The organism is Micromonospora sp. NPDC005197, assembly GCF_040608295.1.
GTDB lineage: Bacteria > Actinomycetota > Actinomycetes > Mycobacteriales > Micromonosporaceae > Micromonospora.
The window spans coordinates 1-57,137 of record NZ_JBEXHY010000020.1 but is presented as its reverse complement, the minus strand read 5'-3'; the positions used below and the strand labels follow the sequence as shown (position 1 = coordinate 57,137).

Annotated in this window: 55 protein-coding genes (1 of these 55 running past the window's edge); 12 read left to right on the top strand and 43 right to left on the bottom strand. The window is 73.0% G+C overall.

Features of this window, described 5'->3' with window-relative positions; genetic code table 11:
- On the top strand, positions 1–942 hold the 3' portion of the coding sequence (locus tag ABZU46_RS10450; protein ID WP_354856165.1) for a long-chain fatty acid--CoA ligase. The gene continues 885 nt to the left of window position 1, outside the view; the window shows 942 of its 1,827 coding nt (coding positions 886–1,827); the start codon falls outside the window, past its left edge; it ends in the stop codon at positions 940–942.
- Positions 943–1,016: 74 nt separating this feature from the next.
- Here the strand turns inward: ABZU46_RS10450 and ABZU46_RS10445 are convergent, their stop codons facing one another.
- Positions 1,017–2,474, bottom strand: coding sequence for a PLP-dependent aminotransferase family protein (locus ABZU46_RS10445; RefSeq protein WP_354856164.1), 1,458 nt, complete (start codon positions 2,472–2,474; stop codon positions 1,017–1,019).
- 59 nt (positions 2,475–2,533) lie between these two features.
- On the opposite strand from ABZU46_RS10445, the gene ABZU46_RS10440 reads away from it, so the two are divergent.
- Entirely contained in the window at positions 2,534–3,217 is a 684-nt protein-coding gene (locus ABZU46_RS10440; RefSeq protein ID WP_354856163.1) for a hypothetical protein, read from the top strand.
- Between the two features lie 101 nt (positions 3,218–3,318).
- On the top strand, positions 3,319–3,780 hold the full coding sequence (locus ABZU46_RS10435; RefSeq protein WP_354856162.1) for a hypothetical protein: 462 nt from the start codon (positions 3,319–3,321) through the stop codon (positions 3,778–3,780).
- Positions 3,781–3,881: 101 nt separating this feature from the next.
- Here the strand turns inward: ABZU46_RS10435 and ABZU46_RS10430 are convergent, their stop codons facing one another.
- Together ABZU46_RS10430 and ABZU46_RS10425 are read right to left on the bottom strand one after the other, a co-directional pair.
- Entirely contained in the window at positions 3,882–4,424 is a 543-nt protein-coding gene (locus ABZU46_RS10430; protein WP_354856161.1) for a GNAT family N-acetyltransferase, read from the bottom strand.
- A gap of 11 nt (positions 4,425–4,435) precedes the next feature.
- Positions 4,436–5,653: a helix-turn-helix transcriptional regulator gene (locus ABZU46_RS10425; protein WP_354856160.1), complete on the bottom strand. Its 1,218-nt coding sequence runs from the start codon at positions 5,651–5,653 to the stop codon at positions 4,436–4,438.
- A 174-nt stretch (positions 5,654–5,827) separates the two neighbouring features.
- Between ABZU46_RS10425 and ABZU46_RS10420 the strand changes: the two genes are divergently transcribed.
- A complete protein-coding gene (locus ABZU46_RS10420) occupies positions 5,828–6,265 on the top strand; it encodes a hypothetical protein (RefSeq protein ID WP_354856159.1) in 438 nt (145 codons plus the stop codon).
- Here the strand turns inward: ABZU46_RS10420 and hisF are convergent.
- From hisF to hisD, 12 genes are all read right to left on the bottom strand, one after another.
- Positions 6,262–7,029 carry an imidazole glycerol phosphate synthase subunit HisF gene (hisF, locus tag ABZU46_RS10415; protein WP_354856158.1) on the bottom strand — a complete coding sequence of 256 codons (768 nt, stop codon included), beginning with the start codon at positions 7,027–7,029 and terminating at the stop codon, positions 6,262–6,264. The genes ABZU46_RS10420 and hisF overlap by 4 nt on opposite strands.
- A gap of 76 nt (positions 7,030–7,105) precedes the next feature.
- Complete coding sequence (locus ABZU46_RS10410; protein WP_354856157.1) at positions 7,106–8,104, bottom strand: NADP-dependent oxidoreductase; 999 nt, start codon at positions 8,102–8,104, stop codon at positions 7,106–7,108.
- A gap of 46 nt (positions 8,105–8,150) precedes the next feature.
- Complete coding sequence (locus ABZU46_RS10405; protein ID WP_354856156.1) at positions 8,151–8,582, bottom strand: organic hydroperoxide resistance protein; 432 nt, start codon at positions 8,580–8,582, stop codon at positions 8,151–8,153.
- A gap of 5 nt (positions 8,583–8,587) precedes the next feature.
- Positions 8,588–9,034 carry a MarR family transcriptional regulator gene (locus tag ABZU46_RS10400; RefSeq protein WP_354856155.1) on the bottom strand — a complete coding sequence of 149 codons (447 nt, stop codon included), beginning with the start codon at positions 9,032–9,034 and terminating at the stop codon, positions 8,588–8,590.
- A gap of 78 nt (positions 9,035–9,112) precedes the next feature.
- Positions 9,113–9,502, bottom strand: coding sequence for a RidA family protein (locus ABZU46_RS10395; RefSeq protein WP_354856154.1), 390 nt, complete (start codon positions 9,500–9,502; stop codon positions 9,113–9,115).
- Positions 9,499–10,224, bottom strand: coding sequence for a bifunctional 1-(5-phosphoribosyl)-5-((5-phosphoribosylamino)methylideneamino)imidazole-4-carboxamide isomerase/phosphoribosylanthranilate isomerase PriA (gene priA, locus ABZU46_RS10390; RefSeq protein ID WP_354856153.1), 726 nt, complete (start codon positions 10,222–10,224; stop codon positions 9,499–9,501). Before priA ends, ABZU46_RS10395 begins: the two co-directional genes overlap by 4 nt.
- Positions 10,225–10,238: 14 nt before the next feature.
- Entirely contained in the window at positions 10,239–10,562 is a 324-nt protein-coding gene (locus ABZU46_RS10385) for a hypothetical protein (RefSeq protein ID WP_354856152.1), read from the bottom strand.
- A gap of 39 nt (positions 10,563–10,601) precedes the next feature.
- Positions 10,602–11,237, bottom strand: coding sequence for an imidazole glycerol phosphate synthase subunit HisH (hisH, locus tag ABZU46_RS10380; protein WP_354856151.1), 636 nt, complete (start codon positions 11,235–11,237; stop codon positions 10,602–10,604).
- On the bottom strand, positions 11,234–11,407 hold the full coding sequence (locus ABZU46_RS10375; RefSeq protein WP_354856150.1) for a hypothetical protein: 174 nt from the start codon (positions 11,405–11,407) through the stop codon (positions 11,234–11,236). The genes hisH and ABZU46_RS10375 overlap by 4 nt, the downstream gene beginning before the upstream one ends.
- Positions 11,407–12,018 (bottom strand): imidazoleglycerol-phosphate dehydratase HisB, encoded by a 612-nt coding sequence (gene hisB, locus ABZU46_RS10370; protein ID WP_203175963.1) that lies wholly within the window; start codon positions 12,016–12,018, stop codon positions 11,407–11,409. Before hisB ends, ABZU46_RS10375 begins: the two co-directional genes overlap by 1 nt.
- A gap of 37 nt (positions 12,019–12,055) precedes the next feature.
- A complete protein-coding gene (locus ABZU46_RS10365) occupies positions 12,056–13,144 on the bottom strand; it encodes a histidinol-phosphate transaminase (protein ID WP_354856149.1) in 1,089 nt (362 codons plus the stop codon).
- A complete protein-coding gene (hisD, locus tag ABZU46_RS10360) occupies positions 13,141–14,463 on the bottom strand; it encodes a histidinol dehydrogenase (protein ID WP_354856148.1) in 1,323 nt (440 codons plus the stop codon). Before hisD ends, ABZU46_RS10365 begins: the two co-directional genes overlap by 4 nt.
- 106 nt (positions 14,464–14,569) lie before the next feature.
- On the opposite strand from hisD, the gene ABZU46_RS10355 reads away from it, so the two are divergent.
- Positions 14,570–15,274 (top strand): LON peptidase substrate-binding domain-containing protein, encoded by a 705-nt coding sequence (locus tag ABZU46_RS10355; RefSeq protein WP_354856147.1) that lies wholly within the window; start codon positions 14,570–14,572, stop codon positions 15,272–15,274.
- Here ABZU46_RS10355 and ABZU46_RS10350 read toward each other — a convergent pair.
- The 25 genes from ABZU46_RS10350 to mraZ form a co-directional block, all read right to left on the bottom strand.
- The gene (locus ABZU46_RS10350; RefSeq protein ID WP_354856146.1) at positions 15,189–16,028 is read right to left on the bottom strand and encodes a DUF2567 domain-containing protein; all 840 of its coding nucleotides are present in this window, start codon (positions 16,026–16,028) and stop codon (positions 15,189–15,191) included. The genes ABZU46_RS10355 and ABZU46_RS10350 overlap by 86 nt on opposite strands.
- A gap of 56 nt (positions 16,029–16,084) precedes the next feature.
- Positions 16,085–17,812 carry an AAA family ATPase gene (locus ABZU46_RS10345; protein WP_354856145.1) on the bottom strand — a complete coding sequence of 576 codons (1,728 nt, stop codon included), beginning with the start codon at positions 17,810–17,812 and terminating at the stop codon, positions 16,085–16,087.
- 74 nt (positions 17,813–17,886) lie between these two features.
- A complete protein-coding gene (locus ABZU46_RS10340; RefSeq protein WP_354856144.1) occupies positions 17,887–18,915 on the bottom strand; it encodes a hypothetical protein in 1,029 nt (342 codons plus the stop codon).
- 42 nt (positions 18,916–18,957) lie between these two features.
- Positions 18,958–19,902: an RluA family pseudouridine synthase gene (locus tag ABZU46_RS10335; RefSeq protein WP_354856143.1), complete on the bottom strand. Its 945-nt coding sequence runs from the start codon at positions 19,900–19,902 to the stop codon at positions 18,958–18,960.
- The gene (gene lspA / locus ABZU46_RS10330) at positions 19,899–20,513 is read right to left on the bottom strand and encodes a signal peptidase II (RefSeq protein ID WP_354856142.1); all 615 of its coding nucleotides are present in this window, start codon (positions 20,511–20,513) and stop codon (positions 19,899–19,901) included. Before lspA ends, ABZU46_RS10335 begins: the two co-directional genes overlap by 4 nt.
- Positions 20,514–20,578: 65 nt before the next feature.
- On the bottom strand, positions 20,579–20,998 hold the full coding sequence (locus ABZU46_RS10325) for a TraR/DksA C4-type zinc finger protein (protein WP_007463005.1): 420 nt from the start codon (positions 20,996–20,998) through the stop codon (positions 20,579–20,581).
- A gap of 222 nt (positions 20,999–21,220) precedes the next feature.
- Entirely contained in the window at positions 21,221–22,720 is a 1,500-nt protein-coding gene (locus ABZU46_RS10320) for a potassium/proton antiporter (RefSeq protein WP_354856141.1), read from the bottom strand.
- Positions 22,721–22,742: 22 nt separating this feature from the next.
- Entirely contained in the window at positions 22,743–23,054 is a 312-nt protein-coding gene (locus tag ABZU46_RS10315; protein ID WP_354856140.1) for a DUF167 domain-containing protein, read from the bottom strand.
- Between the two features lie 5 nt (positions 23,055–23,059).
- On the bottom strand, positions 23,060–23,842 hold the full coding sequence (locus tag ABZU46_RS10310; protein ID WP_354856139.1) for a hypothetical protein: 783 nt from the start codon (positions 23,840–23,842) through the stop codon (positions 23,060–23,062).
- Positions 23,843–23,922: 80 nt separating this feature from the next.
- Positions 23,923–24,729, bottom strand: coding sequence for a DivIVA domain-containing protein (locus ABZU46_RS10305; protein ID WP_007463015.1), 807 nt, complete (start codon positions 24,727–24,729; stop codon positions 23,923–23,925).
- Positions 24,730–24,773: 44 nt separating this feature from the next.
- A complete protein-coding gene (locus ABZU46_RS10300; protein ID WP_088949372.1) occupies positions 24,774–25,079 on the bottom strand; it encodes a YggT family protein in 306 nt (101 codons plus the stop codon).
- 30 nt (positions 25,080–25,109) lie between these two features.
- A complete protein-coding gene (gene sepF, locus ABZU46_RS10295; RefSeq protein WP_354856138.1) occupies positions 25,110–25,805 on the bottom strand; it encodes a cell division protein SepF in 696 nt (231 codons plus the stop codon).
- A 189-nt stretch (positions 25,806–25,994) separates the two neighbouring features.
- Positions 25,995–26,738, bottom strand: coding sequence for a YggS family pyridoxal phosphate-dependent enzyme (locus tag ABZU46_RS10290; RefSeq protein ID WP_354856137.1), 744 nt, complete (start codon positions 26,736–26,738; stop codon positions 25,995–25,997).
- 9 nt (positions 26,739–26,747) lie between these two features.
- A complete protein-coding gene (gene ftsZ, locus ABZU46_RS10285; RefSeq protein ID WP_234588050.1) occupies positions 26,748–27,863 on the bottom strand; it encodes a cell division protein FtsZ in 1,116 nt (371 codons plus the stop codon).
- A gap of 245 nt (positions 27,864–28,108) precedes the next feature.
- Positions 28,109–28,927: an FtsQ-type POTRA domain-containing protein gene (locus tag ABZU46_RS10280; RefSeq protein WP_354856136.1), complete on the bottom strand. Its 819-nt coding sequence runs from the start codon at positions 28,925–28,927 to the stop codon at positions 28,109–28,111.
- Positions 28,924–30,489, bottom strand: coding sequence for a UDP-N-acetylmuramate--L-alanine ligase (gene murC, locus ABZU46_RS10275; RefSeq protein WP_354856135.1), 1,566 nt, complete (start codon positions 30,487–30,489; stop codon positions 28,924–28,926). Before murC ends, ABZU46_RS10280 begins: the two co-directional genes overlap by 4 nt.
- A complete protein-coding gene (murG, locus tag ABZU46_RS10270; protein ID WP_354856134.1) occupies positions 30,486–31,592 on the bottom strand; it encodes an undecaprenyldiphospho-muramoylpentapeptide beta-N-acetylglucosaminyltransferase in 1,107 nt (368 codons plus the stop codon). Before murG ends, murC begins: the two co-directional genes overlap by 4 nt.
- On the bottom strand, positions 31,592–33,031 hold the full coding sequence (locus ABZU46_RS10265) for a putative peptidoglycan glycosyltransferase FtsW (protein WP_354856180.1): 1,440 nt from the start codon (positions 33,029–33,031) through the stop codon (positions 31,592–31,594). Before ABZU46_RS10265 ends, murG begins: the two co-directional genes overlap by 1 nt.
- A 518-nt stretch (positions 33,032–33,549) precedes the next feature.
- Entirely contained in the window at positions 33,550–34,674 is a 1,125-nt protein-coding gene (gene mraY, locus ABZU46_RS10260; protein WP_354856133.1) for a phospho-N-acetylmuramoyl-pentapeptide-transferase, read from the bottom strand.
- Complete coding sequence (gene murF / locus ABZU46_RS10255) at positions 34,671–36,068, bottom strand: UDP-N-acetylmuramoyl-tripeptide--D-alanyl-D-alanine ligase (RefSeq protein ID WP_354856132.1); 1,398 nt, start codon at positions 36,066–36,068, stop codon at positions 34,671–34,673. Before murF ends, mraY begins: the two co-directional genes overlap by 4 nt.
- Entirely contained in the window at positions 36,065–37,627 is a 1,563-nt protein-coding gene (locus tag ABZU46_RS10250; protein ID WP_354856131.1) for a UDP-N-acetylmuramoyl-L-alanyl-D-glutamate--2,6-diaminopimelate ligase, read from the bottom strand. The genes murF and ABZU46_RS10250 overlap by 4 nt, the downstream gene beginning before the upstream one ends.
- Before the next feature lie 52 nt (positions 37,628–37,679).
- The gene (locus tag ABZU46_RS10245; protein WP_354856130.1) at positions 37,680–39,881 is read right to left on the bottom strand and encodes a penicillin-binding transpeptidase domain-containing protein; all 2,202 of its coding nucleotides are present in this window, start codon (positions 39,879–39,881) and stop codon (positions 37,680–37,682) included.
- 3 nt (positions 39,882–39,884) lie between these two features.
- Positions 39,885–40,490, bottom strand: coding sequence for a hypothetical protein (locus ABZU46_RS10240; protein WP_354856129.1), 606 nt, complete (start codon positions 40,488–40,490; stop codon positions 39,885–39,887).
- 59 nt (positions 40,491–40,549) lie between these two features.
- Positions 40,550–41,590 carry a 16S rRNA (cytosine(1402)-N(4))-methyltransferase RsmH gene (gene rsmH, locus ABZU46_RS10235; protein WP_354856179.1) on the bottom strand — a complete coding sequence of 347 codons (1,041 nt, stop codon included), beginning with the start codon at positions 41,588–41,590 and terminating at the stop codon, positions 40,550–40,552.
- Positions 41,591–41,796: 206 nt separating this feature from the next.
- Entirely contained in the window at positions 41,797–42,228 is a 432-nt protein-coding gene (gene mraZ / locus ABZU46_RS10230; RefSeq protein ID WP_354856128.1) for a division/cell wall cluster transcriptional repressor MraZ, read from the bottom strand.
- Between the two features lie 356 nt (positions 42,229–42,584).
- On the opposite strand from mraZ, the gene ABZU46_RS10225 reads away from it, so the two are divergent.
- The 3 genes from ABZU46_RS10225 to ABZU46_RS10215 are packed head-to-tail and all read left to right on the top strand — an operon-like array spanning position 42,585 to position 45,221.
- On the top strand, positions 42,585–43,832 hold the full coding sequence (locus tag ABZU46_RS10225; RefSeq protein ID WP_354856178.1) for a MurT ligase domain-containing protein: 1,248 nt from the start codon (positions 42,585–42,587) through the stop codon (positions 43,830–43,832).
- A complete protein-coding gene (locus tag ABZU46_RS10220) occupies positions 43,822–44,541 on the top strand; it encodes a glutamine amidotransferase (protein WP_354856127.1) in 720 nt (239 codons plus the stop codon). Before ABZU46_RS10225 ends, ABZU46_RS10220 begins: the two co-directional genes overlap by 11 nt.
- Positions 44,538–45,221 carry a VTT domain-containing protein gene (locus ABZU46_RS10215; RefSeq protein WP_354856126.1) on the top strand — a complete coding sequence of 228 codons (684 nt, stop codon included), beginning with the start codon at positions 44,538–44,540 and terminating at the stop codon, positions 45,219–45,221. The genes ABZU46_RS10220 and ABZU46_RS10215 overlap by 4 nt, the downstream gene beginning before the upstream one ends.
- Before the next feature lie 265 nt (positions 45,222–45,486).
- On the opposite strand, the gene ABZU46_RS10210 is transcribed toward ABZU46_RS10215, so the two are convergent.
- Both ABZU46_RS10210 and ABZU46_RS10205 read right to left on the bottom strand, forming a co-directional pair.
- Positions 45,487–46,158 (bottom strand): CHAP domain-containing protein, encoded by a 672-nt coding sequence (locus ABZU46_RS10210; RefSeq protein ID WP_354856125.1) that lies wholly within the window; start codon positions 46,156–46,158, stop codon positions 45,487–45,489.
- 20 nt (positions 46,159–46,178) lie between these two features.
- On the bottom strand, positions 46,179–46,577 hold the full coding sequence (locus tag ABZU46_RS10205; RefSeq protein WP_354856124.1) for a hypothetical protein: 399 nt from the start codon (positions 46,575–46,577) through the stop codon (positions 46,179–46,181).
- 183 nt (positions 46,578–46,760) lie between these two features.
- Between ABZU46_RS10205 and ABZU46_RS10200 the strand changes: the two genes are divergently transcribed.
- A complete protein-coding gene (locus ABZU46_RS10200) occupies positions 46,761–49,622 on the top strand; it encodes a BTAD domain-containing putative transcriptional regulator (RefSeq protein WP_354856123.1) in 2,862 nt (953 codons plus the stop codon).
- Positions 49,623–49,690: 68 nt separating this feature from the next.
- On the opposite strand, the gene leuS is transcribed toward ABZU46_RS10200, so the two are convergent.
- On the bottom strand, positions 49,691–52,531 hold the full coding sequence (gene leuS, locus ABZU46_RS10195) for a leucine--tRNA ligase (RefSeq protein WP_354856122.1): 2,841 nt from the start codon (positions 52,529–52,531) through the stop codon (positions 49,691–49,693).
- Between the two features lie 402 nt (positions 52,532–52,933).
- Here leuS and ABZU46_RS10190 point away from each other — a divergent pair, with 402 nt between their 5' ends.
- The 3 genes from ABZU46_RS10190 to ABZU46_RS10180 form a co-directional block, all read left to right on the top strand.
- The gene (locus ABZU46_RS10190) at positions 52,934–53,986 is read left to right on the top strand and encodes a MoxR family ATPase (protein WP_234590654.1); all 1,053 of its coding nucleotides are present in this window, start codon (positions 52,934–52,936) and stop codon (positions 53,984–53,986) included.
- Between the two features lies 1 nt (position 53,987).
- Entirely contained in the window at positions 53,988–55,286 is a 1,299-nt protein-coding gene (locus tag ABZU46_RS10185) for a DUF58 domain-containing protein (RefSeq protein ID WP_354856121.1), read from the top strand.
- 16 nt (positions 55,287–55,302) lie between these two features.
- On the top strand, positions 55,303–57,137 hold a 1,835-nt coding region (locus tag ABZU46_RS10180), incomplete at its 3' end, for a DUF3488 and transglutaminase-like domain-containing protein (protein WP_354856120.1).

Here is a 57,137-nt window from a genome sequence, read left to right as displayed (position 1 = left end):
GGCGCGAAGGCGAAGATCTTCGCCTGGGGTGTCCAGGTCGGCAAGGAGAAGGTCGCTCTGGAGCAGGCCGGCAAGCCGGTGCCGGCCGGGTTGAAGCTGCGCTACGGGCTGGCCGAGAAGCTGGTGTTCAGCAAGCTCCAGGCCCGCCTGGGCGGCCGGATGCGGGTGCTGGTCTCCGGCGCCGCTCCGCTGAGCCCCGAGATCGCCACCTTCTTCGCCGCCGCCAACCTGCCGATCTCCGAGGGCTACGGCCTCACCGAGACCAGCGCCGGCAACTTCGTGAACCCGCCCTCCGGGCTGCGGATCGGCACTGTCGGGCAGGCGATGGGCGACCTGGAGTGCCGGATCGACACCGATGGCGAGATCCTGGTCCGTGGCCGGCCCGTGATGCGCGGCTACCACAACCTGCCGGAGGAGACCGCTGCCGCGTTCACCGAGGACGGCTTCTTCCGCACCGGTGACATCGGCAGCCTGGACGAGCAGGGCTACCTGCGGATCACCGACCGCAAGAAGGACCTGGTCAAGACCTCGGGCGGCAAGTACATCGCGCCGTCGCACATCGAGGGGATGTTCAAGGCGATCTGCCCGTACACCTCGCAGGCGGTCGTGGTCGGTCAGGCCCGCAACTTCTGCACGATGCTCGTCACGCTGGACCCGGACGCGATCCGGGGCTGGGTGGCCGGCGGCCCGCTGGAGGGCCGCGACTATGCCGAGATCGTCGCCTCGCCGGAGGCGCAGGCGATGGTCGAGGAGTACGTCGCCCAGCTCAACGCCAAGCTCAACCGCTGGGAGACGATCAAGAAGGTGGCGATCCTGCCGCGCGACCTGACGATCGAGGACGGCGAGATCACCCCGTCGTTGAAGATCAAGCGACGTGGCGTGGAGAGCAACTTCGCCGCCGAGATCGACAAGATGTACGCGGGCACGCTCGCCGAGCTGTAGAAACGGTCCGCCGGTGGCCTCGCACCCGCCCGGGTGTGGCGCCACCGGCGCGTCGACCGGGGGGCCGGCCGGGCTCAGGCGATGACGGACGGCTCCCGCCATCGCTGCCGGCCGGTCCGGTCCAGGTCGTAGCGGACCGTGGCGATCCGCTCCACGGCCTCCACCAGGTCGGCGGCCGGCAGGGTGAACGGCAGCCGCAGGAAGCGTTCCAGGGTGCCGTCCAGACCGAACCGGGGGCCGGGCGCGAGCCGGACACCGACCTCCTCGGCGGCGCGGGCGAGCGCGCTGGAGACTGGGCCGTCCAGTTCGGCCCAGAGGGTCACGCCGCCGCGCGGCACGGTCACCCGCCAGTCCGGAAGTCGGTGTGCCAGCGCGGCCAGCAACGCGTCGCGCTGGGCGGTGAGCTGGGCCCGGCGGGCGGCGACGATGGCCGCCGCGTCGTTGAGCAGGTGCACCGCGACCAACTGGTCGAGCACCGGGCTGGACATGTCCACACCGACCCGGACGGCGGCCAGCCGCTGCACCTGCGGCGCGGAGGCGCGTACCCAGCCGATGCGCAGGCCACCCCAGTACGGCTTGCTCATTCCTCCGATGCTCACCACCCGGGAGTGCCGGTCGAATGTGGCCGTGGGCGGGGGCAGCTCGGTGTCGTCCAGCGGCAGGTCCACGAAGGACTCGTCGACGATCAGGTCGGTGCCGACGGCGTGGGCGGCGGCGACCACCTGCTCGCGCAACGCGGACGGCATCAGGTGCCCGGTCGGGTTCTGGAACTCCGGAATCAGGTACGCCAGCTTGGGCCGGGTCTGCCGCAGGCTGCCCAGCAGCAGGTCGGGTTCCCAGCCACCGGCGTCGGAGGACAGCCCGTGTGTCGTGATCCGGGCCCGCCGGCTGGCCAGCGCGGCGAGCGCGTTGGGGTAGGTCGGGGATTCGACGAGCACGCTCCCGCCGGGCGCCAGGGCGAGGCGCAGCACCAGGTCCAGGGCGTGCTGGGTGCCACTGGTGACCATGATCTGGTCGGCCGAGGTGGGCAACCCCCGCGCGGTGTAGCCGGCGGCCACCGCGGCGCGCAGCTCGCCGATCCCGGTCGGGTGGTAGCCGGCCCCGCCCAGGTAGCGGGGCAGATCCTCGGCGGCGGCCCGCGCGGCGGCGAGCAGCTGCGGCGGGGCCGCCAACGCGGCGACGCCGAGGTCGATCATCTCCCGGTCGTCCAGCGGGGTCCACAGCCCGGTGCTGGCGACCCGGTGGTTGCCGGGGAGCATCGTCCAGCTGCCGGCGCCCCGGCGGCTGGCCAGATGCCCGGTCTCGCGCAGCTCCCGGTACGCGGCGGTGACCGTGGTGCGGCTGATCCGCAGCGCCTCGGCCAGCTCGCGTTCCGCCGGGAGGCGCACGCCCAGCGGGAGCCGGGCGTCGGCGAGCAGGCCGCGCACCGCGCCGGCCAGGGCGGCGTAGTCGGGACTGCGACGACGGCCCGGCAGGGCGTGCCACTGCCCCAGCAAGCGGGCCAATTGGACGCCTCGCACCTGCGCTGTCATGGCCACTCCTCGGATATTGGCCTCTTCCTCCGGGAGGATTGGCACCTAGGGTGGCATGCATGGCACTGATTGGCAATCTGCGGCAGCGGCCGGTGCGACGGCTCACCCAGCTCTACGCAGGGCTCGTCCTCTACGGGGTCAGCATGGCCCTGATGATCCGCTCCGACCTGGGCCTCGACCCGTGGGACGTCTTCCACCAGGGGTTGTCCGAGCGGACCGGGCTCTCCTTCGGCACGGTCACCATCGGCGTCGGCGCCCTGGTGCTGCTGCTGTGGATCCCGCTGCGCCAGCGGCCCGGCCTCGGCACGGTCAGCAACGTGGTGGTGATTGGCCTGGTGGTGGACGCCACCCTGGCCCTGCTGCCCACCGGCGGCCCCCTCGGCGCCCGCATCGCTCTGCTGATCACCGGGATCGTCGCCAACGGCGCGGCCACCGCGCTCTACCTCGGCGCCCAGTTGGGTCCGGGTCCACGCGACGGGCTGATGACCGGCTTCGTCGCCCGCCGACCCGGGCGCTCGATCCGCCTGGTGCGCACGGTCATCGAGGTCACCGTGCTCGCGCTGGGCTGGCTGCTCGGCGGCACGGTCGGCGTGGGCACCATCGCGTACGCGCTGGCCATCGGCCCACTGGCGCAGTTCTTCATCCCGCTCGTCGCGGTGCCCGCGCTGGACGCGACCGCCGGCGACCCGCCGGGCGCCACCGCGGGCGACCCGCCGGGCGCCGCTCCCGCCCCGGCCGCCTGAGCGCTCACCGACCGTCCACGAGCCGGCACGCACGATGGTCGAAACGGGCTCGTTGGAGGGTGGGTGTTCCCTTCCGCGGCGCTCGCCGTCATCATCTCTGCATGGGGGAGAACGGTTGGCGCTGGAGCGACGCCTGGATCTTCGTGTCGTTGGTGATCGCGAGCGGGGCCGGGCGGCACCGACGGTCCGCGACGAGTCGTCGGCCGGAGGGCGTACGCCTGACCGACGTGCTGTCCACCGCCGATCACCTCAACCAGGCGATTCCGCAGCGGCACGAGGTGGAGGCCGCGGTGCAGCGGCTGGTCGGCGCGGGTCTGGTCACCGTCGCCGACGGCTGGTTCCGCATCACCACGGAGGGTGAGCAGCTCTGGCGCACCCGGCCGCGCGCCGGGGTAGCGACGATGGTGGACACCGTGCAGGGCGTGCTGAGCCGCCGGCACGCGCCGGGCCGCGCCGACTGGATCCTGGACGAGGCCGAGCACGCGGCGGCCGTGCAGGAGTACGCGGTCCGGTCGATCCCCACCCCCCGCCGGTCACCCGAGGGCCACTCCGGCGGCCACTGACACCCATTGCAGATCTTGGACAGTTTCCGTTACCTGCTAACGGAAACTGTCCAAGATTGCCAAGCGGGCGAAACGTCGCGCCGATGGACCCGGGCCGGGGGTCAGCGACGCCGGACCGGCGCAGCGGGCAACGGCAGGACGAGCAGGTGCATGGGTGTGCCGTCGGGCATCGCCGATCCGCCGACCTGCTGCCAACCCGCGCGCTGGTAGATGGCACGGGCGGGTGCGGCCGGGTTGGACGCCAGGGTCGCCCACCGTTCGGGCCGCCCGTCGAGGAGCCGGCGGATGAGCTCCGCACCGATGCCCGCACCGCGCCGGTCGGGATGCACGACCCACTCCATCACCGCGAACTTGTCGGCGGTCCGGAGGTCGGCGAAAGGCTTGGTGTCGGCGCGCATCCACCAACGGCCGGCGGGCATCGTCCACCCGTACGCCGCACCCACCAGCACACCCACCTCCTCGGCGACCACGAGGGTGAATCCTGGGCGTCGCGACTCGTCGGGCAACCCGTCGGCGAACGCGGCAACCTGCTCCGGCCCCTCGGCGTAGGGCGGCTCGGCGTAGACGACCGCGTACAGGCGGGCCAGCGCCGGAAACACGGCCGCGGCCGACTCGGCGGTGTGCACGGTGTACGTCACCGGCATAGCGGATGAGCCTAGGCCCGAACCCGGTCGGCGAGATCGGCGAACGCGGGCCGCGACCGCTCCACTGTGGGTACGGCAGCCGTGACCTGGGCGGCCACCGACCGCAGCAGGTGGTTGTGCAGCTCGACCGGCAGCGCGTCGAGGGTGTCGGCGGCGTACCGCAACCCGTCGGGAACATGCCCGCCCCGGATCAGCCGGGCAGCCTGATGCAGTTGCACCTGCGCACGTAACCGCGCCTGCGACGCCGGGTACAGGTCGAGGGCCCGCTCCTGCGCGGCCTCCGCGTCGACCAGACGGCCACCGTGCGTGTACACCCACGATTCGGTGTGGTGAAGCCGATGCTCCGGCCACCCCCACAACGACTCCACGTCGTCCACGATCGCGGCTGGTAGCTGCTGGGCAAGGTCGGCGAGTTGCCGCACCGTCGCCACCGCCTCCGCATGCCGCCCGGCCAACGACAGGGCTTGGGACCGGCCGGCGAGCAACCCGCACGCCGCCGACGTAGCCCGCCGCCCCAGTAGAGGCAGTGCCTCGTCCGACAGGGCGACGACCGCCGACGGTTGGCGTCCGTCGTAGCAGCCGTTCACCACATTCCACGCCCGCACCAACACCCGGGTGTCGGTGTCCCCGGATTCGTCGGCAACCCGATGGGCGGTCCGCCACCAGCGGCGACCTAGCACGGTCTGCCCCGACGCGACAAGGCTCAACGCGACGATGACGGACAGGCGGGAGGCAGCTCGCAGAAGACCAGGCCGGCGCGTACCAGTGTCGGCGGCGAGTTGGTGTTGCAGCACGGTCAGGTCGGCACCCAGTTGGGCCATCAGCGCGGGACGGGCCTGCCGGTAGTAGCTGTGGCCGTAGTCGGCCACGATCTGCTCCCACTCGTCGTGGTCGGGCGTCACCGCGTCGCCGAGGCCGTGGCGGAGGGCTTCCAACCCGGCCAGGGGCGCGACGGCGGGGGCGGCAGCCAAGGCGATCATGGCGCGCAGCATGGTGCGTCTGTGCATGTCGGTGGCGCCGGCACGGTCGGTCCGGTACGCCTCGACGAGCGCGCCGTCAGCGCCCAAGGCCCGATCGCAGGCCGTGGCCAGCGCATCGGTGGCACGGCGTCCACCACGCTCCACCTGGGCGATGTGGCTGTACTGGAAGTGGATGAGCGAACCGAGCTGCCGCAGGGACAGCCCGGCGCTCTCGCGATGCCGTCTGAGTAGCTGCCCGAAGGTGTCCATTCCCGACCCCCAGCGTGTGCAGGAGCGTGTGCACACCGCTCACGCCTGCCGTAGGCCCAGCTTATCGGCCACGCTCGACGTGTCAGCCATCTGGCACAGCAGCTTCCGGCGGGATCGACGGGAACTGTGGCTGCCGTTCCCGGTGATGTCCACCCTTTGCCCTCGGAGCAGAGCATGACCGACAGCCTTCAGGTGCCTGCGGGCACCCTGCTGCACCTGCTGGCGTGGGAGATCAGCCCGAACCCGACCAACCGCGACGAACTGGTGTGGGCGGTGGTCGTGGACCAGCAGCCGGTCGGCGGACTTGGTGCGGATGCGGGGGCACACGTGTGCTGGCCCCGTACCGGACTGCGCCGGCGGGTGGTGCTTCGAGGCGCAGGTGTCGGTCGCTGCGATCCGCGCGAACCTGGATGGAGCCCGGTGAGTGCGCCAAGCCCGGAGCAACTGGCCAGATGGTGGCGGGTTCTGGCCGAGCATGAGCAGCGACACGGGCGATGCCCGATCTGCGGCACCCGCGCCCGGTGCTGGGTATGGGCGGGAGCGTTCGCGAATCTGATCGCGCACGACGCGTACCACCTGGGCGCGGCGCGGACGACGGCCCGGCGTGGCTAGCGCACGGGGTGACCGCTGCGGCGCAGGGCGTCCTTGACCTCGCCCACCGTCAGCTCGCCGAAGTGGAAGACGCTGGCGGCGAGCACCGCGTCGGCGCCTGCCCCGATCGCCGGCGGGAAGTGCGCCACCTCGCCGGCCCCACCGCTGGCCACGACCGGCACGTCCACCACGGCCCGCACCGCGCCGATCAGCTCCAGGTCGAAGCCCGCCTTGGTGCCGTCGGCGTCCATCGAATTGAGCAGGATCTCCCCCGCGCCCAGCTCGGCCACCTGCCGCGCCCAGCGCACCGCGTCGAGGCCGGTGCCGCGCCGGCCACCGTGGGTGGTGACCTCGAACCCGCTGGGCGTCACCCCGGCCGGGGCACGGCGTACGTCGAGGGAGAGCACGAGCACCTGCCGGCCGAACCGGTCGGCGATCTCGGCGATCAGCTCCGGCCGGGCGATGGCGGCGGTGTTCACGCCGACCTTGTCCGCGCCCGCGCGCAGCAGCGTGTCGACGTCGCCGACCTGCCGGACCCCACCCCCGACCGTCAGCGGGATGAAGACCGACTCGGCGGTGCGGCGCACCACGTCGAGCATGGTGCCCCGGTCGTTGGAGGACGCGGTGACGTCGAGGAAGGTCAGCTCGTCGGCGCCGGCCCGGTCGTACGCGGCGGCCAGCTCCACCGGGTCGCCGGCGTCCCGCAGGTCGAGGAAGTTGACCCCCTTGACCACGCGCCCGGCGTCCACGTCGAGACAGGGGATCACGCGCACCGCCACCGTCATGCCGCCAGCCTATCCTCCGCGCATGGCACGACGGCCGACCCGACCGGGCCGACCGCCGTGCGCCACGTGCGGGTGCTCACACCCGGACGAGCATCTTGCCCAGGTTCTCGCCGCGCAGCAGGCCGAGGAACGCCGCCGGGGCGTTCTCGATGCCGTCGACGACCGTCTCGTCGTAGGAGAGTTTGCCCTCGCGCAGCCAGCCCGCGACGTCGCGGACGAACGCGTCCCGCAGGTGGTTGTGGTCGCGGACCAGGAAGCCGCGCAGCGTCAGCCGCTTGCCGATGACCAGCGACAGGTTCCGGGGCGCGGCGGGTGGCTCGGTGTCGTTGTACTGGGCGATCATGCCGCAGATGGCGGCCCGGCCGTGCAGGTTCATGGCCGAGATCGCCGCCTCCAGGTGATCTCCGCCGACGTTGTCGAAGTAGACGTCGACGCCGTCCGGGGCGGCCGCCCGCAGCGACTCGCGGACCGGCCCGTCGTGGTAGTCGAACGCGGCGTCGAAGCCCAGCGCCCGCAGCCGCTCGACCTTGGCGGCTGAGCCGGCGCTGCCGATGACCCGGCCGGCGCCCTTGAGCTTGGCGATCTGGCCCACCAGGCTGCCGACCGAGCCGGCCGCGGCCGAGACGAAGACCGTCTCGCCGGGCTTCATCGCGGCGACCTCCAGCAGACCGGCGTACGCGGTCAGGCCGGTCATGCCGAGCACGCTCAGGTACGCGCTGGCCGGGGCGACGCTCGGGTCGACCCTGCGCGCGGCGGTGGCGTCGAGCAGCGCGTACTCCCGCCAGCCCAACCCGTGCAGCACGGTGTCGCCGACCGCGATGTCGGCCGACTCGCTGGCCACCACCTCGCCGATCGCGGCCCCGTCGAGCGGGGCGTCGAGGGCGAACGGCGGCACGTACGACTTGACGTCGTTCATCCGTCCCCGCATGTACGGGTCGACGGACATGAACTGGTTGCGGACCACGATCTGGCCCGGTCCGGGCCTCGGGACGTCGGTCTCGACGAGCCGGAAGGTGTCCTCGGTGGGCCAGCCCTCAGGGCGGCTGGCCAGGTGGATCTCACGGTTGCTGGTCATCGGGTGGTCGTCCTCTCGTCCGCGGGTGGGGTCCGGGTCCGCGAAATCAGGCGGCCAGGGTCTCGCGGACAGTCAACGCGACCTCGATGTTGCCACGGGTCGCGTTGGAGTACGGGCAGACCTGGTGGGCCTGCTCGACGAGCTGCTCGGCGGCGTCGCGGGCGACGGCGGGCAGGTCGACGACGAGCCGCACGGTGAGCCCGAAGCCACCGCTGCCGTTCGGGCCGATGCCGACCTCGGCGGCGACCACGGAGCCGGTCACGTCGGCCTTGGCGCGGCGGGCCACCACGCGCAGGGCGCTGTGGAAGCAGGCCGCGTAGCCGGCGGCGAAGAGCTGCTCGGGGTTCGCGGCGCCACCCGCGCCACCCATCTCCTTCGGCACCGCCAGGTCGAACGCGAGGGTGCCGTCGGAGGTCTCGACGTGGCCGTCCCGGCCATCGCCGGAGGCGGTCGCGGACGCGGTGTAGAGAACCTGCATGAGAGTCACTGCTCCTTCTGTCGGTGGATGGTGTCGGTGACCCGGGTGAGGGTGTCGCGCAGCGCGACAAGCTCGGCGATGCCCAGCCCGGTGGCCTGCGCGATTCGCAGCGGGACGTCGCAGAGCTGCTCCCGCAGCGCCCGGCCCTGCTCGGTGAGGCCCACCTCGACCCGCCGCTCGTCGCGCGCCGACCGCCGCCGCACCACCAGGCCCGCCCCCTCCAGCCGCTTGAGCAGCGGGGAGAGCGTGCCGGAGTCCAACCGCAGCTCGGTGCCCAGCTCGGACACCGTCGGCGCGTCGTCGGGGCGTTCCCAGAGCACCAGCAGCACCAGGTACTGCGGATAGGTCAGCCCGAACTCGTCGAGGATCGGCCGGTACACGTCGGTGAGGGCGCGCGACGCGGCGTAGAGCGCGAAGCACACCTGCCGGCGCAGCACCAGGTCATCGGTCACCCGTGAACCGTAGCCCGCAATTAAGTTGTGCACAACCGATCGGGCCGGAACGCGGCCGTGACGAGGGCCACCGGCAGCTCAGCGGTCGCCGACGTACGCCTCCAACTCCACCTCGACCAGATGCTCCGGGTCGAGCAGACCCGCCACCACCACAAGCGTCGCCACCGGGCGGACCGCCCCGAAGACCGCGTTGTGCGCCCGGCCCACCTCGTCGGCGTGCAGCCGGTCGGTCACGTACATCCGGGTCCGGACGACGTCACCCGGCTGCACGCCCACCTCGGCGAGCGCCGCCAGCCCGATCCGCAACGCCTGCGCGGTCTGCGCGGCGGCGTCCCCGACGTGCGCCACCCGACCGTCGACGGTGGCCGTACAGCCAGCCGTCCAGGCCAGGTCACCGGCCCGGACCACCCGGGAGTAGCCGTAGCTCTGCTCCCACGGCCCTCCCGAGCCCAGCCGGGTGACAGTCACGCCTCGGCCAACGTGCGCAGCGCCTCGGCCACCGTGAACGCGCCCGCGTACAGCGCCTTGCCGGCGATCACGCCCTCCACGCCCAGCGGCTCCAGCGTGGCCAGCGCCCGCAGGTCGTCCAGGGCGGACACGCCACCCGAGGCGATCACCGGCCGGTCGGTACGCGCGCACACCTCGCGCAGCAGATCCAGGTTCGGCCCGCGCATGGTGCCGTCCTTGGTGATGTCGGTGACCACGTACCGCGTGGCGCCCGCCTTGTCCAGGCGCTCCAGCACCTCGTACAGGTCACCGCCGTCACGGGTCCAACCCCGCGCGGACAGGGTCTGACCGCGTACGTCCAGCCCGATGGCGACCCGGTCGCCGTACTCCCCGACGACCCGGTCGCACCACACCGGGTCCTCCAGCGCGGCGGTGCCGATGTTCACCCGGCTCGCCCCGGTGCCCAGCGCCGCGCGCAGCGACTCGTCGTCACGGATGCCGCCGGACAACTCCACCTGCACGTCCAACTGCCGCACCACCTCGGCGAGCAGGTGCGCGTTGGTGCCCCGGCCGAACGCCGCGTCCAGGTCGACCAGGTGGATCCACTCCGCGCCGTCGCGCTGCCACGCCAGCGCCGCGTCCAACGGGTCGCCGTAGACGCTCTCGCTGCCGGCGGCGCCCTGCACGAGCCGGACAGCCCGGCCGTCGGCGACATCCACGGCGGGTAACAGGGTGAGACTCAACGTCTTCTCCTCGATCAGGTACGACGGTCCAGAGCGATCACCACGATCGCCGGGAGTACGAGCAGCAACAGCACGATCAGCGCGACACGCAACGCCAGATCGTCGACGAACGTCCAGATCAGAATCATCGCCGCCCCGGTGAGCAGCACGATCGCCGCCCGCTCACCCCGCGTGTGCCGAGCCAGCCGGCCCGTGCGGCCCCGGCGCAACTGCGGCGTCAACCGTCGGACGACCGCGCGGCGGCGCTGCCGACGCGCCACCCGGCGCTGCCGGGCCGCCCGCTCCCGCGCCAGGTCAGCCTCACGTTCGGCCCGCCGACGAGCCCGCTCCCGGCTCACCGCGACGCCCGCCCGCCGGACGCCGGGCGGTGCCGGCGCTCAGTCACCGGCGGGCAGGGTGGCGAGCCAGTTGCGCAGCAACGCGGCACCGGTGTCGGCGGACTTCTCCGGGTGGAACTGCGCCGCCGACAGCGGCCCACGCTCCACCGCGGCCACGAAGTCGGTGTCGTGGTGGGCCGTGGTCACCACGGCCCCCGCGGCCGCCAACGCCGCCGGGTCACCCATCGCGTACGAGTGCACGAAGTAGAACCGGCTCTGCGTCGGCAACCCGGCGAACAGCACCGACCCGCGGGGCGCGCGAACCGTGTTCCAGCCCATGTGCGGCAGGCGGTGCGCGGCCAACCGGGTCACCCCGCCGGGCAGCAGCCCGAGGCCCTTGGTCACCACCCCGTGCTCCTCGCCGTGCTCGAAGAGCACCTGCATGCCCACGCAGATGCCGAGCACCGGGCGGCCCGCGGCCACCCGCTCCGCGATCACCGGCCCGGCGCCGAGCGCCTCGATACCCGCCATGCACGCCGCGTAGGCGCCCACACCCGGCACCACCAGACCGTCCGCGGCGGCCGCCGCGGCGAGGTCGTCGGTCACCCGGACGGACGCGCCCGCCGCGGCCAGCGCCCGCTCCGCCGAGCGCAGGTTGCCCGAGCCGTAGTCGAGCACCACCACGTCGGCGGTCACGACCCCGACTCCGGGATCAGCCGGAGCACCCCGGCGGCCGTGGCGAGCAGCGCGAGCAGCGCGGTGATCACCACGGCGCCCCTCGGCGCGCCCTGCCGGTGCAGCGACCACGCGCCGCCCACCAGCACCCCGGCCAGGATCAGCAGCAACGTCGGCAACGCGGCCCCCATTAGAGCGCCCCCTTCGTGCTCGGGATCGCGCCGGCCGCCCGCGGGTCGATCGCGGTGGCCTCGCGCAGCGCCCGGGAGACCGCCTTGAACTGGGCCTCCACCACGTGGTGCGCGTCCGGGTGCCCACCCGGACGGGCCGCCCGCAGCACGTCGACGTGCAGGGTGATCCGGGCCGCCTGGCCGAACGACTCCCAGATGTGCCGGGTCATGCTGGTCGGATACACCGGCCCGATGTACGGGGCCAGCACCGGCTCGTCGTGCACCACGTACGGCCGGCCGGACAGGTCCACCGCGGCCCGGACCAGCACCTCGTCCATCGGGACGGTCGCCGAGCCGTACCGCCGGATGCCGGCCTTGTCGCCCAGCGCCTGGTCGAACGCGGCGCCCAGCGCGAGCGCGGTGTCCTCCATCGTGTGGTGGGCGTCGATCTCCAGGTCGCCCACGGTGCGCACGGTCAGGTCGTAGCCGCCGTGGCGGGCGATCTGGTTCAGCATGTGGTCGTAGAAGCCCACGCCGGTGCTGATCTCGGCGGCGCCGGTGCCGTCGAGGTCGATCTCGACGAGGACCTTGGTCTCCTTGGTGATCCGCTCCACCCGGGCGGTCCGGCTCATTGCATACCTTTCGGTCGCGACTGCGGGGCTCGCAAGCTCACTCCTCGCGCTCCCATCGCACAGTCTCCATTGCAGCTAGGAAGGCGTCGGTCTCGGCGGGGGTGCCGGCGGTCACCCGCAGCCAGCCGGGCAGGCCGACGTCGCGGACCAGCACACCCTGCGCCAGCAGGGCCTGCCAGGCGGCGGCCTGGTCGCCGCCGGACTCGAACAGCACGAAGTTGGCGTCGCTGTCGGCCACCCGCAGGCCGCGTTCGCGCAGCGTCGCGACGATCCGGTCCCGCTGGGCCATGATCGCGCTCACCGTACCCAGCAGGGCGTCGCGGTGGGCCAACGCCGCGCGGGCGGCGGCCTGGGTCAGCGCGGACAGGTGGTACGGCAGACGGACCAGCTGCACCGCCCGCACCACCGCCGGGTCGGCGGCCAGGTAGCCCAGCCGGCCACCGGCGAAGCCGAACGCCTTGCTCATCGTGCGGGTGACCACGAGCCGCGGGTGGCCGGGCAGCACCGCGAGGGCGCTGACCGTGCCCGGCCGGGCGAACTCGGCGTACGCCTCGTCGACGACCACCATGCCGGGCGCGACGTCGAGCACCGCGGCGACCACCGCCGGGTCCAGCGCGGTGCCGGTGGGGTTGTTCGGCGAGCAGAGGAAGACCACGTCGGGCCGGTGCTCGCGGACCTGGGCCACCGCCTCGTCGGCCGTCAGCCCGAAGTCGACGCCGCGCTCAGCGGGCACCCACCGGGTGCCGGTGCCGAGGGCCAGCAGCGGGTGCATCGAGTACGCCGGCACGAAACCCATCGCGGTGCGCCCCGGCCCACCGAACGCCTGCAACAACTGCTGCTGGATCTCGTTCGAGCCGTTGGCCGCCCAGACGTGCTCGACGGTCAGGCCGTGCCCGAGATATTCGGCCAGGTCGGCGCGCAGCGCCACCGCGTCCCGGTCCGGATAGCGGTTCAGGTCGCGCAACTCGGCCGCGAGCGCCTTGCCGATCGCGTCGACGACCGGCTCCGGCACCGGGTAGGAGTTCTCGTTGGTGTTGAGCCGCACCGCCACGTCGAGCTGCGGCGCCCCGTACGGCGACAGCCCGCGCAGGTCGTCGCGGATCGGCAGATCATCGAGCGAGGTCACCCCACCCCTCCCGGGAAGCGGGCCTGCACGGCCTGGCCGTGCGCCGGCAGGTCCTCCACGTTCGCCAGGGTGACCACGTGTGGGGCCACCTCGCGCAGCGCGGCCTCGGTGTACTCGATCAGGTGCACGCCGCGCAGGAACGACTGCACCGACAGCCCCGACGAGTGCCGGGCGCAGCCGCCGGTGGGCAGCACGTGGTTGGAGCCGGCGCAGTAGTCGCCGAGTGACACCGGCGACCAGGCGCCCACGAAGATCGCTCCGGCGTTGCGCACCCGCAGCGCCCACTCCCGGGCGTCGACCGTCTGGATCTCCAGGTGCTCGGCCGCGTACGCGTCGACCACCCGCAGCCCCGCCTCGAGGTCGTCGACCAGGACCACGCCGCTCTGCTCGCCGGTCAGCGCCGTGGTCACCCGCTCGGCGTGCTTGGTGGCGGGCACCTGCCGGGCCAGCTCCCGCTCGACCGCCTCGACGAGCGCCACCGACGGGGTGACCAGCACGCTCGCCGCGAGCGGGTCGTGCTCGGCCTGACTGATCAGGTCGGCGGCGACGTGCGCCGGGTCGGCGCTGTCGTCGGCCAGGATCGCGATCTCGGTCGGGCCGGCCTCGGCGTCGATGCCGACGACACCCCGCAGCAGCCGCTTGGCGGCGGTCACCCAGATGTTGCCCGGGCCGGTGACCAGGTCGACGGGCTCGCACCGCAGCGCGCCCGCCGGGTCGACGGCGGACCCGTACGCCAGCATCGCCACCGCCTGGGCGCCGCCCACGGCGTAGACCTCGTCGACGCCGAGCAGCGCGCACGCGGCAAGCACCCGGGGGTCGGGCAGGCCGCCGTTGTCCTTCTGCGGCGGGCTGACCACCACCAGGGAGCGCACTCCGGCCGCCTGGGCCGGCACCACGTTCATCACCACTGTCGACGGGTACATCGCCAGGCCGCCGGGGACGTAGAGGCCCACCCGGTCGACCGGCAGCCACCGCTCGGTGACCGTGCCGCCGGGCACCACCCGGGTCGTGTGGTCGGTGCGCCGCTGGTCGTCGTGCACCCTGCGGGCCCGGGCGATCGACTCCAGCAGCGCGGCACGCACGGCCGGGTCGAGCACACCCTCGGCCTCGGCGATCGCCTCCACCGGCACCCGCAGCACCTCCGGTGAGATGCCGTCGAACCGCTCACTGGCCTCCCGGATCGCCGGGTACCCATGCTCCCGGACCGCCTCGACGAGCGGCTTGATCCGCTCGACGGCCACCGACACGTCGAGCTGGGCACGGGGCAGCAGGCGGCGCGGGTCCACGAGACCGTCGCGCAGGTCGATCCGATTCAGCACCCTTGCGAGTCTAGGCGGCCCGCCCGGAGCTCACCCCAGTCGCCCGCTCGGCGGGACGGTGAGCCGGGCCACGCCGCCGCGGACGCGATTGGTTAGGCTCGACCACGTGACCGCACGGCTGCCGGTGTTCCCGCTCGCAACGGTGCTCTTTCCCGGGTTGGTGCTGCCGCTGCACATCTTCGAGGAGCGCTACCGGGCCCTGGTCCGGCACCTTGTCGACCTGCCCGAGGGCGCGTCCCGCGAGTTCGGGGTGGTGGCCATCCAGGCCGGCTGGGAGGTCGCGCCCGCCGGGCCCGGCACCCGCGCGAGCACCGGTGTCGGCGACGTCACCCTGCACGAGGTGGGCTGCACCGCCGAGCTGCGCCAGGTCACCGAGCTGGCCGACGGCGGCTTCGACATCGTCACGGTCGGCCGCCGTCGCTTCCGGATCGCCGACGTCGACGACACGTCCGCGCCCTACCTGACGGCTGCCGTGGAATGGCTGCCCGAGGCCACCGGGCCGGACGAGGTGGCCGACCTGCTGGCCGCCCGGGTGATCGCCGTGTTCCGGCAGTACCTGGGGCTGATCCGCCCCGACCCGGAGGAGATCTCCGAGCAGCTGCCGGAGGATCCGACGGTGCTCTCCCACCTGGTGGCGGCCACCGCCGCGCTGACCGTCGACGACCGGCAACGGCTGCTCGCGATCGACGACACCGCCGCCCGGCTCCGCGCCGAGCTGCGACTGCTCAACCGCGAGGCGGCTCTGCTGCGCCAGGTGCGGGCGGTTCCGGTGCCGCTGTCGGAGCTGGCGTCCCCGCCGACACCCAACTGAGGGCCGTCGGGTCCGGCTCCGGCCGCAGGCCCGGCCAGCGCGACCAACCGGCCAGCAGGGTGTACGTGACGGCGGCGCCGAACGCGGGCAGCAGCAGGTTGCCGTGCGGCACCGGCAACACGCCGAAGAGCCAGTCGATTCCGCCGGCGCGCAGGTCGGCGGGTTTGGTGAACGCCTGCCCGGCCGGGGCGGTGTCCAGCAGCCGGTCGAAGGTCGCCAGCCCGACCCGACGCCCCACCTGCCAGGCCACCGGGGCGGCGGCCAGCGTGCCCAGCACCACGCCGAGCAGCCCGACCGGGCCGCGCTGCCGGCGCAGCAGGAACCACAGGGCCAGCGCCGCGAGCACCCCGAAGGCCAGCCCGAGCAGGCTGAACCAGCCGTCCGCGGCGATCGGCTGCTCCGGCTGGGGCTCGGCGTAGATCGCGCCCTCGGCGGTCTTGAGCACCGGGGTGTCCGGCGCGAGCACGGCCCAGAGCAGCCCGAGCCCCCCGCCCAGCACGGCCAGGGCGAGCACGACGCCGAGCACCGTCGCCACCGTCCGCAGCGGCCGGCGCGGCTCGTCGAGGGTCAGCTCCAGCTCGCTCCGGTACGCCGTCGAGGCGGGACCCTCACCGGGGCCGAACCCGGGCGGCGGCGCGGCTGGTGGCGGCACGGCCGACTCGCTTCCCGTGGGCGCCGCACCCGACGGTGGGGGTGCGGCGGGCCGGTCGGCGTCGTCGACGTGCCGCTCAGGGTCGGGGTTGTCCGGGCTCACCCGATGATCCTCTCAGGCCCCGAGACGGGCCGGGGCGCCGGTGGCGGCGAACCCGCTCACCGGGCGAACGGCTCCGCCATGGCCGCGGCGGCGCGCAGCCACGCCTGCCGGGTCTCCGGCTGGAGCTGGTGGTACTCGATCGACGAGCCGGTCTCCAACGCCGGGTCGTACGGCACGACGGCCACCGCGCGGGTACGCGTGGCGAAGTGCCGCTCCAGGTCGTCCTGCAGGGGCGAGCGGCCAGGGGTGGGGCAGGAGATGAGCGTGACCGCGTTGTCGGCCAGCTCGCCCATGCCCTCCTCGTGCAGCAGGTCGAGCATCCAGTCGGCGCTGAACGCCGCGTCCTCACGGGGCACGGTGGTCACCACCAGTTGGTCGGCGGCCTGCATCACGGTGCGCCAGTTGGCGCTCTCCACGTTGTTGCCGGTGTCCACGCAGACCACGTCATGCGTACGCCGCAGCAGCTCGAGCACCCGCTTGACGGTGAACTGGTCGAGCCGCTGGGCGAAGCGCGGGCTCTCCTCGCCGGCCAGCACGTCGTACGAGCCGTCGGAGGCGTGCCGCAGGTAGTCGTCCAGCCGCTCCAGCAGGGTCGCGCCCTCCAGGATCTCGATCTGGGCCAGGTCACCGATCAGGTGCCGGATGGTGCGCGCGTGGCGGGCGCTGCCGGCGCGTAGCCCCAGGGTGCCGCGCAGCTCGTTGTCGTCCCAGGCCAGCACGCCCCGCCCCCGGACGCTGCCGATGGTGGCGGCGGCGAGCACCGTGGCGGTGGTCTTGTGCACCCCGCCCTTGGGGTTGGCGAACGCGAACACGCGGGGTGTGCCCAGATCGCGGCGGAGCACGCCGGTGGCGCGTTCCAGCTCCTGGTCGACGCCCTGTGGCCGCCACTCGATCCGGGCGGGGTAGCCGCGCTCGGCGATGGCCGAGCCCGGTGGCGGGGTGACCGGCGCGGCGGGCGGCGGAGTGACCGGCGGCGCGACCGGTGGGGCGGGCGGCGGCGCGACCGGTGGTGGCGCGACCGCCGGGACCGGCGGGGTCACCGGCGGCGCGGCGCTCGGGTAGCCGGTCTCCGGCTGGTAACCGGTTTCCAGCAGCGCGTAGCGGGACTCCCCCGCCGGGTTGCCCGGCCGGTAGCCGTTGTCCAGGAGGGCGTAGCGCGACTCGGGCTCGGCCCGGCGCGGCGGCGGCTCGGGCTCGGCCTGGTAGCCCGGGTCGGCGCGGTACGTCGGCTCGGCCCGGTAGCCCGGGTCGGCACGGTACGTCGGCTCGGCCCGGTAACCGGGGTCAGCCCGGTACGTCGGCTCGGCGCGGTAGTCCGGCTCGGCCCGGTACGCGGGCTCCGCCCGATAGTCCGGCTCGGCACGGTACGCAGGCTCGGCACGGTAGTCCGGCTCCGCCCGGTACGCGGGCTCCGCGCGGTAGTCCGGCTCGGCCCGGTACGCGGGCTCCGCACGGTAGTCCGGCTCCGCCCGGTACGCAGGCTCGGCCCGGTAGGCGGGATCGACCCGGTAGGTCGCCTCGGCACGGTAACCGGGCTCCTGGCCGTACGACAGATCGGCCGGATGCCCGATGGCCGACGCCCGCCCCGCGTAGCCGTTGGGGGCCGCGCGCCGCGGCAGTGGGTCCGGCGGCGCCTCGTCGGCCCGGCGCTCGGGCTCGGGCTGCTCAGCGGCCCGACCGCCCAGCCGGGCGCGGTCCAGCAATGCCCGCCACCTCGGCGCTGGTTCGGCCGGCCGGCCCCAGCCGGTCTCACTGCCCTCCACGGCCCGCCCTCCCAGCACCATCGATCTCTGTCTGACAGGCTACGAACCAAACCCTATTCGGACCACACCTGAGCACGCACACCACCCGGCGCAGATCACGACGGGGAGGGCGTCAGCAGCCCCTCGTCGATCGCGTCCGGGGAGGTGGCGACACCCGGCGGGGCCGCCTCGGTGGGTTCGGCCGAGGGCGACGCGGGTGACGGAATCGTTACGAGCGGTGCGGGTTCCGACGATTCGCCCATCGGCACCGGCGGTCTCGGCGTGCTCGACGTCGGCCCGCCACTCGCCAGCGGCGTCGGCTCCGGGCTCGGCCCGGTGTCGGCCGGCGGGCGGACCACGTCGCGCTGCTCGGGCAGCGGCGGCGTGAAGACCGTACGGTCGAGTCGGTACACCTCGGGCGCCGGATCGACGGCCCGCACGTCCGGGCGGGCGGCCACGCCGCGCAGCACCTCCGGCGCCGCGCGCACCACCGCGGCGTAGACGCAGGCGCAGCCGGTGCGGTACGCCGCCGCCTCGGCGCTCGCCACGTCCGCCCCGGTGACGTACCGCTGGCGCAGCTCGCGCTCGGCGGCGCCGTCGCCACGCACCCCGGCGGCCCTGGCCCGGTAGTCGGCGGCCTCGCCGTCCTTGCGGGCGGCCACCTGCGCCATCTGAGCGACCACGTCGTCCGGCACCCGCGACGCGGGGATCCGGACGATCTCGGTCTGCCGGCCGGGCAGCGGCACCCGGCCGAAGACCGTCGACACCGACACGTCACCGAGCACCGCGGCCAGCCGCTGCGGCGGAAGGTACGCGTCGAGCATCACCAGGGCGTACGTCCCGTCCCCGGTGGCCGGGGCCGTCGGGCTCAGCGCGGCCAGATCGGCCGCGGCCGAACGCAGGTAGCCGGGGACCCAGTCGCCGTCGGCCACCCCGACGCGGGTCACCTCGCCAACCGTCCGGTCGCCCACCGGAGCATCGTCGGCGGCCCACACTGCGGTGCCCAGGACCGCCGCCGCGGAGAGCACGGCGGCCCAGGTGAGCACCCCGGACCGCCCCGACCGGTCACCGAGACGGGCCACCGCCCGGGTCAGCGGCGGCAGCAGCTGTTGGTCCAGCTGCCGCAGCAGGTCGCCGGCGCGCACAGGCGGGATCCCCTCGTCGGATCGATGTCGGGTGGTCGCCGCTCAGTCACGCAGGATCTCAAGCGCACGTTCCAGGTCGTCAGGGTAGTCGCTGACGAACCGGACCTCGTCCCCCGAACGGGGGTGCAAAAAGCTCAGTTCGCGGGCGTGCAGCCACTGTCGGGCCAGGCCGAGACGGGCCGAGAGGGTGGGATCGGCGCCGTAGGTGAGATCACCGACACAGGGGTGCCGCAGCGTGGAGAAGTGCACCCGGATCTGGTGCGTCCGGCCGGTCTCCAATCGCACATCGACCAGGCTGGCCGCCGGGAACGCCTCAAGGGTGTCGTAGTGGGTGATGCTCGGCTTGCCGCCGGACACCACCGCCCAGCGGTAGTCGTGGGTGGGGTGCCGGTCGATCGGCGCGTCCACGGTGCCCCGCAGCGGGTCCAGGTGCCCCTGCACCACCGCGTGGTAGCCCTTGTCCACCTCGCGGTACTTGAAGGCCCGCTTCAACGCCGTGTACGCCTGCTCGCTCTTGGCCACCACCATGATCCCCGTGGTGCCCACGTCGAGACGGTGCACCACGCCCTGCCGCTCGGCGGCGCCGCTGGTGGAGATGCGGTGCCCGATCGCGGCGAGGGCACCGATCACCGTCGGGCCGGTCCACCCCGGGCTGGGATGCGCGGCCACGCCCACCGGCTTGTCCACCACCACGATGTCGTCGTCGGCGTACACGACGCGCAGGCCGGGCACCGCCTGCGGCACCACGGTCGGTGGGGCGACCGGGGCGGGCAGCGTGACCTCCAGCCAGGAGCCGGCCTTGACCTTGTGGGAGTTGGGCCGGGCAGCGCCGTCGACGAGGGCGTCGCCCGCGTCGACCAGGGCGGCGGCTGCGGTACGGGAGAGGCCGAACAGCCGGGACACCGCCTGGTCCAGGCGCATGCCGTCGAGGCCGTCGGGCACGGGCAGCGAACGGTGGTCGCCACCGGCGGCGAACGCGGAGGTCATGCCCGCTCCCTCTGCTCGGCGTCGGCGGTGGCGTCCGCGTCGGCGGGGGCGCCGTCACGGCCGGCCCGCCGCCCGTCACGCTGGCGACCGGTCAGCTCCAGCAGCACGGCCAGCAGCACACCGCAGACCAGCGAGCTGTCGGCCAGGTTGAACACCGGGAAATATTCGCCGTACGGCCCGAAGACGCTGATCATGTCGACCACGTGACCGTGGAACGGAGCGGGCGCCCGGAAGATCCGGTCCATGAGGTTGCCCAGCGCGCCACCGAGCACCAGGCCGAGGGAGATCGCCCACGGCAGGGAACGCAGCCGCAGCGCCATCCAGACGATCCAGCCGACCACGCCGATGGTGATCAGCGGGAACACCCAGGTGTAGTTCGCACCGATGCTCCACGCGGCGCCGCTGTTGCGGGTCAGGCTCAGGTAGACCAGCCCACCCAGCACCCGGACCGGCTCCCGGTCGCTCAGCGCGGCCAGCGCGAGGTGCTTGGTCAGCAGGTCGGCCACCAGGGCCACCAGGGCCACCCCGGCGAGGATCGCGACGGCCCGGGGCCGGGGCTTGCCGCCGCCCGGGTCGGTACGGCCGGGGTCGGCGGGCGGTGCTGCGGTCATGCGCTCCCCATCGAGGTGTCTCGGCGGTGATCGCTCACCGCCTCATCGCAGACGGGGACCGGGCGTCAGCGCCGCTCCTCCAACTGCTTGCACGTCACACACAGGGTGGCCGACGGGAAGGCGGCGAGGCGCTCGACCGGGATCGGGTTGCCGCACCGCTCGCACCAGCCGTAACCACCCTCGTCGAGGCGCTCCAGGGCGCGCTCGACCTGCGTGATCCGTTCCAGAATGCTGTTGGCGAGAGAGATCTCCTGCTCCCGCTCGAACGTCTTGGTCCCGGTGTCGGCCTGGTCGTCCCCGGCCGAGTCCGTCAACCGATCGCGCTGCAGCTCGGTGATCTCGCTCAGCGTCTGATCGTACTCGGCGCGCAGCTCGTCCCGCCGCGCCGCCAGCGCCGCCCGGATCTTCTCGGTCTCCGCCGCGCTGCGGGTGGCCTTGGCCACCGGCTTGCGGCCGGCGGTCCTGGTGTCGGCTGGCTTCGCCATGGGTCGCTCCTCGGCCGCGGAGCCGCTCGGTCGCGGCACCTGGTCAGGGGCGCCGACGAAGGCGTCCCCCAAGTACGAAAAGGGGCGCACGGCGACGATGGCCGCGCACTCCGGAGGTTGGCAAGAATACGGAACGTACAGGCGTCCGACAACGTGGCGCACCGTCGCACCGCTCAACAGCCCCGAGCCCTGCCTAACCGGGGCAAAGGGAACGCTAGCAGATCAACCGACCGCCTCATCCCCGTACTCGCCAAACCATCGGGCCAGCCGACCGCGTCGGCTGACCGCCCGCAACCGCCGTTCGGCGGCGTCGCGCACCCCACCGGTGGCGACGATCAGCAGGCTGTCGCCGGTTTTCAGCCGGGTGTCCGGGCCGGGCACGAAGCCCACCCCGTCGCGCAGCACCAGGGTCACCGAGGCGCCCAGCGGCAACCGCAACTCGTCGACGTGCACGCCGGCCAGCCGCGAGCCCGGAGGCACCTCAAGTTGGAGCAGATCGGCCCGCATCCGCTCCAGTGGCGCGGTCTCCACGTGGATCTCGGTGGCCTCGGCCGGCGCGGTGGTCCCCAGCCAGCGGGCGAACGGACCGAGCGTGCTGGTCTGCACCAACGTGAAGATCACCACCAGCACGAAGACCGCGTCGAAGAGGCGCTCCGCGCCCGGCACCCGCTCCGAGAGCGGAATGGTGGCCAGCACGATCGGCACCGCCCCGCGCAGCCCGGCCCAGGACAGGAACGCCTGCTCCCGCAGGCCAAGCCGGAACGGCAACGCCGAGACGGCCACCGACAGCGGCCGGGCCAGCAGCACCAGCGCCAGACCGGCGACCACCGCCGGCAGCACCGCCGCGTCCAGCCGGCCCGGCGAGACCAGCAACCCGAGCAGCACGAACAGCCCGATCTGGGCGACCCACGCCAGCCCGTCGGCGAAGCCGAGGATCGCCTGCCGGTGCGACAGCCGGGCGTTGCCCAGCAGCACTCCGGCCACGTAGACGGCGAGGAAGCCCGAGGCGTGCAGCACGGCGCCGGCGGCGTACGCCAGGACGGTGATCCCCACCGCCGCGATCGGGTACAGCCCGGCGGACGGCAGCGCCGCCCGGCGCAGCGCCCACGTACCGGCGAGGCCCGCGCCCACGCCCACCGCCGCGCCGACGCCCAGCTCGTAGCAGACCAGGCCGACCTCGTACCACCACGGATGCGACCAGCCCGCGTGCGACAGCAGCACCACCAGCAGCACCACCGGGGCGTCGTTCATGCCCGACTCGGCCTCCAGTGTGGCCACCAGCCGCGGTGGCAACCGCAGCCGTCGCAGGGTGGCGAACACGGCTGCCGCGTCGGTGGAGGAGAGCACCGCGCCGTAGAGCAACGCCAGCCGCCAGTCCAGACCCAACAGCAGGTGTACGGCGATGCCGACCACCACGATGCTGACGATCACGCCGACCGTGGAGAGCGCGGAGGCCAACCCGAGGACCGGGCGCAGCGCGCTCCACCGGGCGGTCAGGCCACCCTCGGCGATGATCACGATGAGCGCGCAGAAGCCGAGGGTCCGGGTCAACTCGACGTCGTCGAAGCGGATACCCAGCCCGGCCTCGCCGATGGCCACGCCGAGCGCCAGGTAGAACAGCAGGCTGGGCACCCCGAGGCGACTGGAGAGCCGGACGGCGCCGACCGCCACCAGCAGCACGGCCGCGCCGAGCAGCAGCGCGATGTCCAGCCCGGGCGTCACGGTTGCCGAGCCCGGGCGGTCCTCACCCTGCGGATCCGTCGCGCAGTCGGTGCAGCACGTCGGTCAGCTCGGGGCCGGGCCGGTCGACGACGAACAGCTTGTCCCGGCTGGTCGCGCCGGTGCGCAGCGACACCGCGGCCGCCCGGACCCCCAACGCGTCGGCGAGGGCGCGGCGGGCCGCCTCGGTCGCCCGGCCGTCCACAGCCGGAGCGTGGACCGCGATCACCAGGGCGGGCCCGTACGTGCCGTCGAAGCGGCCGCCGACGGTGTTCCGGGAGGCGCCAGGCTTCACCCGTACCGCGACGGTGAGCGCGTCCTGCGGGGGCACCGACACGGCTCTCAGATCGGCCGGGCGTCGGTGAGCAGGGCGGTGGCCGGCGCACACGCCGCACACGGCGTGAATCCCAGCTCGACGGCCTCGGCGACCGGAAGAGTCTCGGGCACCCGGCCGGCCAGGCGTCGGCACCCGGCCAGGTGGTAGCGGGGCCGCCCGTCGACCACCACGACGGGGTCGGGCAGCCGGGAGACCCGGGCCGCCTCGGCCGGGGTGATCGGCTGCTCGGCCGGCTCGTCGGCCAGCGCGTCGACCGACATCGTGTTGGCGGGGTACGCCTCGTCGCCCCGGGCCACGAAGGGCGATGCCGGGCTGACGGGCGAGGAGCGTGACCCGTCGGCCGGGGTCACGAGCGGCGCCTCGGGCTCGAACGGCGGGGCCGGGTCAAAGGACGGGGCCGCGTCGAAGGGCGGGGCCGCGTCGAAGGGCGGGGCCGCGTCGGGGTCGGACGGCGGCTCGGGTGGTTGCCGCCACCCGGTGCCGCCGTTGCCGACCGTCGAAGGTACGTGCTGGACCGGCACATCCGGCTCGGCCAGCGGTGGACCGTACGCGAAACCCGGCTGGGCCTGGCTGGCCCTGCGGAATGTCGCGCGGTCCCGCGGACCGGCCCGACCGGGATCCGCCGTCGCGCGGTTGGCGGCTGCCTGGCGGGCGCCCACCACCAACGCGACGGCGGCCAGCAGACTGGCCGCGATGGAAATGGTCAACAGAATGCTGGAGCCACCGGCCAGACCGAACACCAGCAGCACCACAGCGACGAGGATGAGCAGAAGACTCGCGACTATCACGGCTCACCCCCGCCGCGTCGTACCGTCCAGGCAGGGCCGGCGACCGTCACCATCTGCGGACAGCGATCGCCGGCCGGTGCTCAGCGTCCGGCTTCGAGGGCGCCGGAGCGCCCGCCGCCGTACGAACCGGCGAGACCTGCCGCCGCCAGCCCGTTGCCGCCGGCGACCCGGCCTGCCTCGGAGCGGGTCATCTCGGCTTCGAGGCCCTGGCCGCGACCGTCGAGGTCCCGCAGCTGGCTCTCCAGGTACGCCTTGAGCCGGGTGCGGTACTCGCGCTCGAACTGCTTGAGCTCCTCGATGTGCTTCTGCAGGGCCGTGCGCTTGGCGTCCAGGCCGCCCATGGCCTCCTGGTGCCGCTGGCGGGCGTCCCGCTCCAGGGCGTCGGCCTTCGCGCGCGCCTCGCGGGTCACCTCCTCGGCCTTGCTGCGGGCCTCGGACAGCAGCTGGTCGGCCTCGCGGCGCGCGTCGGACACGTGGTCGTCGGCGGTGCGCTGGGCCATCATCAGCACGCGGAGGGCCTGCTGCTCACCGTCACCGGTGACGCCGCCGGCCGGGCCGCCGGTCGCGCGGACCTGCTCCAGCTCGGCCTGCATGGCGCGGGCGGCCTGCTCGGCAGCGGACTTGTCGCGCTGCACCCGGTCCAGTTGGGCCTTGACGTCGTTGAGCTCCGCCGCCAGTCGGGCGTCGCCGCCGGGGCCGGCGGGGGCACCGCCACGGCCGCCGCGCTCCACCTGGGCGCGCAGCTCGTTGTTCTCCTCGATGAGACGGGCGAGCTCGCGCTCCACCTCGTCCAGGAAAGCGTCGACCTCCTCCTCGTCATACCCCCGCTTGCCGATCGGCGGCTTTTTGAAGGCGACGTTGTGGACGTCGGCCGGGGTCAGCGGCATCGAAACTCCTCGGGTCAGTTGCGGCCGCGAAAGCGCGTCGGTCATCAGGCAGATGCCCTGATCGACGGCCCTAACACGAACTCCATCAGCACGAACAGGATAACCAGGAGCACAAGGGAGGCCAGGTCGATGCTCACGGTACCAATTCGCAGCGGAGGGATCACACGCCTCAACGCGTTGAGAGGGGGATCAGTGACGCTCCACACGGATTCCAGTCCTGCCGATGCGCCGCGTCCCGGCTGCCACCGCCGGCCGTACTGCAGAACGGCGCTCAACACGAACCGGGACAGAAGAAGAAGCAGGAAGACATAAAGGACCAGGTACAGCACTTGCAGTAAGATCGACAACACGGTCAGCGACGTCCCTCGGGTCGGGCGGGGTCAACTCAGGCTGAAAAAACCGCCCTCAGCGATCTTGGCCTTGTCCTCCGCGGTGACCTGGACATTGGCCGGTGAGAGCAGGAACACCCGATTGGTCACGCGCTCGATCGTACCGCGCAGCCCGAACGCCAGACCGGCCGCGAAGTCAACCAGACGGCGGGCGTCGGCCTCGTCCATCTCGGTGAGGTTGATGATCACTGGTACGCCGTCGCGGAAGTGCTCACCGATGGTGCGCGCCTCGCGGTAGGTGGTCGGGTGCAGCGTGGTGATCTGGTACCGCTGCTCCTCCTCGGGCACGGCCACGCGCTCCCGCGTCGCGGCCTGCGGCGCGAGGGCCAGATTGTCGCGCGTGTGGTACGTCAGCGCGCCCGACGTGTCGCCGGCCGAGGACCGCGTGATCGACCGTACGCTGGACCGCTCGGCCCGCTCCGGACGCTCACCGTCACCGCGGTCGGACTCGCCGCCACGCCCGGTGGACCGCTCGGAGAGCCGGCCCCGCTCGCTGGAGCGCGGCCGGGGAGCCGGTGGCTCCTCGGTGTCGTCGTCGTCCTCGTCGGCGAACTCCTCGGCGTACCGGCTCTGCCGGTACCGCGAGTCGCGGTAGCCACCCTTGTCGTAGCCACCGTCGTCGTAGGCCCGCTCGTCGTCTTCCTCGACGAGACCGAGCCAGACCCCCGCCTTGCGCAGTGCACCCATCCCGCGCCCTTCCGTCCGCCGTGCGGCACTCGCCCCCGTGCCATGTCGCCCGTCGCGAGTGGACAACCATGCCCATCGGACCGGAACGGCAATCCCCCTGGCGCGCGATTCGCGTCGCGCGTCACGACCCCCACAAGGATCCGCCGCCCTGAAACAACACTGATGTAATTTGCCTGTCTCGCGGTCAGGCTACCGCAGCGTGGGACGCATTCCGAGCAACGCGCTACCGACGCGGACATGTGTCGCGCCGTATCGGATCGCGATTTCCAGGTCGCCGCTCATTCCCGCCGACAACGCTGTCGCTCCCGGATGGAGCGTCCGAAACGCCTCGGCCACCTCGGCCAGTCGGGCGAAGGCCCGCTCCGGCGACCACCCCAGCGGCGCCACCGCCATCAGACCGGCCAACCGCAGCGCGGGCGCGTCGGCCACCGCAGCGGCGACCGCCTCCAGCCCCGCGCCCTCATCGGCCGAGTCGGGCAACGCGCCGCCGCGCGCCGGGTCGCCGTCGATGCTCACCTGCACCAGGGCGTCCAGCGGCCGTTCCCGCTCCGCCGCCGCGTTACCCAGCGCGCGGGCCAGCCGCACGCTGTCCACCGAGTGCACGACGTCGGCGTAGCGGACGACCGAGCGGGCCTTGTTGCGCTGCAACTGCCCGATGAAGTGCCAGCGGGGGCGTACGCCTGCCGCAGCCACCTCGGCGGCCTTGCCGGCCGCCTCCTGGTCACGGTTCTCCCCCATGTCGGTCACCCCGAGCCCGGCCAACGCCAGCACGTCCCCGGCCGGGTACGTCTTGGTCACGGCGATCATCGTGACGTCGGCGTGGTCCCGGCCCGCGTCCGCGCAGGCGTCGGCGATCCGGGCTCGCACCTGGGCCAGGCCGGCCGCGAGTTCGGCGCGGCGGTCCGGTCGTACCGTGGCTGAACTGTCGGTCATCGGCGGCGCTCAGGAACCGTTCTTGAGAAAGTCGGGCACGTCCACGTCGTCGAAGAGCACCCGGCGCGGCGACTGGGCCGGAGCCGGCAGGGTGGCCGGCGGCGGCACCGGGGTGCTCTGCGGCGCCGGCTGGTTGGTGTTGGTCTTGCGGGTCGGCTCGGCCGCCTTGTACGCCGGCGTGCCACCGTCGAAGCCCGCCGCGATGACAGTCACCCGCACCTCGTCGCCGAGCGCGTCGTCGATCACCGCGCCGAAGATGATGTTGGCGTCCGGGTGGGCCGCGTCGGTGACCAGCTGGGCCGCGTCGTTGATCTCGAACAGGCCCAGGTCGGAGCCGCCGGCGATGGAGAGCAGCACGCCGCGAGCGCCGTCCATGCTCTGCTCCAGCAGCGGGCTGGAGATGGCCGCCTCGGCAGCCTCGACCGCGCGGTTCTCCCCGCGGGCGCTGCCGATGCCCATCAACGCGCTGCCGGCGCCGCTCATCACGCTCTTGACGTCGGCGAAGTCCAGGTTGATCAGACCCGGGGTGGTGATCAGGTCCGTGATGCCCTGCACACCGGAGAGCAGCACCTGGTCGGCCGTGCGGAAGGCGTCCATCATGCTGATGTTGCGGTCACCGAGCGCCAGCAGCCGGTCGTTCGGGATGACGATGAGCGTGTCGCACTGGTTGCGGAGTTCGTCTATCCCCGTCTCGGCCTGCACCTGGCGGCGCTTGCCCTCGAAGGAGAACGGGCGGGTCACCACGCCGATGGTCAGCGCGCCGAGCTTGCGGGCGATGTTGGCCACCACGGGCGCGCCGCCGGTGCCGGTGCCGCCACCCTCGCCGCAGGTCACGAAGACCATGTCGGCGCCCTTGAGCACCTCTTCGATCTCGTCGCGGTGGTCCTCCGCGGCGTTCTTGCCGACGTCCGGGTTGGCCCCGGCCCCCAGGCCACGGGTCAGCTCCCGGCCGACGTCGAGCTTGACGTCGGCGTCACTCATCAGCAGCGCCTGGGCATCGGTGTTGATCGCGATGAACTCGACGCCCTTGAGCCCAACCTCGATCATCCGGTTGACGGCGTTGACGCCGCCGCCCCCGATGCCGACGACCTTGATGACCGCCAGGTAGTTGTGCGGAGGTGTCATCTCCGGTCCTTTCCTTCGAGATTGGCTTCGGCCGACCGGGTACGGCGTGGCCAGACCAGCGGCCGACGACAGCTGTCACCAGCGAGAGTCAGGGGTGAACCCTCACCCTCTACTAGAGGCTTACAGTTATGTCAACCACTGAACCTCTTCGGGGCAACGTAAGCGCCACCACGCGATGAGCCAAGGACCCGACCGGCGTGTCGCCGCCGGAGCGCGACTCGTCACGTCCGGAGCACGCTCACCGGTCAGCGGAAGGTCACCACGTCAGGCGCGCTCACGTCGATGCGCTTGCTGTCCTCGTCGAGCAACGCGGTGGCCACCCGGGCCTTGTCCGTACCCCGCGTGGCGTCTCCCCAGACCACCGTGCGGTCTCCGCGCAGCCGCAGGCTGATCCGGGCCAGCCCCTCCACCCTCAGCTCCACCAGCTCGGCCCGCAGTTGCGGGGTCAGCGCCCCGAGCACCTCCAGCGCGGCCCGGGTGTCCGGGTCGTCGGCGGCGGGCCGGGCCACCTGCACCAGCGGCAGCCCGGCGGGGCGGCGGGCCACCGTCTGGAACGCCACGCCGCTGCGGTCGACAAGCGCGAACGTGTCCGCCTGCGGCACCACCGCCACCGCCGTCCGCTCGGTCACCCGGACCACAAGCGTGCCCGGCCAGTCCCGCGACACCGTGGCCCGCTCCACCGGCGCCAACGCGCCGACCCGACGCGCGGCGGCCGCCAGATCCACCCGGGCCAGGGGCACCCCGTCGGCCACCCCCACCGCGTCGCGCACCTGCACGTCCGTGACCAGCCTGGCGCCCTCGACCGTCACCGTGCGGACCCCGAACAGCCCGGTACCGAGGACCGTCCAGGCGACCATCCCGAGCAGGGCCAGCACCCCGGCGGCCACCGCCCACGGCAACGCCGCCCGCATCCGGCGCTGCCGGGCCCGGGCCATGAAGCGGCGGGTCGACGCCGGCACCGCGTCGCTGCCGGCCCGGACCAACTGCCAACGCCGGACCGGACCGCGTCGTGGGGCGCCGCCGTCGGCGCCGCTGGTCCGCCCTCGGGCGGGGCCGGGGCTCATCCGGCCGTGGGGGCCGCGCCGTCCGGTGCGGCGGCGCCCCCGAGCGCCGCCCCGTCGCCACCGGCCGTGGACCCGCCGGGCACCGGCTGGCCGATCGCCGGGGTCGTGGCCACCGGGTCGACCGTCGCCCCCGGCGCGGACTCGGCGGTACGCGCGCCCAGGGCGGCCAGCAGCTCGTCACCCATCAGCGAGATCGGCGGAGCGCCCATGGTCACCACCACGTCCCCCGGGCGGGCCCGGCGGACCACCTCGACCGGCGCGGCATCCCAGGAGTCGACGAACACCTTCCGCTCGGCCGGCAGCGCCACCGCCTCGATCAGCGCCGCCGAGCCCTCACCGGGCTGGCGCAGCTCGCCCGGCCCGAAGACCTCCAGCAGCACCACCTCGTCGGCGATGGCCAGCGCCTCGGCGATCTCCGCCTGGTTGTCGCGGGTGCGGTACAGCCGGTACGGCTGGAAGACGACGATCAACCGTCCGTCGCCGGCCACCTCGCGCAGCGTCTGCATCGCCAGCGTCATCGACGTGGGGTGGTAGGCGTACTCGTCGTAGACCAGCACGCCGTCCGCGACGCCCTTGCGCTCGAAGCGCCGTCGCACGCCGGGGAAGACCGCCAGCGCCGCCTCCGCCGCCTCCAGCGGCAGCTTGAGCAGGTACGCGGTCAGCACCGCCGAGGCGCTGTTGAGCCCCATGTGCCGCCCCGGCACCGGCAGCCGGAACTCGCCCAGCGACCGGCCGTCGATCGCGGCCAGGTAGCGCACCCCCCGCGCGGAGGAGACGATCTCGGTCAGCCGCAGGTCGGCGTCCTCGGCCGCGCCGTAGGTGAACACCCGCCGCCCCTCGGCGCGCAGGGTCGCCGCCAACCGCCGACCGCCCGGGTCGTCGGCGCAGGTGATGATGAACCCGTTCGGATCGGTGAGGCGGGCGAACTCCACGAACGCCGCCTCCAGCGTCGCGTAGTCGCCGTAGGTGTTCAGGTGGTCCGGCTCGACGTTCGTGATGATCGAAACGTACGGGCGGTAGATGAGGAACGAGCGGTCGCTCTCGTCGGCCTCCACCACGAAGTACTCGCCGGTGCCGTGGTGCGCGCCCGAGCCGACCTCGGAGATCTCCCCGCCGATCACGAAGGACGGGTCGACCCCGGCCTGCTGGAGCACCATGGTCACCATCGAGGTGGTGGTGGTCTTGCCGTGGGTGCCGGCGACCGCCACCGCCCGGCGGCCGGTCATCGCCGCGGCCAGGGCCTCCGAGCGGTGCAGCACCCGCAGGCCGCGGCGACGCGCCTCGACCAGTTCCAGGTGGTCATTCGGGATGGCCGAGGAGTAGACGACGGTGTCCACCCCGTCGAGGTTGGTCGCCTCGTGGCTGAGGTAGATGGTCCCGCCGAGCGCCCGCAGACCCGCCAGCGAGGGCCACTCGCGCAGGTCGCTGCCGGAAACCCGGATGCCCCGGGTGAGCAGCAGTCGGGCCACACCGAGCATGCCCACCCCGCCCACGCCGATCAGGTGGACGGCGCCCAGGTCCTCGGCGGTCAGCGTGCCCGCCGGGGTGAACTGCGCGGTCACCGGGCCACCGCCTCGAGGACGAACGAGCGCAGCGCCTCGTCACCGTCGCGCCGCCCGTACGCCGACGCCGCGGCGCCCATCGCGTAGAGCCGTTGCGGATCGCGGATCAGCGGGATCACCGCGCGCTCCAGCCAGTCCGGGGTCAGCTCCCCGTCGTCGACGAGCAGCCCGCCGCCAGCCTCCACCACGGGCAGCGCGTTGCGCTTCTGCTCCTGGTTGCTGTGCGGGTACGGCACGAAGATCGTCGGCAGGCCGATCGCGGCCACCTCGGCGACGGTCATCGCACCGCCCCGGGCCAGCATGAGGTCGGCCGCCGCGTAGCCCAGCTCCATCTCGGACAGGTACGGCAGCGTCACGTACGGCACCGGCAGGTCGGTGGGGATCGGCACCGGCTCGTTGCGGGCCCCCATCACGTGCAGCACCTGCACACCGTTGCGGGCCAGCTCCTTGGCCGCGCCGGAGACCGCCAGGTTGATCGAGCGGGCGCCCGACGAGCCGCCCGCGACGAAGAGCACCGGCAGGTCGGGGCGGAGCCCGAAGTGGGCGCGGGCGGCGTTGCGCAGCGCGTACCGATCCAGCGAGGCGATGCTGCGGCGCAGCGGCACCCCCACCACCGTCGCGTCGCGCAGCGACTCGGCCTGGCTCGGCTGGTGCGGGAAGCCGACCGCGATGTTCTTGGTGAACTTCATGCCCAGCCGGTTGGCCACGCCCGGCGGCACGTTCACCTCATGGATCACCATGGGCAGCTCGCGGCGCCACGCGGCCAGGTAGGCCGGCACCGAGACGTACCCGCCGAAGCCGACGACCGCGTCGGCGCGTACCTCGTCGATCACCTTGCCCGCGGCGCGGGCCGCGGTCCACATCCGGCCCGGCGTGCGCACCAGGTTCATGTTCACCGACCGGGGCAGCTGGTACGCCGGGATCTGCCGCAGGTCGTAACCCTGCGGCGGGATCAGCTCGTTCTCCATGCCCTTGGGTGTGCCGAGGCAGGTGATCCGGACGCCCGGGTCGTGTCGGCGCAGGCAGTCGGCGAAGGCGAGCAGCGGGTAGATATGCCCCCCGGTGCCACCTCCCGCGAGCACCACCGAACGCAGCGGACCCATCAGCGTCTCCTCTCGCTCGCCGTACCCTGGCGGCTCCGGCCCTGCCGGGCGCCGCGCGGTGCGGCCTGGTCGTCCTGGCGCCGCTCGCGGGACCGGGGCACGGACCCTCGGCCGGCCGGCGGCGGCGCCGGTCGGCGACGCCGGCCGGGAAGCGGCGGCAACGGGGCCCAGAGTAGTCGGACCCACCGGGCCGGCGGACGGGCATGCAGCGCTCTGGCCGCATCGGGTTCGGCGCGGGCGAAGGACGCCAGCATCCCGATCGCCGCCAACGTCACGACCAGGGCACTTCCGCCGTCGGAGATGAACGGCAGCGGCAGGCCGGTGATCGGCAGCAGCCCGACCACCCCACCGATGTTGATCACCGCCTGGCTCACCAGCCAGGTGGTCACCGCGGCGGCCGCGAGCCGCCGGAACGGGTCGTCGACCCGTCGGGCGATGCGCAGACCGGTGTACGCGAGCACCGCGAACAGGCTCAGCACCACCGCGCAGCCGATCACGCCCAACTCCTCGGCGATGATCGCGAAGATGAAGTCGTTGTGCGCCTCGGGCAGCCAGTCCCACTTCAGGCTGCCCTTGCCCAGCCCGACACCGAACCAGCCACCGTGCTCGATGGCCAGCCGCCCCTGGTAGAACTGGAGGCAGTCGTTGAGTTTGCAGGTCTCCGGGTCCGGTGGATTGAAGAACATGTCCAGTCGGGCGAGCCGGTAGTTGTCCGCGCCGCGCTCTCCGGAGCCGGCGCCCAGCGAGGCCACCGCGACCAGCAGGCCGATCCCGATCAGACCGGCAGTGGCCAGGGCGCCGAAGACCCGCATCCGCACCCCGGCGGCCCAGAGCAGGCCGACCACCAGGGCCAGCAGACAGAGCATCGTGCCCGTGTCGTTGTAGCCGACCAGGACGAAGAGCAGGCCGACCACCGGGAAGAGCGGGGTGGCCAACTCGCGCCACCACCCCAGTGCGGCGCCCTTGCGGGCGACGATGTGCGCACCCCAGAGCACCATCGCGAACTTGGCCAACTCGGACGGTTGTAGCTGGATCCCGCCGACGAACAGCCAGTTCAGCCGCGCCTCGACCGGCCCGAACCCGGCCGACCGCTGACCGGTGAGCCGGGCGTAGCCGACCAGCAGGTTGAGCACCACCAGCAGCGCGACCGAGGTGATCAGCAACGGCCGACCCAGCGACCGGTAGGTGCTGGCGGGCAGGCGTTGGCAGGCCCAGAACGCCCCGATGCCGATCACCGCGAAGATCGCCTGCTTGGTCACCGAGGCCGAGGCGTTGCCGTCCTCGGCGTAGTCCTTCACGCTGGTCGCCGAGAAGACCATGGTCAGCCCGATCAGCAGCAGCAGGCCGGCGCAGGACAGCAGCAGGTAGTAGGACGCCAGCGGCCGGTCCAGCAGGCCACGCAGCGCGGCCAGCCCACCGGCCGCGTCGAATCCGCGCAGCGGGACGGCAGCGCCGCCCTCCGGCTCACGCCCCGTCGATCCCGCCGCACGCCCCGTCGATCCCGCCGCACGTCCCGGGGCGCCCGGCTCACGCGCTCCCCGGCCCGGCTCACGCGCTGCGCCTTCCGCCGGACGCGCTGCGCCTTCCGCCTGGCGGGCCGCGCGGTCGGGCTCGCGGGCCGCGCGGCCGGCCTCCGCCGCACGCGCCGTGCCCGATGACCGTCGCGGTCGACCGGTTGTCCTGTCCTCGGTGCCTGGTTCCTCCCCCACCCGGACATCATCACCGTTCGGCACGCCCGACAGGCCCACAACGATGCACCGGGCGTGTCGGGCTTCGCCCCCCAGGGAAGGCGCCTCACCCCTTTGCTCTGCTTCACCCCACGCAACACTTTTGCCGCGCGAGTGTTGCGTCCGTTGAAGCAGAGCAAAGGAGAGTTCGACTACCCTGCCACCCGACCGGCTACGCGCACACCGCACCGCCCGGCCGGCCGGCCGGGCAGGCGGGTGAACAGGGTGGATCAGGTCATGTTGGCGAGGAACTCGCTGTAGAACAGGCCCAGGGCGATGGCCACACCGATGCCGGCGATGATCCAGAACCGGACCACGATGTTGACCTCGCTCCAGCCGGCCAACTCGAAGTGGTGCTGCAGCGGCGACATCCGGAACACGCGTTTGCCGGTGGTCCGGAAGGAAATGATCTGGATCACCACGGACATCGTGATGATCACGAAGAGCCCGCCGATGATCGGCAGCAGCAGGATGGTCCGGGTGGACATCGCCATGCCGGCGATCAGGCCGCCCAGGCCCAGCGCCCCGGTGTCACCCATGAAGATCCGCGCCGGGGACGTGTTCCACCACAGGAAGCCCACACAGGCCCCGGCTGCGGCCCCGGCTATCAGCGCGATCTCCAACGGGTCACGGACCTCGTAGCAGTACGGCTGGGTGTAGCTCGGGTCGGCGCACCAGTGCCGGTACTGCCAGAACGCGATAAGCGCGTACGCCGCGAGAACCATAACCGAGGCGCCGGTGGCCAGACCGTCCAGTCCGTCGGTGAGGTTGACGCCGTTCGTCGCGGCCATCACCACGAAGATGAAGATGATCACCGCGCCGACCTTGCTGACCTCCAGGAAGTCGATGTCCCGGATGAAGCTCAGCGTGGTGCTGCCCACGGTCTGGGTGTTGGTGGCCTTACCCGTCGCGTCGGTCATGGTGCTCGGGAACCACAGCGCGATGACCCCGAAGACCGCGCCGACCAGGATCTGGCCGAGCAACTTGCCGCGCTTGTTGAGGCCGGCGCTGTTGCGCTTGCGCACCTTGAGGAAGTCGTCGAGGAAGCCCACCGCGCCGGAGAACACCATCAGCCCCAGCAGCACCAGCGCCGTGATGGTCGGCTCCACCTGGGCGATCTGCGCGTCCGGCAGGGTGGTCAGGGCCAGGTGCCCGGCCACGTACGCGATCACCGTGGCCAGGATGAAGACCACGCCGCCCATCGTGGGCGTGCCCTTCTTGCCCTGGTGCATGGCCGGGCCGTCGGACCGGATCGGCTGGCCGGCCTTGAGCCGGGTGAACACCTTGATCGCGATCGGCGTGCAGAACAGCGAGACGACGAAGGCCACCCCGATGGCGACGATGATGGCCCTCATCGACCGGCCTCCCCGGCGGCGTCGGCGCGCAGGGCGTCGGCCACCTCCCAGGTCCGGTACCGGGAGCCCTTGACCAGGACGACGTCGCCCGGCCGTAGCTCGCCCCGCAGCACCTCGACGGCCGCCGCCTGATCGGTGAGCAGCACCGACTCTCCTCCCCAGTTCGCTACCGCTGTCGCGCCTTCGTGGATCGGCGCGGCCGGCTCACCCACCACGAGCAGCCGGTCGACACCCAGCTCGGCCGCGAGACGGCCGACCTCGGCGTGGCCGTCGCGCTCGAACGGGCCCAGCTCGGCCATGTAACCGAGCACCGCGACGGTACGCCGCCCCCGACCGAGGCTGGCGAGCGCCCGGAGCGCGACAGCCATCGAGGCCGGGTTGGCGTTGTACGAGTCGTCGATGACCGTCACCCCGTCGGGCCGGTCGAAGACGTCCATCCGCCGGGTGGACTTCAGCCCCAGCTCGCCGAGGGCCGTGCCCACGTCGGCCAGCGGCATGCCCAGCTCCCGGGCGACCGCGGCGGCGGCGAGGGTGTTGCCGACCTGGTGACGGCCGGTCAACGCGAGCCGCACCGGCACGCGCCCCTCCGGCGTGACCAGGGTGTACGACGGATGCCCCCGCTCGTCGAGCGTGACGTCCTCGGCGCGCAGGTCGGCGTCCGGGGCCTCGCCGTAGCGGACCACCCGGGCCCGGGTGCGACCCGCCATGGCGTCCACCCGGGGGTCGTCGGCGTTCAGCACGGCGAGGCCGTCGGCCGGCAGCGCCTCGACCAGCTCGCCCTTGGCCAGCGCGATGTTGTCCTGCGAGCCGAACTCGCCGATGTGCGACGTGCCGACGTTGAGCACCACCGAGATGCGGGGCGGCACCAGCTCACACAGGTAACGCACGTGCCCGATGCCGCGAGCGCCCTTCTCCATCACCAGGTAGCGGGTGTCCGGCCCGGCCAGCAGAGCCGTGTACGGGTGGCCCAGCTCGTTGTTGAACGAGCCGGGCGGGGCCACCGTGGCGCCGAGGCGGGCGGTGAGCTGGCCGATCAGGTCCTTCGTGGTGGTCTTGCCCGAGGAGCCGGTCACACCGATCACGGTCAGCTCGGGCAGCCGGGCCACCGCCGCGCGGGCCAGCCGGCCCATCGCGGTCAGCGCGTCGTCGACCAGCACCATCGGCACCTCGGGCACCTCGCGGGTGCCGAGCACCGCCACCGCGCCGGCCGCCAGCGCCGTCGCCGCGTAGTCGTGCCCGTCGACCTTCTCCCCCGGGAAGGCCACGAAGAGCGAACCGGGCCCCACCTTGCGCGAGTCGAACTCGACCGAACCGCTGACGGTGGCGGCCGGGTCCGCGTGCACGAGCCGCCCGTCGACCGCCGCGGCCACCTCGGCCAGGGTCAGCGCGATCACCGCTGACCCGCCCGGTCGGAGAAGCGGGCCCGCAGCGCGTCGGCCAGCTCGGTGCTGTCGTCGAACGGGAACATCTCGCCCGCCACCTCTTGGCCCCGCTCATGGCCCTTGCCGAGCAGCGCGATCACATCGCCCGGCTCGGCCAGTCGGACCGCCTCGTCGATCGCGTCCCGGCGACCGGCCACCTCGATGATCCGGGCGGCGGTGCCCGCCCGGTACGCCCCGGCGAGCACCTCGGCGCGGATCTCCGCCGGGTCCTCGGTGCGCGGGTTGTCGTCGGTCACCAGCACCACGTCGGCCCCCTCGGCCGCGGCGGCGCCCATCACCGGGCGCTTGCCCCGGTCGCGGTCCCCGCCGGCGCCGATCACACAGATCAGCCGGCCGGCGCTCAGCTCGCGCAGCGCGGCCAGCGCGGCCACGATCGCGTCGGCCTTGTGCGCGTAGTCGACGACCCCGCGTACCGGCCCGACGACGTCGACCAGTTGCAGACGGCCGGGCACGCCACCGCAGGCGGCCACGCCGGCCGCCGCGGTCGCCGGCTCCACCCCGGCGCCCACCAGGGCGGCGATCGCCAGCAGCGCGTTGGCCACGTTGTGCCGCCCGGGCAGCGCCACCCCGGCGGTCAGCGCCACGCCGTCCGGGCCGTGCGCGGTGAACCGCTGCGCGTACCCCTCGCCGTCGACGCCGTCGGCCCACCACGTCGCGGTCGGGTCGCCGGCCGCCGAGTAGCTGACCGTCGCCGGCTTGTAGAGCGGCTTGAGCGCCGGATCGTCGTGGTTGAGCACCTCGACCGCGCACCGGCCGTCGAAGAGCTGCGCCTTGGCGGCGAAGTAGTCGGCGCTGTCGGCGTGGAAGTCCAGGTGGTCGGAGCCGAAGTTCGTGTACCCGCCGACGGCGAAGCGCACCCCGCCGACCCGGCCCATGGCCAGGGCGTGGCTGGAGACCTCCATGACCACGGCGGTGACGCCGCGCTCCCGGGCGGTGGCCAGCATCGCGTGCAGGTCGGTCGCCTCCGGGGTGGTGCGCACGCTGTCGATCACCAGATCGCCGAGCCGGGTCTCCACGGTGCCGATCAGCCCGGTGGTGTGCCCGGCGGCGCGCAACCCCGACTCGACCAGGTACGCCGTGGAGGTCTTGCCGGCGGTCCCGGTCACGCCGATCACGGTGAGCGCCGCCGTCGGGTCGCCGTACACCGCCGAGGCCAGCTCGCCGAGCACCGCGCGGGGGTCGGGCACCACCAGGGCGGGCAGGCCGCTCGCCGCCGCCAGCTCGGCGCCGGCCGGGTCGGTCAACAGGGCCACCGCGCCGGCCTCGGCCGCGCCGACGGCGAACTCCGCGCCGTGCCGGCGGGCGCCGGGCAGGGCCGCGTACAGGTCGCCGGGGCGGACTTCCTGGCTGGCGTGGGTGGCACCGGTGACGACCACGTCGGCGGCGTCCGCCGGGAGGTCGACGGCGAGCCGGACGGCGAGGTCACCGAGCCGGACGCCGGTCACGGTACGTGGACGTGGATTGCCGGGCACGGCGTCAGACCCTACCCGGTCGCCCGGTTCCGGCCGCACAGCCGCCCCGGTGGTTCGTCGGCACTCACCGATGATGTCGCGCCTCCGCTGGTCAGCGCGGATAGACCACGAACTTGGGTGCGGAACCACTCGGGGACGGCGGCACGCGGTAGTGACGCAGCGTGAACTGCATCATGTCGCGGAACGCCGGGTTGGCGATCGCCGCGCCCCCACCACCGGGCGCGTACACGAAGACCGCGATCACGTACCGGGGCTTCTCGGCGGGGGCCATGCCGATGAAGGAGGACACCTCGCCGGGCTGCTTCTTGCCGTCCACCAGACGCCAACCGGTGCCGGTCTTGCCGGCGACCCGGTAGCCGGGGACCGCCGCCAGGGTGCCGGTGGCGCCCTCGACCGTGGTGACCGCCTCCAGCATGGTGCGCAGCGCCGCCGCGTTCTGCGGGCTGAGCACCGAGCGGGTGACCGGCGCCGGCGCGGGGGTGCGCTTGCCGTCCGGGCCGATCGTCTCCTTCACGAGGTGCGGCTGCACGTACGTGCCGTCGTTGGCGATGGCGGCGTACGCGGCGGCCATCTGCAGGGGCGTGGCGTCGACGCTGTGCCCGATCGGCACCGACCCGGCCGACGACCCGCTCCACTCGTCGACCGGCAGTAGCCGGCCGCTGGCCTCGCCGGGCAGGCCCTCGCCGGTGGGCTTGCCCAGCCCGAACCGCTTCTGGTAGTCGATCAGCCGCTCCGGGCCGAGCCGGTCGGCGACGGTGATCGCGCCGACGTTCGACGAGAAGGCCAGCATCCCGGGCACGCTCATCTTCCGGCCGTTGGCCGGGTGGGTGTCGGAGAACCAGGTGTCACCCTTCTTGATGCTGTTCGCGATGGGCAGCGTCGTGTCCGGGGTGATCACCCCCTCCTGCAGCGCCGCGCCGTAGGTGATCGCCTTGTGCACCGAGCCGGGGTCGACCACGAAGCTGGTCGCGGCGTCCTCGCGGGCGACCGGATCGCTCGGCACCGGCTTGGCGGCGTTGTAGGTGGGGTCGCTGGCCTGGGCCCGCACCTCGCCGGTGGCGACGTCGATGATCACGGCGGCGGCGGTCGCGCCCCGCTGCCCCGCCATCCCCGCGCTGAGGATCTGCTGGGTGCGGAACTGCAGGTCCCGGTCGATGGTGAGGGTCAGCGAACTGCCCGGCTTGGCCGGGGTCGTCTTGCTGTAGCCGCCGGGGATCGGCGCGGCGAGGTCACCGAGGCCGGCCTCGTACACCCGCTTGCCGTCCTGCCCGGCGAGCAGGTCGTCGTAGCGGGCCTCCAGACCCTCCAGCCCGACCATGTCCTGGCTGGTGAAGCCGATCAGGTTGGCCGCCAGGTCGTCGCCGGGCACCTCCCGGCGCTCGTCGCGGTGCACCCCGATGCCGGGCAGCTCCAACGCCAGCACCTGCTTGGCCGCCGGGATTTCCACCCCCCGGGCCAGGTACTCGAACCGCGACGGGTTGCCGTTCTCCAGCTTGCGGGGCTTCATCAGGTCGGTGAGCTTGGACACCGGGATGCCGAGCAGCGGCGAGAGCGCCTTGGCGGTGGCGGGCCGGTCCTCGATCAGCGTCGGGTCGGCGAACACGTACCGCGCCTCGACGCTGTGGGCCAGCGGCTCGCCCCGGAAGTCGTAGATCGCGCCGCGCGGCGCGGGCAGCTCGACCGTGCGGGTCCGGTCGGCGACGCCACCACCGGCGTACGCCGGGGTGTCGACCGCCTGCAGGAAGATCAGCCGCACCCCGATGGCGACGAAGAGCGCCAGGGTGAGCACGGTGCCCAGGCGCAGCCGCAGCCGCGGATCGGCGAGCTTCGGCGGGCGCGGCGGCTTGCGCGACGGCCGGCGGGCCGCCGGTCGGTCGGCGCGGCCGGGCGCGCGCGGCGTGGTGCGGCGCCGCGGCGGCGGCTCGTCGCCGGCCGGCCCGCGCGGGGTGCGCGGCGCGACGGTCCGCACGACGCCGCCCCGGCCGGCCGCCGGAGCGTCCCGCCGGCCCGAACGGGCGGCGGCCCGGCCGCCGTCGAGCACCTGCAACGCCGGCCGGAACGGGTCGCCGGACCGGGTGCTACGCGGGGTACGCCGCTGCTCGGCGGCCCCGCCGCGCGCCGGTGTGCCCTCGCGGACGGTCCGGCCTCTCGGGGTGTACGCGCGGGCGCCGGAGATGCCCCCGATGCCCGGCTCGCCGGCCCGCGACTCCTCGTCGGCGGGCCCGGCCGCACGCGAAGAACCGCGCCGGGACCCCGGGGGGTTCCGGCGCGGCTCGTCCGACCTCGGTGGCACTGGTCAGCCTCCCGCGCCCTGGCTGGTGACCGACGGCTGGCCGGTCGCCGGCTTCGGCACGCCGATGGTCTTGCCGTCCGGCATCCGGATGTACGCCGGCTCACCGGCGTCCACCAGACCCAGACGACGCGCCTCGGCGGTCAGGTTGCCCGGCGCCTCGTACTCGGTGATCTGCTTGTCCAGCTGCTGCTTCTCCAGGTCCAGTCGGGCCTGCTGCTGCTGCAGCTTCTCCAGCCGGAACGCGTTCTCATTGATCTTGGTGTTGACCGCCAGGATGCCGAGCACCCCGCCGACCACCAGCACCACGATCAGCGCCGCGAACGGCGCACGCGGCACCGACACCGGCGGCGGCGGCGCCACCCGCAGCCGAGGCGAGCGAGCGGTCGCCGCGACGCCGGCCTTCTCGGCCGGACGCAGCGCGGCGCTGCCCTGGGTCGGGAACTCGCGCGCCCCCCGGGCGCGAGCCTCCCCCTGCCGGTTGACTCGATCGATGCGTGGCGTACCGTTCCCCACGCGCGGGGCTCGCTCCGCCGCGGTCCGGCCCCCCGACCGCGGTGCGCGCTGCCCGCCGCCGGTGACGTCCCGGCGGTCGCGCTTGTCAATGTTCATGTCCCCTCCCCCTCTACATCCGTCCCTCTGCCGTCCCGGTGCCCCTGATCCCCCACGGATCAGGCTGACCCAGTGCCCGGTTGGTGCATCCCCTTCACCCTGCGGCGGGACCGTTCGCGGTCGGTCCGCGCCTGTTCTGTCGCGTTCGGGTCGAGTCGAACCGCTGCCCGCAACCGCACCGAAGCGGCGCGCGGGTTCGCGGCGACCTCCTCCTCCCCGGGCAGTTCGGCGCCCCGGCTGAGCAGCCGGAACGTCGGACCGGACCCGGGCAGCTCAACCGGGAGGTCGATCGGGCCCTTACTGCGGACCCGGTCCGCGAGCGCCGCCTTGGTGAGCCGGTCCTCCAGCGAGTGGTAGGACAGGACCACCATGCGACCGCCCACGGTCAGAGCGTCGAGCGCGGACGGCAGCGCCGTCTCCAGCGCTGCCAGCTCTCTGTTTACCTCGATCCGTAAAGCCTGAAACGTTCTCTTTGCCGGGTGTCCGCCCGTTCGTCGCGCTGGTGCCGGAATGGAGTCCCGGACCAGCTCCGCCAGCCGCGCGGACGAGGTGATCCGGGCGCGCTCGCGCTCGCGGATGATCGCCGAGGCGATCCGGCCGGCGAACTTCTCCTCGCCGTACACCCGCAGCACCCGGGCCAGATCCGGATGGGCGTACGTGTTGACCACCTCTTCGGCGGTCACCCCCCGCGTCTGGTCCATCCGCATGTCCAGCGGCGCGTCCTGCGCGTACGCGAACCCGCGGTCGGGCGCGTCCAGTTGCAGCGACGAGACACCCAGGTCGAACAGGATCCCGTCGATGCCCGGATAGCCCAGCCGCTCCAGCACCTCGGGCAGCTCGTCGTAGACGGCGTGCTCCAGGTGCACCCGGTCGACGAACCGCGCCAGCCGGACCCGCGCGTGAGCGAGCGCCTCGGTGTCCCGGTCGAGCCCGATCAGGACCGTCTCCGGGTGTGCCTCCAACACCGCCTCCGCGTGCCCGGCCAGGCCGAGCGTCGCGTCGACGTGCACCGTCCGGCCGCCTCGACCCAGCGCGGGGGCCAGCAGCTCGAGACACCGCTCGAGCAGCACCGGCACGTGCGTGCCGCGCAACTCCCCCATGTCGACCCCCACTGGTTGAAACGTCCGTTCTTCTCGCGCGCCTGCCGTGGCGACGGCGCTGCCGTCGTACCGCCAGATCCCCATCCGCTCCCGCCGGACACCGGACGCTCGCCCGATGACTGGATCGTGCGCCTGGCACCGGGGAAGGGGTGCCAGGAACTCGAAAGCGGCTGGAGATCTCGCAGTACGTCGGGCGCCGTTCCGCCCTACAGACCGCCGGGCAGCACCCCCTCCTCGATGTCGGCGAAGTCGTCTTCGCTCTCGGCGAGGTAGGCCTCCCAGGCGACCTTGTCCCAGATCTCCACCCGTGTGCTCGCGCCGATGACCACCAGGTCACGGTCGAGCGCGGCGTACTCCCGAAGGTGTGCCGGAATCGTCACGCGGCCCTGCTTGTCCGGCACCTCGTCGTGCGCGCTGGCGAAGAAGACCCGGCTGTAGGCCCGGGCCGCCTTGTGCGTCATCGGCTGCGCGCGCAACTGCTCCGCGATCCGCTGGAACTCGGGTGTCGGAAAGACATAGAGGCAACGATCCTGCCCTTTGGTGACCACGACACCCCCCGCCAGCTCATCCCGGAACCTGGCCGGAAGGATCAACCGGCCTTTGTCGTCCAGGCGCGGAGTATGGGTGCCGAGGAACATCCGGCCCTACCCCCTCGCCCTTGAGCGGCGTTCGCGGCGCCGCTGACCCCCCGGGCCGGTGAGCCCTCCCGGCCTCACCATTGGGCCCCACCTTACTCCACTTCCCTCCACCTGCAACCAGATTCGCCCGCGTGGCGCGGCCGATTCACGCGCAAAACCGCACGTCACACGGGGTGGAGCGGAGTGGAGGGCCGGAGCCCTCCCCCGGTGTGGTCCGCTTTCCGACATAGATCGACTCCGTCCGGTGGAGCGCGAACCGCCCACCCGCGCGGATGCCACGGCCGAACGGTTCACCGTCGGCGGCGATCTGGTGAAGCGGGCGGTCCGGTAACCTCGCTCGCGTGACGGACGCGAAAATGCCCCTACGGGCCAAGGTGGCCAGCTCCGTGTCACGGACCGCCGCGGCGCTCTCCCGGGCCGCCGGCCGTGGCGACGGATCGGTGATCGGCGGATGGATCGGGCTGAAGATCGACCCGGAGCTGCTGGCGCACCTGTCGGCCGGACGCGCCATCGCGCTCGTCTCCGGCACCAACGGCAAGACGACCACCACCCGGTTGACCGCCGCCGCGGTCGGCGTGCTCGGCCGGGTCGCCACCAACTCCTTCGGCGCCAACATGCCCAGCGGGCACACCTCGGCGCTGGCCAAGGCCGGCAGCACCCCGTACGCGGTGCTGGAGGTCGACGAGCACTACCTCGCCCAGGTGCTGGAGTCGACCGAGCCGCACGTGGTCGCGCTGCTGAACCTCTCCCGCGATCAGCTGGACCGGGCCAAGGAGGTCGCCATGATGGCGCAGCTCTGGCGCGCGGCGCTGGTCCGGCACACCGACGTACGGGTGGTGGCCAACGCCGACGACCCGCTGGTGGTCTGGGCCGCCACCCCGCCGGGCGACCCCGCCCGGGGCATCAACCCGCCGCACGTGACCTGGTTCAGTGCCGGTCAGCGCTGGCACGACGACTCCTGGGTCTGCCCGGAGTGCGGCTCCACGATCCAGCGCTCGGGCGACCAGTGGTGGTGCACCGGCTGCCCGCTGCGCCGACCGGAGCCGAACTGGGTCGTCGAGGACGAGGGCGTGCTCGACCCCACCGGCGCCTGGCACAAGGTCTCCCTCCAGCTGCCCGGCAAGGTCAACCTCGGCAACGCGGCGACCGCGCTGGCCGTGGCGGCCGAATTCGGCGTACGCCCGGTCGACGCGGTGTCCCGCCTCGGCATCGTCACCTCGGTGGCCGGCCGTTACGCGCAGGTCGACAAGGACGGGCGCAACATCCGGCTGCTGCTGGCCAAGAACCCGGCCAGCTGGCTGGAGGCCTTCGACATGGCCGACGACGCGCCGACCCTGCTCTCCATCAACGCGCGCGACCCCGACGGTCTGGACACCTCCTGGCTCTACGACGTCGACTTCGCCCCGCTGCGCGGCCGGCAGGTGTTGATCACCGGCGACCGGGCCTACGACCTGGCGGTCCGACTGGACGTCAACGACGTACCGTTCCAGCACGTGCGCACCTTCGACGACGCGATCCGGTCGGTCCCGCCCGGGCGACTGGAGGTCATCGCGAACTACACCGCGTTCCAGGACATCCGAGCGGAGTTGGACCGTGTCATCTGAGAGCCTGCGCATCGTCTGGATCTACCCCGACCTGCTGTCCACCTACGGCGACCGGGGCAACGCCCTGATCCTCGCCCGACGGGCCCGCCAACGCGGCATGCCGGTCGAGGTGCTGGAGGTCCGCTCCGACCAGCGGCTGCCCGCGACCGCCGACATCTACCTGGTCGGCGGTGGCGAGGACGGCCCGCAGGCGTTGGGCGCCCAGCGGCTGATCGCCGACGGCGGTCTGCACCGGGCGGTCGCCCAGGGGTCTGTGGTGTTCGGCGTGTGTGCCGGTTACCAGCTGCTCGGCACCTCCTTCTTCGCCAAGGGTGTGCAGTGTCGCGGGCTGGAGCTGCTGGACCTGCAGTCCGACCGGGGCGAGAGCCGGGCCGTCGGCGAGCTGGCCGGTGAGATCGACCCCCGACTGGGCCTGCCCCCGCTGACCGGTTTCGAGAACCACGGCGGTCGCACCCATCTCGGTCCGGAGGTCGCCCCGCTGGCCCGGGTCACCACCGGGGTCGGCAACGACGGCGCCACCGAGGGCGCGTGGCGTGGCAAGCTGCTGGGCACCTACTCGCACGGCCCGGCCCTGGCCCGCAACCCGGCCCTGGCCGACCTGCTGCTGCGCTGGGCCACCGGGGCACACCAGCTGCCGCCGCTGGACGACACCTGGTCCGACCGGCTGCGCAACGAGCGCCGCGCCGCAGTGGCCCCCGCCCGGGCATGATCCGAGCCGTCCGGCGGCTGCTCCGGCAGCCGTCGGCCGCCCGGTTCGCCCTGCTCGTGCTGCTGATCGGCGGCTGCGGGCTGCTGCTGCTCCTGGTGCCCCGGCCGGATCCGGCGCACCTGCCGGAACTGGCCGACCGGTTGGGCGGCCTCGCGCCGGTGGCGGCGATCCTCGGCGGGGCGCTGCTGCTGGTCGCCCTGGTTCCCCGTACCTTCATCACGCTCGCCGCGGGCGCGATCTTCGGCCCCCTGGAGGGCGCGGCGTACGCCCTGGGCGCCGCGCTGGTGGCGGCGGCGATCGGGTTCACGGTCGGCCGGCTGCTCGGCCGGGAGTTCGTCGCCGATCGGGTCCGGGGCCGACTGGCCCGCCTCGACGGGTGGTTCGCCCGGCAGAGCGTGGTCGGCGTGGTCACCGTCCGGCTGCTGCCGATCGCCGGCTTCGGCCTGGTCAGCTACGGCTACGGCACGACCGGCGCCCGGATGCTGCCGTTCCTGGCCGGCAGCGTGATCGCCGCCGCGCCGACCGCGTTCGGCTACGCCGCGATCGGCGCGGCCGTCAGCTCACCCGGCCAGATCAACTGGTACGCCGCCGCCCCGGCCAGCCTCGGCCTGATCGCCAGCGTCGTGCTCGTCCACCAGTGGTGGCGCGGCGAACGACGCCGCCGGTCGATGTCGGTCTGACCGTGCCCAACCCGACGGATCCGACGGGCGAGCAGCGACTGGCTGAGGGCTTGGTCAGCGACGTGGTCCGGATCGGCGACACGGTGCGTCGGACGCCACCTGCCAACCTGGACTTCGTCGGCGGCTCCTGGACCACCTGGCCGTGGTCGGCGCGGACCTCCCGCCTCGGTACCTGGGGGTCGACGCCCTCGGCCGGCAGGTGCTCAGCCACATCGGAACGCAACCGACCCGGCGAGAGACGCAGGGCCGGTTGCGAACCGGGATCCTACTTCGGCACCGGCGACGTGTAGCCGACGACGGCTGACTCCCAGTTGGAGTGCAACACGTGGGAGACCGTGTTCGACTGGTTGCCGCCGACCACGTAGTGATTGCCGTCCGTGCTGGTGTCGTAGTACGAAGTCACGATGGCCACGTGGTCGATGACTCCGTCGCCACCCCAGTCGTAGGACGCGGCGTCACCCTTGCGCGGGACGTAGCCGCTGCCCCGGCCGTGCCAGGTGCCGTTGTTGATGCCGTAGGTCCGGAAGCTCGACGCGGCGGCGTTGAGCCCGGTGTACTTCGCACCACCCCAGTAGAACGCGAACTTCGCGAAGTCGGCGCACCACGCCCGGGCCCGCCACCTCACGTCGTCCCAGGTCTTTGACCCGTTCCGGTACATGTACCCGGGGCTCACCGGACCGCAGGTGCCGGTCCCCGAGCTGTCGTAGCGATCGTTGTTCGGGTCGGCCCAGAAGCCGGTGTAGAAGTTGCAGTCCTGGCCGCTGCGCTCCTTCAGGCGGTACTGCACATCGGTGTTCTCCGAAGTGAACTGTTCCCAGGCGATGTTGCCGACGTCGATGCCCAGTTGGGTGTCGGCGGCGTGCGCAATTCCTGGCACGACGAAGATGCTGGAGGTGGCGGCGACCACGGCCACCACGGCCATGCGGAGTGCTTTCACGGTTGTCTCCTGTCCGGCGATCAGAGCCAGCCGCCGCAGCGGCGGTTGGTGTTGCCGTCACTGGTGCAGACCTTGAGGTAGACGCCCGAGCTGAAGGGGCCGTACCACTCGTCCTCGGCCCAGTCGCCGACGCCTCCGGTCGCCTCGTCGAGCTTCACGCCGGCAGTCGACGTGCTCGGTGTCCTGATCCACACCTCGGCGCGGCGACCGTCCTTGGCCGTGTCTTCGAGAAAGTAGCTGAGGCCGGTGGTAAAGGCCTCGGGGCAGATCTGGTACGTCAGATCGGCTCCGGAGATGCTGGCCGTGCCGCTGCGGCATGCGGCCGCGGACGCGGCCGTTGGTGACAGGACCACTGCGGCGGTCCCGACAAGGCCGGTGGCTACGACGGTTCGCAGGCCACGCTGCCAGGCTTGCTTCATGTGCCCTCCTCATCGTGCCCGGACGCCGCTTCGTCGACGCCCGGTCGAGGCGCTTTGCCGCCCCCCGTTGCGCACACTCTCCCGGCGCGTGGTGGAAGCGGAGTGGAAGTCGGGTGCAGCGCTCAATCCGCCAGGATCGATACAATGCGTCCGGGTGGCCGCGACGAGCACGGGGGGTCTCGGATGGAGCAACTGCGGCTCACCGTGCTCGGTCCGCTGGAGGCCGAACGGGCTGGCGCCGTGATCCGGCTCGGCCCGCGGCAGGTGGAGCTGCTCTCGGTGCTCGTCATCGAACTCGGCCGCCCGGTGTTGGCCCGCCGCCTGGTGGATCTCCTCTGGGGTACCACCGCCGGCGACGGCGCGGCGCCGACGCTCCGCAGCCATGTCTCGCACCTGCGGCGTGCCCTGGGGCCCGGCCGGTCCGCGCCCGCGGAGGCCTCGATCGTCGCCACCGTCGGCACCGGCCCCGGCCTGGCGTACCGGCTGGATCTGCCCCCCGACTGTGTGGACGCCTGCCTTTTCGAACAGCAGGCCACGCAGGGGCGGCGGCTGCTCGACGCCAGCGACCCGGCGGTGATCCCACGCGCCGCCGAGCTCTTCGGCGCCGCACTGGCCCACTGGCGGGGGCCGGCCTTCGCTGACGTCGCCGACCGGCCGTTCGCCCTGCCCGAGGTGGCCCGCCTCGACGCGTTGCGCCGCACCGCCCGACGCGGTCACGCCGAGGCGCTGATCGCGCTCGGGCGACCCGCCGCAGCCGTCGGCGTGCTCACCGGCGCGGTTCTGGACGACCCGTACGACGAGGGCGTCCGCCACCTGCTCACGCTCGCCCTCTACGCCGAGCAGCGGGTGGACGAGGCCGCCGAGGTCTGCCGACGGGGCATCGCCCTGCTGCGGGAACGAGGCATGGACGCACCGCAACTCCACCGTCTGTACGCCGCTATCCTGCGGCGCGACGAGCTGCCGATCCCGGCACCCGCGGCGGTGGTCGGCGGACTCGCGCCGGTGGCGCCGGCGAGCCTGCTGCCACCGGACCCGCCGCACTTCGTCGGCCGGGCCGCCGAGCTCGATGCGGCTCGGCGGCACTGCCTGGCGCTGAAACGGCAGCAGATCCTGCTCGTGACCGGTGCGGCCGGCGTGGGCAAGACCAGCTTCGCCGTCCGCTTGGCGCACCTGCTCGCCGAGGATTTCCCGGACGGATGCCTATACGTCAACCTGCGCGGCTTCGATCCGGGCGGTACGGCGATCGCCGGGGACGAGGCGGTGCGACTCTTCCTGGACGCCTTGCGGGTGCCACCGGAGCAGACGCCGGCGCGCGAGGAGAGTCGGGCCGGCCACTACCGGAGGCTGCTGTCGGAGCGCCGCATGCTGATCGTGCTCGACAACGCCCGCGACGCCGGTCAGGTGCGCCCACTCCTGCCCGGTGCCGCCGGGTGCGCGGTGGTGGTGACCAGTCGACAGCAACTACCCGGCCTGGTGACCGTCGAGGGCGCCCAACCGGTCACCCTCGACCTGCTCACTGCCGCCGAAGCCCGCGATCTGCTGACGAGCCGACTGGGTGGCGACCGGGTGGCGACGGAGCCGGGGCCCGTGGCAGGGATCATCGAACGGTGTGACCGGCTGCCGCTGGCCCTGGCGATCGTGGCGGCCCGCGCGGCGACTCATCCCCGGTTCCCGCTCGCCGTGCTGGCCCGGGAACTGACCGAGTCCCGCGGCAGCCTCGACGGCTTCGCGGCCGGCGATCCGGCCACCGACCTCCGGTCGGTCTTCTCCTGGTCGTACCGGGCTCTCGGCGGTGCGGCAGCGCGGTTGTTCCGCCTACTCGGGCTGCACCCCGGGCAGGACATCTCGGTGCGGGCCGCCGCAAGCCTCGCCGCACTGCCCGAGCGGCAGGTCCGCCCCGTCCTCGCCGAACTGGCCCGTGCGCAACTCGTCATGGAGCGGGCACCGGGCAGGTACACCTGCCACGATCTGCTCCGGGCGTACGCGGCGGAGCTGGTCGCGTCGGAGCCCCCGGAGGTAGGCCACGCGGCGCGGCGCCGGATCGTCGACCACTATCTGCTCAGCGCCCGCACGGCCGACGCGCGACTGTCCCCGCTACGGCAGCCGATCACGCCGCCGTCGTTGACGACGGGCGTGACTCCGGAGGAGCCTGCGGACGGCGCCTCGGCCTTGGCCTGGCTCGCCGAGGAGCACGGCGTGCTCATCCGGGTGGTCGAGCTGGCTGCTCGGCACGGCTTCGACCGGCACGTGTGGCAGTTGGCGTGGGCGGTGACCACCTTCCTGTCCCGTCGTGGCTGCTGGGAGGACCTGATCGCCGTACAGCACCGCGCGCTGGCCGCGGCTGAACGCTGCGGCGACAGGGCCGCAGCGGCGCAGGCACATCGCGACGTCGTCGCGGCCTTCTCCGAGACCGGCCGCCTCCGGTTGGCCCGTCAGCACCTGGAGTCGGCTCTGGCGCTGCTGCGGGAACTCGGCGACCGGACCGGGCAGGCGCAGACGTTGCTGACCCTCAGCTGGATCAACGAGAAGGAGGGTGACCAGATGACCGCGCTGCACCACGACGAGCGGGCGCTGGCCCTCTTCCGGGCCGACGGGCACCAGGCGGGGGAAGCCCGGGCGCTCAATGCGATCGGCTGGGATCATGCCGTGCTCGGCGCGTACCGGGAGGCGGTCGGCTACTGCCAGCGGGCGCTGGTCCTGCAGCGCCGGCTCGGTGACGGGGTCGGGGAGGCGAACAGTTGGGACACGTTGGGCTACGCCCATCACCATCTCAGCCGCTACCGCCGGGCAGCCCGCTGCTTTCGACGGTCACTGGCGCTCAGTCGAGAATTGGGACACCGCTACAACGAGGCGGAGACGCTGCACCACCTGGGCGACAACCACGAGGCCCTCGGCGACCTGGCTGCCGCACACGACTGCTGGCTGCGTGCCTTCGAGATCCATAGCGACATGCGGCACCCAGCTGCCGCGCAGTTGCGCGACAAGCTCTCGGCGGGCCACGGCCATCCCCGTCGCCGGCCGGAGGTGGCGGCCGTCGTCCGCTGAGTGCATCCCGTACCGGCACGGTGGACAAGCGGCCGGCCGGTACGGGACGTAATGACGACCGACCACCATCACATGACGACGGAGACCATCCGGCCCTTCACCACGATGACCTTGCGGGGTTCCTTGCCGGTCAGGGAGGCGGTCACCGCTTCCAGGGCGGCGGCGCGGACGGTCTCCTCGGAGGCGTCGGCGGGGACCTCGATGCGGCCACGGACCTTGCCGTTGACCTGCACCGGATAGGTCACCGTCTCGGCCACCAGCAGCGCCGGGTCGGCGGTCGGGAAGTCCGCGTACGTCAGCGAGGTGTCGTGGCCCAGCTTGCGCCACAGCTCCTCGGCCACGTGCGGGGCGAACGGCGCCACCATCAGCACCAGCGGCTCGGCCACCTCCCGCGGCGTGGCCGACAGTCGGGTCAGCCCGTTGGTCAGCTCGATCAGCTTGGCGATCGCGGTGTTGAACCGGATGCCGTCCATGTCGCCGCGGACCCCGTCGATCACCTTGTGCAGCAGCCGACGGGTCGCTTCGTCGGCCGGAGCCTCGGTGATCCGCAGCGCGCCGGTCTGCTCGTCGACGATGGCCCGCCAGACCCGCTGCAGGAACCGGTACGAGCCGACCACCGCCCGGGTCTCCCAGGGTCGGGACACCTCCAGCGGGCCCATCGACATCTCGTACACCCGGAAGGTGTCCGCGCCGTAGGCGGCGCACATGTCGTCGGGCGTCACCACGTTCTTCAGCGACTTGCCCATCTTGCCGTACTCGCGGTTGACCGTCAGGTCGCCCAGGTAGTAGGCGCCGTCGCGCTCGACGACCTCCTCGGCCTGCACGTAGCTGCCGCGCGAGTCGGTGTACGCGTACGCCTGGATCATGCCCTGGTTGAACAGCTTGCGGAACGGCTCGAACGACGAGACGTGCCCCAGGTCGAACAGCACCTTGTGCCAGAACCGCGCGTACAGCAGGTGCAGCACGGCGTGCTCGGCGCCGCCGACGTACAGGTCGGTGCCCCCGCAGTCGCCCTCGGCGCGCGGGCCCATCCAGTACCGCTCGTTCTCCGCGTCGACGAACCGCTCGCTGTTGGTCGGGTCCAGGTAGCGCAGCTCGTACCAGCAGGAGCCGGCCCACTGCGGCATCACGTTGGTCTCCCGGGTGTAGCGCTTCGGCCCGTCACCCAGGTCCAGCTCGACCTCGACCCAGTCCCGCCGCCGCGACAGCGGGGTCTCCGGGTTGGAGTCGGCGTCGTTCGGGTCGAACGTCTTCGGGGAGAAGTCGTCCACCTCGGGCAGCTCGACGGGCAGCATCTCCTCCGGCAGGGCGATGGCCGCGCCGGTGGAGTCATAGACGATCGGGAACGGCTCACCCCAGTAGCGCTGGCGGGAGAACAGCCAGTCGCGCAGCCGGTAGGTCACCGCGCCGGTGCCGTGCCCGTTCGCCTCCAGCCAGGAGATGATCGCCGCCTTGGCGTCGGCGACCCCCAGGCCGTTCAGGTCCAGGCCGCGCTCGGGCGCGGCGCTGTTGATGGCCGGGCCGTCCCCGGTGTACGCCTTGCCGTCGAAGCCCTCCGCCGGCTGCACGGTACGCACGATGGGCAGCTCGAAGACCTCGGCGAACGCCCAGTCCCGCTCGTCCTGCGCGGGCACCGCCATGATCGCGCCGGTGCCGTAGCCGGCCAGCACGTAGTCGGCGATGAAGATCGGGATCTGCCCGCCGGTGACCGGGTTGGTGGCGTACGCGCCGATGAAGACGCCGGTCTTCTCCTTGCTGTCGGACTGCCGCTCGACGTCGGTCTTGGCCGCCGCCGCCTTGCGGTACGCCTCGACGGCCTCGGAGGGGCTGGCGTGCCCGCCGGTCCAGGCGTCCCTCGTGCCGTCGGGCCAACTGGCCGGTGCCAGCGTGTCGACCAGCTCGTGCTCGGGCGCCAGCACCATGTAGGTGGCCCCGAAGACGGTGTCCGGGCGGGTCGTGAACACCCGGATCGGCTCCCGGGTGGTCGGGAAGTCGATGTGCGCGCCGGTGGAGCGTCCGATCCAGTTGCGCTGCATGTGCTTGATCGCCTCGGGCCAGTCCAGGCTGTCCAGGTCGTCCAGCAGCCGGTCGCCGTACGCGGTGATCCGCATCATCCACTGCTTCAGGTTGCGCTTGAAGACCGGGAAGTTGCCGCGCTCGGAGCGCCCGTCGGCGGTGACCTCCTCGTTGGCCAGCACGGTGCCCAGACCGGGGCACCAGTTGACCGGGGCCTGCGAGACGTACGCCAGCCGGTGGTCGTCGACGACCTGGCGGCGCTCGGCGACGCTCAGCTCGGCCCAGGGCCGGCCGTCCGGGGTGGAGCGGTTGCCGCCCTCGAACTCGGCGATCAGCTCGGCGATCGGCCGGGCCCTGCCGGCGTCGCGGTCGTACCAGGAGTTGAAGATCTGCAGGAAGATCCACTGCGTCCAGCGGTAGAAGTCGGTGTCGATGGTCGCCACCGACCGGCGCTCGTCGTGCGCCAGCCCCAGGCGGCGCAGCTGCGACTTGTACCGCTCGATGTTCGCGACAGTGGTGGTCCGGGGGTGGGTGCCGGTCTGCACGGCGTACTGCTCGGCGGGCAGGCCGAACGCGTCGAACCCCATCGCGTGCAGCACGTTGCGCCCGGCCATCCGCTGGTAGCGGGCGAAGCAGTCGGTGCCGATGTAGCCCAGCGGGTGGCCGACGTGCAGGCCGGCGCCGGACGGGTACGGGAACATGTCCAGCACGTACAGCTTCTCCGCCCCGGCCCGGGGGTGGCCCGGATCGGCCAGCGGACCGGTCGGGTTCGGTGCGTGGAAGGTGCCCTCGCGCGCCCAGGTTTCCTGCCAACGGGTCTCGATCTCGTCGGCCAGGGCCGCGGTGTACCGGAACGGGGGGATGTCGCCCGCCGGTGCGGCTGCCTCACTCATCGTTTCTCCTCGCTTCGCTTCGCTTCGTCTCGGCACCGCCGGGCCGGACCGGCGGCGGGCACAAAAAAGCCCCTCGCGCAGGAGGGGCCGCCGTGCTGTCGCGCGTTCAGCGCATCAGCACGGCCCGGTAAGAAGCAGGAAGACTCCGGCCATGTTCGGCAGTGTACCCCGTCGCCGACGGGACCGGAGGAACCGCCGGGCGCGGTCCGGTCGATCCCCCAACTCGGCGAATATCCGTGCGTAAGCGGCGGACTACCTGCGGGGGTCGGCGATAACGACAAACATGGTTAGCCTGAGAGGCCAGTGAGAATCCTGCGGCAAACGAGGCTCGACGTCGCGAACCCAACGGCGGGTCCAGGTGCTCTCTACAGAGCTGCCGTGACGGCGACGAGGAGGAGGCCCGTGACACAACAGACCTGGGACGAGGTGGGCGGCCTGTTGCCGCACGACGAGTTCCGCGCCGCCAGCGAGGCCATCGTGGCCAACATCGAGCAGGTCATCGAGGGTAAGACCGCCACCGTGCGGCTGGCCCTGGCCGTTCTGCTCGCCGAGGGTCACCTCCTCATCGAAGACGTTCCCGGCGTCGGCAAGACCAAGCTGGCCAAGGCCCTGGCGCGGTCCATCGACTGCACGGTGCGCCGGATCCAGTTCACCCCCGACCTGCTGCCCAGCGATGTCACCGGCGTGAGCGTCTACAACCAGGAGACCCACGACTTCGAGTTCCGTCCGGGGGCCGTCTTCGCCAACCTGGTCGTCGGCGACGAGATCAACCGGGCGTCGCCGAAGACCCAGTCGGCGTTGCTGGAGTGCATGGAGGAACGGCAGGTCACCGTCGACGGCGTGACCTACCAGCTACAGACCCCGTTCATGGTCATCGCCACCCAGAACCCGATCGAGATGGAGGGGACGTACCCGCTGCCCGAGGCGCAGCGCGACCGGTTCACCGCCCGGATCGCGATGGGTTACCCCGACGCCGGCGCCGAACTGGCCATGCTGGACGGGCACGGCGGCACCGACCCGCTGAACGAGCTGCGGCCGGTCTCCGACGCGGACATCGTCCGGCAGCTCATCGCCACCGTCCGACAGGTGCACGTCGCGGACGCCGTCAAGCAGTACGCCATCGACCTGGTCACCGCCACCCGCGAGGCCCCCGACCTGCGCCTCGGCGCGTCCCCCCGGGCGACCCTGCAACTGCTGCGCACAGCCCGGGCGGTCGCCGCGCTGGAGGGCCGCGACTACGTCCTCCCCGACGACCTGCAGGCCCTGGCGGTGCCGGTGCTCGCGCACCGGATCATCCCGACGGCTGACGCGCAGCTCGCCCGACGCACCACCGACGCGATCGTCTCCGAGCTGGTGCACCGACTGCCGTTGCCGCACGACCGGCAACGCAGCCCCTACGACACCCGGCCCGCCACCGGCAACGGTCGCGCGCCCTACGAGCCGCGGAGGCCGTGACGTGCGTGCCGGGCTGCGCGGGTTGACCACCCGCGGGCGCTCGTTCCTCGCGGCCGCGATCGCGGCGGCGATCTCGGCCGTCATCCTGGGCGAGAAGGACCTGCTCCGGGTGGCCGTACTGCTGGCCATCCTGCCGCTACTGGCCGCCGCCTACGTGGGTCGCAGCCGCTACAAGCTGGCCTGCAACCGCTCGCTGGACCCGCACCGGGTCCCGGTCGGGGCCAACTCGCGGGTGGTGCTGCGCCTGCAGAACCTCTCCCGGCTGCCCACCGGCACCCTGTTACTGGAGGACCGGCTGCCCTACGCGCTGGGCAGTCGGCCACGGGTCGTGCTGGAGCGGCTCGGCGCGCACCAGGCCAGCTCCGTGGCGTACACGGTCCGTGCCGACGTGCGGGGCCGTTACGACGTGGGCCCGCTGGTGGTTCGGATGACCGACCCGTTCGGTCTCTGCGAGCTCACCCGGGCGTTTCCCAGCACCGACCACCTGACGGTCATCCCGCAGGTCACGCCCCTGCCGTCGGTCCGGCTCCCCGGGGAGTACGCGGGCAGCGGCGACAGCCGGGCGCGTTCGGTGGCGGTGCACGGCGAGGACGACGCGGCGACCCGGGAGTACCGCCGGGGCGACGACCTGCGCCGGGTGCACTGGAAGTCCACCGCCCGCACCGGCGAGCTGATGGTGCGCCGGGAGGAGCAGCCCTGGGAGAGTCGGGCCACGGTCGTCCTGGACACCCGCGCGTACGGCCACCGGGGCGACGGCCCGACGGCGAGTTTCGAGTGGGCGGTCTCCGCCGCCGCCAGCATCGCCGTGCACCTGCGGCAGGCCGGCTACAAGCTGCGCCTGGTCACCGGCTCGGGGGTCGACGTGGACGCCTCGGAGGGCGGCGGCGACGGTGTGCTGCTCGACCACCTGGCCGAGGTACGTCTGGACCAGCGGGCCGACGTGACCGGGCTGGTGCAGCGGGTTCGGCAGCGCGCCGACGGTGGTCTGATCATCGGGCTGTTCGGCATGGTGAGCGTCGCCGAGGCCGAGTTGCTGGCCGGGCTGCGGGGCAACGGCGCGACGTGCGCCGGTTTCCTGTTGGACAGCTCCACCTGGCTGAGCCTCCCGGAGAAGGCCCGCGCCGAGGCGGAGCACACGCACGGCGCGGCGGTGCTGGCCATGGTGCGCAGTGGCTGGCGGGTGGTCGGCGTCGACCACGGCAGCCGACTGCCGGCGCTGTGGCCGCAGGCCGGCCGAGGATCTCAGGGCTTCGCCCTGCGCGCCGCGCTGGCCGAGACGGTCGCCGGCGGCGTGCGATGAACGGAAGGTTCCCCTCATGATCGCCAGCCGGAACACCGGCGCGGTGGCGGCCGCCGCGACACTGCTCGCCGCCGCGCCGCTGTCGGCCATCTTCCAGACCTGGACGTGGCTGATCCAGTGCGCGATCGCGGTAGCCGTGGTGGCCGGGGTCGCCGCGCTGACGCGGCTCGTCCGCGCACCGCTGTGGGGTCAGGTGCTCGGCATGCTGGCCGCCCTGTTGCTCGCGCTGACCTGGCTGTTCCCCAGCGGCAGCGAGCTGCTGACCTTCCTGCCCACGCCGGCCACGATCGAGCACTTCGCCGACCTGCTCGCCGGCTCGGCGCAGGACATGCGCTCGTACGGCGTCGAGGTTCCGGACACGGACCCGCTGCTGTTCATCACCGTGCTCGGCGTCGGTGGGGTGGCCGTGCTCGTGGACGTGCTGGCGGTGGGGCTGCGCCGGCCCGCGCTGGCCGGGCTGCCGATGCTCGCGATCTACTCGGTGCCGGTCGCCGTCTACGTGGACAGCGTCCCCCCGGCGCCGTTCGTGGTGGGCGCGGCCGGTTACCTGTGGCTGCTGGTCACCGACAACGTCGACCGGGTCCGTCGGTTCGGCCGGCGGTTCACCGGAGACGGTCGTGACGTCGACGTGTGGGAGGCGTCGCCGCTGGCCTCCGCCGGCCGTCGGCTCGCCGTGGTCGGCGTGGTGGTGGCCGTGGCGCTGCCACTGGCGGTGCCCGGCATGACCAGTGGGCTGCTCGACACGCTCTCCGGTGGCACGGGCAACGGCAGCGGCACCGGCCGGGGCGCGGGCGGTTCGTCCGGCCGGATCGACCTGTTCGCGTCGCTCGCCGGCCAGCTCAACCAGTCCGAGGTGGCCGACCTGGTGAAGGTGACCACCTCCGAGCCGAACCCGTTCTACCTGCGCTACGCGGTGGCCGACGAGCTGCGCCCGAGTGGTTTCCAGGCCCGCAACCCGAGTGGCCGGCCGGCCAACCGGGATCTGCCGGACCCGACCGAGCGGGCCGGCCAGGGGGTGCAGCAGGTCCGCTACCAGGCGACCGTCGAGGTCACCAAGAGCCTCAGCATGTCCCTCATGCCGGTGTACGCCGAGCCGGTGCGCACCGAGGACCTCAACAGCAACTGGCTGTACGACCCCAGCCAGCAGGTCGTCTTCTCCAACCGGGAGAACTCCCGGGGTCGCAAGTACTCCTTCGACTACGTCCGCTCGACGTACACGCCGGCGGCGCTGCGGGCCGCTCGGCCGCTGCCCGCCGACCATCCGGTCCGCCGCCAGCTCACCGCCACCCCCGGGCCGGTGCCCGAGGTGGAGGAGCTGGTCAAGGGGTTGACCCAGGGCAAGCGCACCGACTACGACCGCGTGCTCGCGATCTACCAGCACTTCTCGGCGGACAACGGGTTCAGCTACCGGCTCAGCACCGAGAGCGGCAGCAGCGGCCAGGACATCGTCAACTTCCTCACCAACAAGGTCGGCTACTGCCAGCAGTACGCCGCCGCCATGGCCTGGCTGGTCCGTTCGGCCGGCATCCCGGCCCGGGTCGCGTTCGGGTTCACCAATGGCAGCAAGCGCGACGGCGACACGTACACGCTGACCAACCTCAACCTGCACGCCTGGACCGAGGTCTTCTTCGACGGGATCGGCTGGGTGCCGTTCGACGCCACCCCGGCGTACGGCGTGCCCGGCTCCACCCGGTCGGCCTGGGCTCCGGACACTGACGCGCCCGAGCCGTCCAGCCCGGAGACGGGCGCCACGGACAGCCCGACCGGCCCGGACTCGTCGGCCGGGCCGGCCCCCCCGCCAACACCCCCCCCGCCCCCGCCTACGCGCTTAGCCACAGCCGAGTTCTTTAC

What these genes read in the sequence shown, in the direction of transcription:
- leuS (WP_354856122.1), bottom strand. Translation starts at nt 52,531, where the DNA reads ATGAGTGAGGCAGCCGCACCGGCGGGCGACATCCCCCCGTTCCGGTAC.
- ABZU46_RS10345 (WP_354856145.1), bottom strand. Translation starts at nt 17,812, where the DNA reads ATGGTGCTGGGAGGGCGGGCCGTGGAGGGCAGTGAGACCGGCTGGGGC.
- ABZU46_RS10410 (WP_354856157.1), bottom strand. Translation starts at nt 8,104, where the DNA reads ATGACCAGCAACCGTGAGATCCACCTGGCCAGCCGCCCTGAGGGCTGG.
- ABZU46_RS10425 (WP_354856160.1), bottom strand. Translation starts at nt 5,653, where the DNA reads ATGGACACCTTCGGGCAGCTACTCAGACGGCATCGCGAGAGCGCCGGG.
- hisF (WP_354856158.1), bottom strand. Translation starts at nt 7,029, where the DNA reads ATGACGGTGGCGGTGCGCGTGATCCCCTGTCTCGACGTGGACGCCGGG.
- ABZU46_RS10335 (WP_354856143.1), bottom strand. Translation starts at nt 19,902, where the DNA reads ATGACCTCCGCGTTCGCCGCCGGTGGCGACCACCGTTCGCTGCCCGTG.
- ABZU46_RS10225 (WP_354856178.1), top strand. Translation starts at nt 42,585, where the DNA reads ATGCCCCTACGGGCCAAGGTGGCCAGCTCCGTGTCACGGACCGCCGCG.
- ABZU46_RS10445 (WP_354856164.1), bottom strand. Translation starts at nt 2,474, where the DNA reads ATGACAGCGCAGGTGCGAGGCGTCCAATTGGCCCGCTTGCTGGGGCAG.
- ABZU46_RS10325 (WP_007463005.1), bottom strand. Translation starts at nt 20,998, where the DNA reads ATGGCGAAGCCAGCCGACACCAGGACCGCCGGCCGCAAGCCGGTGGCC.
- ABZU46_RS10280 (WP_354856136.1), bottom strand. Translation starts at nt 28,927, where the DNA reads ATGAGCCCCGGCCCCGCCCGAGGGCGGACCAGCGGCGCCGACGGCGGC.
- murG (WP_354856134.1), bottom strand. Translation starts at nt 31,592, where the DNA reads ATGGGTCCGCTGCGTTCGGTGGTGCTCGCGGGAGGTGGCACCGGGGGG.
- ABZU46_RS10440 (WP_354856163.1), top strand. Translation starts at nt 2,534, where the DNA reads ATGGCACTGATTGGCAATCTGCGGCAGCGGCCGGTGCGACGGCTCACC.
- ABZU46_RS10200 (WP_354856123.1), top strand. Translation starts at nt 46,761, where the DNA reads ATGGAGCAACTGCGGCTCACCGTGCTCGGTCCGCTGGAGGCCGAACGG.
- ABZU46_RS10290 (WP_354856137.1), bottom strand. Translation starts at nt 26,738, where the DNA reads ATGACCGACAGTTCAGCCACGGTACGACCGGACCGCCGCGCCGAACTC.
- ABZU46_RS10420 (WP_354856159.1), top strand. Translation starts at nt 5,828, where the DNA reads ATGACCGACAGCCTTCAGGTGCCTGCGGGCACCCTGCTGCACCTGCTG.
- ABZU46_RS10435 (WP_354856162.1), top strand. Translation starts at nt 3,319, where the DNA reads ATGGGGGAGAACGGTTGGCGCTGGAGCGACGCCTGGATCTTCGTGTCG.
- ABZU46_RS10430 (WP_354856161.1), bottom strand. Translation starts at nt 4,424, where the DNA reads ATGCCGGTGACGTACACCGTGCACACCGCCGAGTCGGCCGCGGCCGTG.
- rsmH (WP_354856179.1), bottom strand. Translation starts at nt 41,590, where the DNA reads ATGGGGGAGTTGCGCGGCACGCACGTGCCGGTGCTGCTCGAGCGGTGT.
- ftsZ (WP_234588050.1), bottom strand. Translation starts at nt 27,863, where the DNA reads ATGACACCTCCGCACAACTACCTGGCGGTCATCAAGGTCGTCGGCATC.
- hisB (WP_203175963.1), bottom strand. Translation starts at nt 12,018, where the DNA reads ATGAGCCGGACCGCCCGGGTGGAGCGGATCACCAAGGAGACCAAGGTC.
- ABZU46_RS10215 (WP_354856126.1), top strand. Translation starts at nt 44,538, where the DNA reads ATGATCCGAGCCGTCCGGCGGCTGCTCCGGCAGCCGTCGGCCGCCCGG.
- sepF (WP_354856138.1), bottom strand. Translation starts at nt 25,805, where the DNA reads ATGGGTGCACTGCGCAAGGCGGGGGTCTGGCTCGGTCTCGTCGAGGAA.
- mraY (WP_354856133.1), bottom strand. Translation starts at nt 34,674, where the DNA reads ATGAGGGCCATCATCGTCGCCATCGGGGTGGCCTTCGTCGTCTCGCTG.
- ABZU46_RS10240 (WP_354856129.1), bottom strand. Translation starts at nt 40,490, where the DNA reads ATGAACATTGACAAGCGCGACCGCCGGGACGTCACCGGCGGCGGGCAG.
- lspA (WP_354856142.1), bottom strand. Translation starts at nt 20,513, where the DNA reads ATGACCGCAGCACCGCCCGCCGACCCCGGCCGTACCGACCCGGGCGGC.
- mraZ (WP_354856128.1), bottom strand. Translation starts at nt 42,228, where the DNA reads ATGTTCCTCGGCACCCATACTCCGCGCCTGGACGACAAAGGCCGGTTG.
- ABZU46_RS10405 (WP_354856156.1), bottom strand. Translation starts at nt 8,582, where the DNA reads ATGCAGGTTCTCTACACCGCGTCCGCGACCGCCTCCGGCGATGGCCGG.
- ABZU46_RS10375 (WP_354856150.1), bottom strand. Translation starts at nt 11,407, where the DNA reads ATGGGGGCCGCGTTGCCGACGTTGCTGCTGATCCTGGCCGGGGTGCTG.
- ABZU46_RS10205 (WP_354856124.1), bottom strand. Translation starts at nt 46,577, where the DNA reads ATGAAGCAAGCCTGGCAGCGTGGCCTGCGAACCGTCGTAGCCACCGGC.
- ABZU46_RS10305 (WP_007463015.1), bottom strand. Translation starts at nt 24,729, where the DNA reads ATGCCGCTGACCCCGGCCGACGTCCACAACGTCGCCTTCAAAAAGCCG.